Raw genomic sequence first — 57,671 nt, 5'->3', positions numbered from 1 at the left:
ACTGGTCCTTGCTCAACAAATCACTGACTTTAAGATACAACTGTTTCCCCAAAGAACCTCCAGGGTGATACTTGGCAAAATCATCCGAAGTAAAACCTCTTGCTTCAAGAAGGCAAACTGCCAAAGCATCTCCTATCGCCATATGCACTGTAGTGCTGGTTGTAGGAGCCAAATTATGAGGGCAAGCCTCTTCTCCTATTGTCGCATTGAGAACAAAATCCGCATGCTCCGCCAAATAACTTTGAGTATTGCTGACCAAAGCAACAAGGACGGATCCTGACTTTTTCAGCAAAGGAACCAAAACTTTAATCTCAGGCGTATTCCCACTTTTCGAAATACAAATCACAATGTCTTCATCCTGAATCATACCCAGGTCGCCATGAATGGCATCTGCTGCATGCATAAAAAGTGCTGGTGTCCCAGTGGAGTTTAATGTAGCCACTATTTTATTGGCAACAATGGCACTTTTACCCACACCTGTCACGACTACGCGCCCAGAGGAGTGAAGAATCCTATCCACACAAGACTCAAAATCGCCATCTATAAATTCTATTAAATTTAAAATAGCATTCGCCTCATTTTGCAATACTCTGGTGGCTGTATTTCTAATATTTTTAGCTAAATTCAATTTTACCTGCGTTTATCAGTAAATTCGTACAAAGGTATAAAAGTAATGAATCATTCCTGTTTACAGGCACGGTACACCCTATAAAGCACCTGTTTCAAGTGGAAGAAAAAGTAAAATCAGAACTCAAGAAAATCTTTGGATTTAGTCAGTTTCGAGGGAATCAAGAACCCATCGTAGACAACTTGCTTAGCCAAAAGAACACTTTCGTCATTATGCCGACGGGAGCAGGAAAATCGTTGTGTTATCAGTTACCCGCTGTAGTCTCTGACGGCACCGCGATAGTCATTTCACCATTGATCGCTTTGATGAAAAATCAAGTCGATCAGCTCAATGCAATTGGTGTAAATGCCCATTTCCTAAATTCAACACTAAACAAATCAGAAGCTACCAAAGTCAAAAGTGAGGTTCTCAGCAAGAAAACCAAACTACTTTATGTAGCACCTGAGTCTTTGACCAAAGAAGAAAACATTGCTTTCCTGAAATCGGCACACTTAAGTTTCGTGGCTATTGATGAAGCACATTGTATTTCCGAATGGGGTCATGACTTCAGACCTGAATATCGGAAGATCAAGTCTATCGTTGCGCAAATTGCGCCAAACTTGCCGATTATTGCATTGACTGCTACGGCTACACCCAAAGTGCAGCAGGATATCCAGCGAAATCTTCATATGGAAGAAGCAGACTTATTTAAGTCTTCATTCAACCGAACAAATTTATTTTATGAAGTAAGGCCGAAGGTTAAAAACGAGTCCAAAAAGCATCTGATTAAATTTATTAAGTCCCATAAAGGCAAATCCGGTATTATTTATTGTCTGAGCAGAAAGAAAGTGGAAGAAATAGCCCAACTGCTCCAAGTCAATCAAATAAATGCTGCTCCTTACCATGCCGGTTTGGATTCTGCTGTTAGGATAAAAAATCAAGATGATTTCCTAAATGAAGAACTTGATGTCATTGTAGCCACCATTGCATTTGGGATGGGCATTGATAAACCAGATGTCCGTTATGTGATCCATTATGATGTTCCAAAATCGCTAGAAGGTTACTATCAGGAAACCGGAAGAGCCGGTCGCGATGGACTGGAGGGACATTGTTTGATGTTTTACAGATATGAAGACATCGTCAAGCTGGATAAATTTAACAAAGACAAGCCGGTCACAGAGCGGGAAAACGCCAGAGTACTGCTTCAGGAAATGGCAGCATATGCAGAAACTGGAGTTTGTAGAAGGAAGTTTATCCTGAATTATTTTGGGGAGACTTTTGAGAAAGACTGTGGCTATTGTGATAACTGTAAGAGAGAGCGGGAGATTTTCGAAGGCATGTCCTATATCCAAACGGCATTAGAAGCGGCTATGGAGACAAATGAACGATTTGGAATCGAGCATTTAGTAAAAGTAATCATAGGCGAATCCAATGAATATGTCACCAGTTACAAGCATGATCAGCTTCCTGTGTTTGGTAAGGGTAAAGTGGTGCCCGAAAAATATTGGACCTCTATCATTCGCCAAGCAATGATTTTTGACTTTTTGGAGAAAGACATTGAGTCTTTCGGAGTTTTAAAACTCACTCCAAGAGGCAAAGCATTTATGGAAGCTCCTTATTCAGTAAATCTCTACAAGGATCATGAATACGAAGCAGAATCAGCTTCAGATACTCCTGACGTGGAGATCTCAGCAGGAATTGCATATGATGAGAAACTTTTCGAACTGCTAAAGGCAGAAAGAAAAAAGGTAGCAAAATCCAAAGGATTACCACCTTATGTGATCTTCCAGGACCCATCCTTGGAAGAGATGGCGACAGTATATCCAACCACCAGAGAAGAGCTCGCGCAAATCAACGGTGTTGGTATGGGAAAAGTCGCTAAATTTGGAGCTTCGTTCCTGAGAATCATTTCTACTTATGTGGAAGAAAATGAGATTGAGACCGCCTCGGAAGTGGTAGTGAAATCAGCAGGATCAAGATCAAAAATAAAAATTACGATCATTCAACAGATTGATCGTAAGATCGACTTGGATGAGATCGCCGAAAACCTGAATATCAGCATGTCTGAACTTCTTCAGGAAATCGAGCAGATCATCTATAGCGGCACAAAATTAAATATCGATTACTACATCGAAAATATCATGGATGAAGATCGGGAAGATCTACTCCATGATTATTTCATGAATGCAGAAACCGATCGTATTAAAGAGGCATTGGAGGAACTTGAAGATGAGGATTTTGCAGAGGATGAATTGCGGGTCTATCGGATTAAGTTTATCTCCGAGCATGCCAATTAACTAGAATTGAGTCAATGAATATACTCTTATTAGGAAGCGGGGGCAGAGAACATGCCTTTGCTTGGAAAATTGTACAAAGTCCAAAATGCTCGCAACTTTTCGTTGCACCGGGGAATGCAGGAACTGCTGCTATTGCCAAAAACATCAACCTTTCTATTACTGATTTCGAAGGAATAAAGAATTTCATTCTTGAAAATTCCATCGAATTGGTAGTCGTAGGACCAGAAGAACCTCTTGTAAAAGGAGTAGTAGATTATCTTCTCAATCAAAAAGAAACGACTGCAATCCCAGTGGTTGGTCCTTCTCAATTAGGAGCCACTTTGGAAGGTAGCAAGGATTTCTCCAAGAGATTTATGCAGCGAAACAATGTCCCAACTGCTGCTTATGAGACATTTACTGCAGATCAAATCGATGCAGGTCTTGCCTATTTGGACACACAAAAACTTCCTATAGTTCTGAAAGCCGATGGACTGGCTTCAGGAAAAGGCGTTTTAATTTGCCAGACTTTGGATGAGGCAAAAGCATCATTTAAGGAAATGCTGCTGGAGCAAAAATTCGGTGCGGCATCTGCAAAAGTTGTTGTTGAAGAATTCCTTTATGGAATTGAGCTTTCTGTTTTTGTGGCTACTGATGGAAAAAGCTACAAGATTTTGCCGGAGGCAAAAGATTATAAAAGAATCGGTGAAGGCGACACTGGATTAAATACTGGAGGAATGGGAGCTGTGAGTCCGGTGATTTTCGCGGATGAAGCTTACATGAAAAAGGTTGAAGAACTCGTAGTCAAACCTACGGTAGATGGCCTTGCAAAGGAAAACATTCCTTACAAAGGTTTCTTGTTTATCGGATTGATGAATTATGAAGGCCAACCTTACGTCATCGAATACAATGTAAGAATGGGTGATCCTGAGACCGAAGCTGTTCTGCCAAGAATAGAAAGTGATTTTGTGGATTTGCTGGTTGGAATCGGTACAGGAACATTAGAAAATTATAACCTCAAAATCTCCCCAGATTATGCCACAACTGTCGTGATGGTAAGTGGTGGATATCCTGAATCTTACGAAAAAGGATTTCCCATTTCCCTTCCCGAAAAAGCGGATCAAACGATCGTTTTTCATGCAGGAACTTCTACCAATGACAAAGGGGAATTAGTCAACCAAGGAGGCCGTGTCATGGCTATTACCGGGATGGGAAAATCTTTGGATGCAGCTTTAAAGAATGCTTTTTCCACAGTTGAAAATATTCATTGGGAAAAGGCGTATTACAGAAAAGATATCGGACAAGATATCTTGAAACTGATGAAATAAACCCAAGTTTACCCAGGATTACGATCCTGTAACTATATACTTATGAGTGGATGTACAACTTGCTCTACCTCTTCTGGAGGATCCGGCGGCTGCCAAAATAATGGGAGTTGCGGAACGAGCGATTGCAATAAAATGAATTCCTTCGACTGGCTAAGTCACATGGGAATTCCTGAGGTGGATACCTTTGATATCGTAGAAGTGAAATTCAAAGGAGGCAGAAAAGAGTACTATAGAAACGTAGACTATTTGCCTTTGACTACTGGAGATCCAGTCGTGGTGGATGTACCAAATGGTCATCACATCGGATATGTATCTCTCCAAGGTGAATTGGTACGCCTTCAGATGCAAAAGCGTAAAATCAAAAATGATGATGAGATTCTTAGAATCTATCGTATTGCCACTGAAAAAGACCTTGAAAAATGGCAAGAAGCCAAAAATAGAGAAATACCTACTCTTTATCGATGCAAGCAAATCGTCGATGAGCTTGGCCTAAAAATGAAAATGTCTGACATCGAATATCAGTCAGACAACTCAAAAGCTACATTTTATTACTCTGCTGATGATCGGGTTGATTTTAGAGAATTGATCAAAGTTCTTGCAGGAGAATTCAGAATTCGAGTAGAAATGCGCCAAATCAGTCTTCGACAAGAAGCCGGAAGAATTGGTGGATTAGGAGTTTGCGGTAGAGAATTATGCTGCTCCACTTGGCTAGTTGATTTCAAAAATGTAAGCACTTCAGCTGCACGTTATCAAAATCTTTCTCTTAATCCTGGCAAGCTAAGCGGACAATGTGGAAGATTGAAATGCTGTCTCAATTATGAATTGGACACCTACATGGATGCCATCAAGGATATTCCTCAAATTGAGCGTCCATTGATGACTGAGGCTGGGCCTGCGAAACTTCAGAAAACAGACATTTTCAGAAAAATGATGTGGTTTAGCTACAACAATGAAAATGACTGGCATAGCATCACCTGTGACAGAGTCAATGAAATTCTTGCTTTGAATTCAAAAGGCATCAAGGTATTTAACTTACAGGTAAATGAGGCTTCTGATATTGAGGACTTGGCAGCAAAATCCACAAGAGAATTAGAGCTTTTGGATAAGAAGTTTGCTTCCAGCAATGCCCCAAAGAAAAAACGTAAGCCAAGAAACAAAAACAGAAATAATCCGAAATCTTCAAATCCGCAAAAAGCGGAAGATTCAAATAATAGCCAACGTGTAAATCCTGCTCCAAAGCAAGAAAATGCACCTCAGCAGAATCAGAATCCAAGCGGCGAACCAAGAAGAAAGAAGAGAAATAACAGGAATAAGAACCGAAATCAGCAAAACCCTGCTGCTCCGGTACAAGGAACAAATCCTCCAAAAAGACAGGGAGGAAATAAACCTAATCCGAAGCCTCCAGTAGAAGGGAAAAAGCAAAAGCCAACTCCAGAAGCCAAAAAACCTCAGCAAACTCCAAAAGGAGAAAGTAAACCTGAAGGCAGGCCTGAAGGAAAACCAGCTGGAAAGAAAAAATTCCCACCTAGAAGAAACCAAGGTCCAAATCCTAATTCATCTGGAAATGAATAAAGCGTTTGTTTTCCTTTGCTTCATTACCTTATTGGGATCATTTGCGTGCTCTGAAGATCGGATTTTTGAGGAATTCCAGCCTTTGACCAATCAAAGTTGGGGAATCGAAGACAGCCTTACATTTGATCTGAGCAAGATTGAACCAATGGGCCATCCAAGCCTAATTGCCTTTCGATTCAATGAGGAATATACCTTTTCTAATTGCTATGTCAGGGTTTTGAGCAAGGATTCATTGGGAGTAATCATTGAAAATAAATTGATCAATGTCCCATTATTTGATTCAAAAACTGGAGAACCCCAAGGAGATGGTTTTGGAAGTACTTATACATTCTATGATACTTTGCCGTTTCAGTTTCAAGCAGGAACAAAATCAGTGACGCTGCTTCAATATATGAGGCAGAACCAGTTGCCTGGAATTGAATCAGTGGGATTAAAGATTCTGAAATAGAACTGACCCGCCAAACGGAGTTAAAATCTTAATAAAATAAAACAAAACCCCGGCTCTTTCATGAGTCGGGGTTTTGTTTTATTTCGGATAGAAGTCAGCCTATCTCATTTTCTTATAAGCATTGATCAGGCCGTTTGTAGAACCATCATGGGAGGTAACTTCTTCATCACCTTTGAGCTCTGGAAGAATTCCGTTTGCAAGAACTTTTCCTAATTCCACTCCCCACTGATCGAAGCTGAAAATATCCCAGATGACACCTTGCACAAAGATTTTGTGTTCGTACATCGCGATCAATTGCCCCAAGGTATACGGAGTGATTTTCTTCACCAAAATAGAATTGGTTGGTCGATTTCCTTCAAATACACGATGCGGGGCAATTTTCTCAATTTCCTCTTCAGATTTCCCTGATTTTGCCATTTCAGCTTTCACCTCTTCCAAAGACTTTCCTTTCATCAAAGCTTCTGTTTGCGCGAAGAAATTGGAAAGCAACTTTGGATGATGATCGCCAATCGGATTATGGGAAATTGCAGGAGCAATAAAATCACATGGGATCAAATGGGTACCCTGATGGATTAATTGGTAAAAAGCATGTTGGCCATTTGTCCCAGGTTCTCCCCAGATAATCGGTCCAGTGGTATAGTTAACTTTTTCTCCATTTCTGCTGACATATTTACCATTGCTTTCCATGTTTCCCTGCTGGAAATACGCTGCAAAACGATGCATATATTGATCATATGGAAGAATTGCTTCAGACGCAGCTCCTTGAAAATTGGTATTCCAAATTCCAATCAATGCCAAAATCACAGGGATATTTCTATTAAACATGGAATGTCGGAAATGCTCATCCATGGCATGAGCACCATGAAGCAATTGCTCGAAATTATCGAAGCCGATGGCACATGCAATTGGTAAACCTATAGCGGACCAAAGAGAATACCTTCCTCCTACCCAATCCCAAAATGCAAACATGTTTTGGGTATCAATTCCAAATGCCTCTACTGCTTTCGCATTGGTAGAAAGAGCAACAAAATGCTTTGCTACAGCCTTTTCATCCTTTGCATATCCCAAAAACCAATCCCTTGCAGAATGCGCATTGGTCATGGTTTCCTGAGTAGTAAATGTTTTGGAGGCAATAAAGAACAAGGTTGTTTCAGGATCAACTTTTTTCAAAGTTTCAGCCATATGCGTTCCATCCACATTGGAAACAAAAAATATTTCAAGGTCTGGGTTTTGGTATGGCTTCAGCGCCTCAGTCACCATCACTGGCCCTAAATCCGAACCTCCAATACCGATGTTGACTAAGGATTTGATTGGTTTCCCAGTGTATCCAAGCCATTGCTTGTTTTGGATTTTGTCTGCAAAACTTTTCATTTGGTCCAAGACTTTCTGAACCTCAGGCATTACATTTTCCCCATCTACATAAACCGCGTGATCCGATTTATTTCTCAAAGCTGTATGCAAAACAGCACGATTTTCAGTCTGATTGATGGCTTCCCCAGAAAACATATCTTCGATCGCTAGATGCAATTCGGTTTCTCTAGCCAAATCACAAAGTGCTTTCAAAATATCATCATTGACCTTATTCTTCGAAAAATCGACCAAGATGTCTTCTAACTGCAAGCTATATCGCTCAAATCGCTCGTGCTCTTCTAAAAGCGATAAGATTTTAAGGTCTTTATGTTCTTCCGCAAGTTGCAATAATCTGCCCCAAGCCGGAGTGGTAGTAGGGTTAATTGAATTCATGATAAGGTTAAAAGATAGGTATGGCCAGCAAAATTAAGACTTATCCTGAGGGATAAAAGGATTTTTGGAAATTGGGAAAGGTGGAATTATTGGCAAGCCAAAAAAAATAAAATGGAAGGATTAAGATTTTCCTAGAATCAATTTTTTAATGAATAGAGGAAATCCAGATCTGAAAAAGAAAAAAGCAGAGTTCTTGTGGCAAAAATTAATTTTGGATAGATTAAAATCGAATGAAAACCGCTTTGAAATATAATTGCCAGTTTATCCTACTTCATGTTTTTTGGTTGATTTTCATCCAACTATTTACTTCAAATGCCTATTCTCAGGGCTTTGATGTCACTCCTTTAAATAGGCATTTTTATCCTACCCTATCGATGAGAGATCCGAATACGGTTTATTCTCAAATGAAAAGTTACAATGAGGATGGTTCGACTTTCACTCAAATAACGGATCTACAAAACCGGGTAGTTAAAACCATTCAGGAAGGAAAAAATCCGCACAATGGATCTCTGGAAATAGTAGAAAGCCTTTTTGACACAGATGGCAATTTGATCATGAGAAGTGAAGAAAACTCAGATAGTTCGAGAAAATTCATTTTCTATTATGAAGATGGTGCCCAAGTGGCACATGTAGAAACCCTCGGTAGCAATGATTTTGAAATATGGAGAATGTCTTCTTCCAATCGGTATAAATCGACTAGAAATGACTTCGAACCTTCTTTATTTCCAAATGACAAAGACTGGAAAAAATTCGTTTTAAAGGAGAAAAAATTTCTACCCGAAGCCCAAAAACAAGGAATGGAAGGCACTGTGATCCTCGCTTTTTTAATTGACAAAAATGGGCAACGAATCAAAACCGAAGTAGCTAACTTCAATGAACTCCCCAACATTTTAACCTCCGAAGCTTTAAGGATCGGTGAGTTATTTGTAGGCAATTATAACCCGGCTATCAATCACAAAGGAGAAACGGTCGAAGCTTGGCTTTACCTTCCAGTGGGGTTTTATTTCTATCGTTAAAGAGGTTATTTAAACTTAAAAATATATTTTAGTTTCAATATTCATTCACGATTACAAAAGCATGTATTTAAAAAGGCAAATACCCTTTCTTCTACTTTTCATTTTAGGTTTATTCTCAAACAATCTTCTCGGGCAACAAATAGAAATAGTTTACCTGAATATGTACTTTTATCCAATAGAGGAATCTGATACGGCCTCTTACTTTTACAAATCCATCACCAGTGAAGATAAAAATGGCAATGCAATTGAGCGAGTTTTCACAAAATCAGATCAATTGGTAAGAATTACCCGATCCTCCTACAATGCAGAGGGGAGGTTTAACCAAGAGGAAACAGAAAACTACAATCTATCCGGAGAATTGATTTCCCAAAAAACCAAAAATACCGACAATGGTCTCTTCCTTGCCAAATACTATGACAAAGGAACATATATCGGAGAAGCTTTATTAACGGTAGACAGAACTTATGAAATCACCAAACCAGGATCCAGTGATGTTGTAACAACAGAATTTAATGAATTTGAACCAGCTCCTTTCACAGACAAGTTAATTTGGCAAAAACACCTGATGAAAAATCTGAGTTATCCTCAAGAAGCCAGATCAAAGCGGGCTGAGGGAACGGTTATAGTAGCTTTGCATATAACTGAACAAGGGAAACTTGAAAAAATAGAAATTGTAAATCCAGTAGGCTCGGAAAAATCTTTAATCGAAGAAGTGCTCCGAGTTACAAAATCCTACAAAGGACAATTCTTGCCTGCTCGGGATTTGGATGGAAATCCAATAAAAGGATGGCTTACCATACCAGTTAGATTTAAATTGAGTTAAACAAGACAAAACCCGCTATCGCTAGCGGGTTTTTATTCTTGTGAATTTTGATATAAAACGCTTGTCAGTCCGAGCGGAGTCGAGGACAATCATTTCACATATTGTAAAAGGGCTTGGACTTAGCTCAGTCTGACAAAGTCATCACTATTCTATAAACTTAAATTTTTCTTACTTTCAATGCCTTTCACCGCAGGTCGCTCCAAGCCTCGGTCATCGGGCATCAATCAAACTCAATCCTTCAAGAAATCTCTTAATACATAATTGAGAATTCCACCGTGTTTGTAATAGGCAATCTCCACTTCAGAGTCCAACCTTGATTTCACCTTGAAATCTATCTCTTTTCCATCTTTGGTCACTGCTTTTGCATCGAAAATCTGACCTGCCTTTAATCCATTTTCAATTCCTAGAATGCTAAACTCTTCAAATCCAGTCAAGCCGAGAATTTCAGCGCTTTCTCCTTTTTGGAATTGTAAAGGTAAAACACCCATTCCCACCAAATTACTTCTGTGGATTCGCTCGTAACTTTCGGCAACCACAGCTTTGATACCAAGCAGGTTTGTACCTTTTGCTGCCCAGTCCCTTGAAGAACCCGAACCGTATTCCTTACCTGCCAAAACGATCAACGGTGTTCCCGAAAGCTGATATTTCTGCGAAGCATCAAATACTGACATTTCCTCATCATCAGGAATGTATTTGGTAAAGCCTCCTTCTTGGGTTGACAGTTGGTTTTTAATTCGGACATTGGCAAAAGTCCCTCTTACCATTACCTCGTCATTCCCTCTTCTGGAACCATAGGAATTAAAATCCGGTCTCTCCACTCCTCGTCCAACAAGATATTTTCCAGCTGGAGTATCGGGTCTGAATGAACCCGCTGGAGAAATATGATCCGTCGTAATGGAATCACCGAGTTTCAAAAGAACTCTGGCATTTACAATGTCTTTTGCATCTGGTACATCCACGGAAATCCCTTTGAAAAAAGGAGCTTCTTTAATGTAAGTACTGCTTTCATCCCATGGATAAATTTCACCTTCACCAGATTGAAGTTCTCTCCAAATATCATTTCCTTCGAAAATTTCTCCGTAATTTTTCTGATAATCATCCGGTGTCAATACTTTTCTGGCTACTTCTGCAATTTCTTCATTAGTTGGCCAAATATCCTCCATATATACAGGTTCCAGATTAGGATCATAACCTAATGGTTCATTATATAAATCCACATCCACACGTCCCGCAATGGCATAAACAACCACTAGCATCGGTGACATTAAGTAATTCATTTTCACTTGAGGATGTACCCTGGCTTCGAAATTTCTGTTTCCGGAAAGTACAGATGCCACCACCAGATCATTATCCTCAACCGCTTGGGCAATATGACGTGGTAAGGGACCAGAATTCCCAATACAGGAAGTACAACCATAACCAACTGTGTGGAATTTTAAAGCTTCCAAATCTTCTAAAAGTTCAGATTTTTCCAAATAATCAGTTACTACTTTGGATCCTGGCGCCAAAGATGTTTTTACCCAAGGCTTCACATCCAAACCTAATTGTCGGGCTTTTCTAGCTACCAAACCTGCCCCGAGCATCACTGAGGGATTAGATGTATTGGTACAGGAAGTGATCGCTGCGATGACAATAGAGCCATCATACAATTCAAACTTTTCATTATGAAGTTTGACAGAAACTGACTTGAGTCCATTTTTTATCTTGGTTTTTATCTCTGTTTCTGCGGGAGCTTTTTCGTGGGACTGGTCTTCTGTTTGTCCCCCACCTTCTTCTACAAATCGGGCAACTTCCTCCCTTTTGTCGATTGGAATATATTCTCTCCCATGGACTGCTTGAAGCAACTCCTCAAACTTTGGCTTAAAGTTCCTTACCAAAATCTTATCCTGAGGCCTTTTTGGACCGGAAACAGTCGCTTCCACTGTACCAAGGTCTAATTCGACTACCGAACTATATTGAATCAGTTCCTCATCTTTTCGCCAGAGCATATTTGCTTTGCAATAATCCTCCACCAGCTTGATCTGATCTTTCGATCTGTTGGTTTTTCCCATATAATCCAGTGTACGATCATCTATTGGGAAATAAGTTACAGTACAACCAAATTCCGGAGACATATTAGAAATCGTAGCCCTATCCGGTACAGAAAGATTATCCAATCCAGGACCATATACTTCCACGAATTTTCCCACTACTCCGTGCTTTCTTAGAAGTTCAGTGATAGTCAATACCATATCTGTAGCTGTAGTTCCGGCTGGTAATTTTCCTGTCAGTTTCAACCCAACTACTTCGGGCATAATGAAAAATATAGGCTGTCCCAACAAAGCAGCTTCCGCTTCGATACCTCCGACTCCCCAACCTACTACTCCGATACCATTGACCATTGGAGTATGGGAATCTGTTCCGACCAATGTATCTGGAAACACCTTTCCATCTCTTAAAATCACGCCCTGAGCCAAGTATTCAAGGTTTACCTGATGGCAAATCCCCATTCCAGGAGGAACAACAGAAAAATTATCAAAGGATTTCTGAGCCCATTTTAGAAATTGATATCGCTCAGCATTTCGCTCATATTCCACTTCCACATTTCTTTGGTAGCTATAATTGGTTCCGAAATAATCTACCTGCACAGAGTGATCAATGACGAGATCCACCGGGATTAATGGGTTAATCATTCCAGGATCTTTCCCTTTTCTTTTGGCCTCAGATCTCAAGGATGCAATGTCTACAACTGCTGGAACCCCGGTAAAATCCTGCATCAAAACACGGGCAGGTTTGTATGGAATATCTTCATCGGAAGGTTCCGGTTTCCAGTTGAGAAGGGTATTTAAATGTTCTTTTGTAATTGAAAAATCATCAAAATTACGGAGGGCATTTTCTAAAAGAATTCGAATGGAGAAAGGAAGTTTTTTGATATTCTTTCCACTTTGCTGAAGTTTTTCCAGAGACCAATAATCGTAAGTTCCGGATTCGGTCTTCAAACTTGATTTGATTTTGAAAGGGTCTTGGTTCATGATAAAAGAGTCTAAGTAAAAAACAGGATACATACAATTAACCTGAAAAAGGCAAATGAAATTCCATTAAGTCAAATAGAAGCCCAAAATCTTGCCAATATTTAGCTTATTTGTAGATCTTTAAATTAACACTAGAATACACAAATTAAATGGGAGAGATACTCTTACGTATTTTTAGTACGTTTTTTATTTTCGCAACTTTTTTTCCATTGGTCAAATTAGATTATTGGTGGGTTCGGATATTCGACTATCCTAGACTTCAGAAGTTGGCAATCATTTTAGCCTTGGCTGTTCTATGGATTTGGAAATTAGATAATTCATTAGAAATTGAGCCATACCTTTGGATTGGCTCTTTGTCTTTTTGTACCATATACCTTACAAGTAAAGTCCTACCATTCACGCCATTGGGAAAAAAAATGATTGACACCGTTTCTTTTGAAGAAGCTAGGGGAGTTCATATTTTGGTGGGAAATGTCTACCAATACAATAAAAATTATCAACTGGCTGTAAATCTTGTAGAAAGATCAAAACCTGATATTATTTTCCTGGTTGAAACAGACGAAGCTTGGGAAAAAGGTATGTCCAAAATTGAAAATGACTATCCTTTCTGTATCAAAATTCCACTAGATAATACTTATGGATTACTTTTTTATTCCAAATTAGAAATCATCAAACAGGAAATTCATTATTTAATTGACGATGAAATACCTTCTCTTGAACTCGATATTAAACTCCGAAATGGGGAAAAAATTACCGTTTATGCGATTCATCCTACACCACCTGTACCAGGAGAAAACACAGAAAGCACTGAAAGAGATGCTGAAATATTGATTGTAGGTAAGAAATCAAAAGAAAATAAAAATCCATCATTGGTGATTGGAGATCTTAATGATGTCGCTTGGAGCTATACGACAGAACTTTTTCTTAAGATTTCGGAAATGGCAGATCCTAGAAGAGGACGAGGACTATTTAATACTTTTCATGCCAAAGTACCGCTATTCCGGTGGCCACTTGACCATATATTTTTAAGTAAGCATTTTGGACTTGCATCCATGAAAGTAGAAAAAGGGATTGGCTCTGACCACTTTCCAATTTCGATGAAAGCGGTTTTGACCATTCAAGAAAACACGGAGACGATGAAGGCAAATGGAGAAGACAAAAAAGAAGCAGAAGAAAAAATTCAAAATGGAAAGGATGAGAATCAATAAAAAAAGGTCCAAAATGGACCTTTTCTTTTAATTGTTTTTCGCTTCTTCTTCAGCTTTTGCTTTCCGCTTAAAGCCTTTTTTGAATGGCCAGGTATATTCCAAAGCTTCAAGACCACGATTCAGATTATATGTAGCTGAATCTGTATTGATCATGGTTTGTTTCAGATTTTTGGCAAACTCTTCGTCATTTAGCAAAACTCCAATCGAGTTGTCTTTTGAGTTGAATTTATCTGTGATAGCTTTTAGCTCTTCCGTCATCTCTTCTGAGTTGGCTGCAGTTGCTTTCAAGCTTCCCATTGTTTCTCTCAACTCAGTAGCCATTGTGGTATCAGTTACCAAGTCATTGAATAAGTTTCCTTCCTGATTCAATTTGGCAGTAAATGTATTGAGATCAGTCAACATCTTATTACTGTTTACAGAAGCTCTGTTTAGATTTCCGATGATGGATTTGAAGCTTTCAGCAAGAGTAGAATCTGTCAAAACCGCTCCAACTATACCTTCTCCAGCTGCTAATTTGCTGGTCAGTTTCTTTAGATCATTGGTGATCTCTACCAAGTTCTCATTATTCTCCTGAAGAGTTTCCATCATCTTATCGGTATCCAAAGGCATCACTGATTCCAATCGATCCCCATCTTCCACCGGTGGTGCCATGGTAGTTCCTCCATAGATGACAATGATTTTATTCCCGATCAAACCATCAGAGCTGATAGTAGCTTTTGAATCCTTACGGATAAACTCCACCACTTCTTCCTCGACATTCATTTCGATTTCCACCTGGGAATCTCCGTAGAAATTGATTTTACGGACTGTACCGATTTTCACACCCGAAAACCAAACATTATTTCCGGACTGTAATCCACCGATATCATCAAAAACGGCTTTCAAATGGATTGCTTTCACAAATTTCTTCTGCTGGCCGCCCAAGGTCAAAATACCGGCTACCAGGATGGCAATTCCTATGAATACAAATATGCCTACTAAAACGTTGCGTTTATTTTCACCTCTCATGAATCAATGAAATTATAATCGTAAAATGATTTGACTCGCCCATCTTTCGCATGAGCAAAAACATCGTCAAAGCTTCCAATTGCTTTGAATTGTCCATCCAATAGTACTGCCTGTCTATCTCCTGTGACTTTGGCACAAGTAAGATCGTGGGTAATGACAATGGATGAAGTGTTATACTGTTCTCTGACCTGGACAATCAGATTATTAATATCCATACAAGTAATCGGATCCAGACCTGCTGTCGGCTCGTCATAAAGCATGATTTCAGGATTTAGGATCAAAGTACGAGCCACACCGATTCTTTTCTTTTGACCACCAGACAATTCTGAGGGCATTTGATTAATCGATTGTGGTAAACCTACACTGTCCAACAGCTCCTCTATTTTTCTGGTAATTTCTCCTCTGGTCAAGTTTTTAACATTTCTAACCAAAGGAAACTCCATGTTTTCCCGCACAGTCATACTGTCGTAAAGAGCAGAGTTCTGGAAAGAGAATCCAATTTTCAACCTAAGCTCATTCAATGCTTTGGTACCTAAAGTGGAAACTTCCTGACCAAGCACTTTCATACTTCCTTCATCCTGTTTCAATAAACCTACCATGATTTTAATCAAAACAGATTTACCGGAACCTGACTTTCCTAGTACTACTAGATTTTCTCCTTTATATAAATCTAAATCTACTCCTTTGAGAACATCCAAATCCCCAAACGATTTCATTAAACCTTGTATTTCAACTACTTTTTCTTCCATGGCTTACATCATTCGGATTGCGTTCACAATTTGAAGAACCAAAAGCTCTTCAATAAATATCAAAAACATCGCCATTACTACAGCTGAGTTGGCAGCACGGCCCACCCCTTCTGTTCCTTTCGAAGAATTATATCCTTTATAACAACCCACTATTCCGATGGTAAAACCAAATAACAATGATTTCAAAACAGAAGAAATGATATCCAGAAAGCTGATCGATTCAAACACCTGAACAAAGAAAGTGGTCATACTCACCATTTCATTGGCATTAACACTTAGAAATGATCCCATCAAAGCGACAAAATCAGTGTACATCACCAAAACAGGAATCATAAAGGTGGTCGCCAAAACCCGGGTCACAACCAGAAATTTGAATGGATTGGTTGCTGAAACTTCCATTGCATCGATTTGCTCGGTTACTTTCATAGAACCGATTTCCGCACCGATACTAGATCCCATTTTACCAGCAGCGATCAATGCAGTCACCAATGGACCCATTGCACGTACAACAGCGATCGAAATCAAAGATGGCAACCAAGATGTCGCTCCAAATTCTGATAAGGAAGGTCTAGATTGATTAGTGAATACAATACCAACAATAAATCCAGTCAGTGAAATCAAAGGCAATGATTCGACACCGATTCTATAACATTGGTGCACCACTTCTTTCAGTTCATAGGGAGGCACAAATACTTCCCTGAAGAACCGTTTTACGAAGCTAAAGGCGCTTGCTAATCCTGTAAAAAATTTATCTATTTTTTTTGAAAGCACAGGCTTTCTATCTGCATCTCCAGCCATAGGTCAATTTAATCGCTTGAAATTAAGTAAAAATCTCGAAAGGCTTTTTCCTAATATTACCAAACGGAATATTAATACTTGTCAATGGTAAAATCTTTTCGATCATTTATTCGGCAAACCTAGTTTCATTTTTTAAATAGGTTAAAGAAAATCTAATGAGAATCGAAATAAAATGGTTCGAAAATCAAAAGGTTTTTCTGATCTAAAACTGATTTTCTTTTCTTAAGGAAGCCAAATTTCCTGCCAAAAAATCTAAGACAATTAATAGAGCTTATTCCACAAAATAAGTAAAAAAATCCTCGATAGTATTCACTTACTTTTTGCAGAATTCAACTCTTCAAAAATTCGAAAATCTCAGATAAATGATCATTGGAAATTGGCTTTTCCAAAAGACGAATTGCCTGAGGAAATTCAGAGATTTTTTCTTGTTCTTCCCGACTGATATTTCCTGTCAAGACTACTACAGGTGCATCGGTAATTTCCTTTAATTTTTGAAGTAAATCCCAACCGGAAATCCCGGGGAAATTGAGGTCTAAAAATATTAAATCTGTCTTGTTAGAACCCAGAAAATCCATAGCTGAAGTCGGCTCTTCAAAGGGAAAAACCTGGGCGGATGAGTCGATTAACAGAACTCTTTTTTTAAGTAAAATATGCTGAATCTTATCATCATCAATTGATACAATTCGAAATTCATTTGGGGCTGTCATCGGATTATTTTAAAAATAGTTGATGTGATACTACCGTTCAAATATCAACAAAACTTAGGTAATTCCAATTTTAACTTCTCTTTTCGGTCAAGCTTCTTCTAAAATCATAATTATCCATCTATTCAAAAATCAAATCGATGTTGAGAGGCTGAAAAAAATGAAATTTAAATTTTTAGCCTAGGCTAATTTATTTAGCCTTAACTTATTACGTTTTATCTAAAACAGTTTTAAAAAATTACAAATCAATTGATTAAGTATTTTCAAATAAAGTGAATTATAAGTATAAAAATTGCAGTAGCTGTAGAATAAGATAGCATTAATTGTTCCAAAAATTTCAGCCTCATAGAGGTTTCCTATAAAAGAATTAGACCGGCTTTGAAAAAAGTGAAGGCTTTATTTTCTTAATTTACTCCGAGAATAATTCCCTCCCATATGGAAGAAAGTAAAGTCCCTAAAAAGAATAAAAACAATTTTATTAGGTTCCTCCTCAACCTTATAAATCGATTCGATTTACAAGAAGGAAAGGAAGATGAATTAGAAACAATTGAGGACATCAAGAAGAATGTGGAGTTTAAAGGGGCTAATCTTTGGATCCTGATTTTCGCAATTTTTGTCGCCTCCATCGGACTCAATGTCAACTCTACTGCAGTGGTAATTGGAGCGATGTTAATCTCTCCTTTGATGGGTCCAATTATGGGTATTGGACTTGCTGCTGGCATCAATGATTTTGAGCTTTTGAAACGCTCTTTACGAAGTCTGGGAACAGCAGTTTTTATCGCGATTTTAACCTCAACAATTTACTTTTATTTCACTCCTTTGGACGATGCCCAATCAGAACTTTTGGCTCGAACCGAACCAACAATTTGGGATGTTTTGATCGCTCTATTTGGAGGACTCGCCGGTATCATTGCAGGTTCCCGAAAAGAGAAAAGTAATGCCATACCTGGGGTCGCAATTGCCACTGCTTTGATGCCTCCTCTCTGTACTGCTGGTTATGGTTTGGCCACCTTAAACCTTTACTATTTTATCGGTGCTTTTTACCTTTTTTGCATCAATTCAGTTTTCATCAGTTTGTCGACATATCTGATTGTTCGGTTTATGAAATTCCCGAAAAAGGAATTTATGGATCATAAAAAAGAAAAAAGAGTACAGACCTATATCACGATTTTCACCATCATCACGATCGTACCAAGTATCTATCTCGCTTATGGAATTGTCGTGAGATCAATCTGGGAAGAGCAGGCAAAAACTTTTTTAAGTCAGGAAATGGTCTTTCCAGCCACGCAGGTTTTAAGTAGCAACATCAACTATTCCACTACGGAAAAATCTATCATGGTGAACTTGATCGGTGAACCTATCAGCAAAGAGTCAATTGATATCATAAAAGAGAAAGCTATGAACTTTGGACTGACCGATACGGAAATTGTCATCAATCAAAATAACTCTGGCATCACCGATATCAATATCCTTCGATCTGATATTCTAAAAGATCTATACGAGCGGAATGAAAAGTTAATTCAGGATAAGGATGAAAAGATCGCATTTTTGGAAAATGAAGTGGCCGCCTATGGGACAGTTCGATTTTTAGGAAATGATATTGCCAAGGAGGCTAAAATCAACCATCCAAAAATTCGTAAATTCAGCTTAAACCGTTCGCTGATTACTAATCTTGAAAAAAACTCCATTGATACGCTCCTGATCGCCTATGCAGAATTTTCAGGGAAGCCTACGAATGAAGAAAAAGATAAATTGAACAATTGGCTAAAAATCAGAACAAAATCCGATACCATCGGATTTATTATTAACTAACCTCCCATCCGTAATGAAATGTATATTCCTCTTTGCCGCTCTTATGATATGTTCCATTGGATTATCTTATGGTCAATCCGAATATGATCAAAAACTTGCCGAGGAAGTCGGAGCCGATCAATACGGAATGAAAAAGTACGTAATTGCTTTCCTTTATCGCGGTGATAAAGTAAACGAATACTCAGAGGAGGAAAAAAGTAAACTCCAGGAAGGCCACATGGCCAATATCAACAAAATGGCTGAGGAAGGTAAATTGGTAATGGCTGGACCTTTTTTTGGAAATGAAGAGCTAAGAGGCCTTTATTTCTTTGCGGTAGAAAGTATAGAAGAAGCTCAGGCTTTAACAGAAACAGACCCTTCTATTAAAGCTGGGGTATTAAAAATGGATTTAAAAGAATGGTACGGTTCGGCAGCATTGATGATGATGAATGAACTTCATATGAAAGTGGCTAAAGAAGTGATTTAAATAAAAAGACAAGCTTATTACCGATTCCGATTCATTTAACAGGCACCTTATAAAATACTTTTCATTTGAGTTGTTGCGATTTTTTATTTTGAAACGTCACTAAACTATACTCTTTATTTTTACCAAAATCGTAGTATCATGAAATATTTCATTCTCCCAAAAAGCATTTTACTTTTGCTGACAGTCATGGTATTTTTCTCCTGCCAAGATGAATTAACCACTACCTATACGTATCGAACTATGCTTCCTGTTTATCTGGAAATGAGCGATATCCGGGCTAGAGTTATTTCTACAGAACCAGCAAAGCCATTGGACAATCCAGGTAAAATCTACATTTACAAGGATTATCTTTTTATCAATGAGCCTACGAAAGGAATACATATTCTGAACAATTCAAACCCATCCAATCCCACTAACCTAAGTTTTATTCCTATTGCTGGGAATATTGATATGGCGGTAAACGGTGACATCCTATATGCCGATAATTATGTGGATTTATTGGCATTTGACATCAGCAATATCAATGATATTAAATTGGTAAAAAGAGTGGAAGATGTCTTTACTCATATGTATCGACATGATACCGGAGAAGTCATCACGTTCAAGGATACTGTAATCACTTCTGACAACCCAATGTGGCACAGGGAAGGCACATGGTTTATGGATGCCAGCATGAGTTTTTCATCAAATTTCTCCGCTGCTTCCAAAAGCTATGGAGTTGGTGGATCTATGGCCAGATTCACACTTTCCAGTGGTCATTTATATGCTGTGGACGAAAGTACACTTCGGGTATTTAATGTAGAAAATGCAGATGATCCTAATTTTGTGAAACCTATTGATCTAGGATGGGGAATTGAAACCATCTTCCCTTTTGAGGACAAATTGTTTATAGGCTCAAATGTCGGAATGCATATTTATGATGCCAGCACTCCTAGTTCCCCTACTCGAATGTCGGTTTACGAACATGTTCAGGCTTGCGATCCAGTTGTGGTAAATTCCGAATATGCCTTTGTTACACTTAGAAATGGGAATGCATGCTGGAATGGAGTGAATGAACTTCAGGTTATTAACATTAAAGATCCTTATAGACCTTATATGATGGAACAGTATCCCATGCAGAATCCGCATGGTTTGGGATTGGCAGGGGACTTCTTATTTATTGCAGAAGGATCTTATGGTTTAAAAAGCTTTAATGTTTCAGATGTTTTGGCAATTGACCAAAACCAACTGGAATTTTTAACCGATCAAAAGTCAGTTGACCTGATTCCCGGACCAAAATCCCTAATCGTTATTGGGCCTGATGGCGTTTGCCAATTTGACTATTCAAAGCCATCACAACTCAAAAAACTTAGCTGTATCCAGGTTAGTAACCCTGTCAATGTCTATTGAAGCAGATGGCACAAAAAATCACTATTCTACTCTTTTTTAGCCTTTTCATTTGCTTTGCCAGTCTTGGGCAGAGTAAAGTCTATTTCAATCAGACAGAGCTAGGCTTTTTGTTAGGGAAAAGAGCGGAGCAAATGACTGGGCAAAAAGAAAATAGGATTGATATCAGTTTCATCACGTTCCATGGAGTCCGAATAAATCCAAATCATGTAATCGGTTTCTCAGTTGGACTAGATCAATACGAAGATATCTCCATTATCCCCATTGCATTGGGGTGGAGAGGCTTTTTAGGCCAAGAAGGAAAGTCCAGAATTTTTGCCGGATTGGACATTGGGGGTGGGTCGGCCCTTTTGGAGAAAAAAACAGAAACTGAATGGAATAAAAACTGGTACGAAGGAGGACACTTAATCAGTCCCTCCTTGGGAGCAAGTTTCCCTTCTAAAAAAGGAAAGTCAACCCTGACATTAAGTTTTGCCTATAAACACCAACAATTCTCCGAGCTAGCAGGGACTTTCGCCTCACCGGGTTCCACCCAAATTCAAAGTGATGACTTACCTCCAGGATTTAGTTCTTTCTTTGAAAACAATTACCTATTTCGAAGCTTTGTTTTCAGGGCAGGCCTCATGTTCTAATCAAAGATCATAGCAACATTACCTCCCACAAATCTCTTTATACGGACAATATTCGCATTTTTTTAGATCTTCTGTTTGATTGAATGGAGAGTCAGGATTGTAAATATCCTCTAACAGTGATTTCAATCCTGATTGATACTCCTCCTCATAGTCCCTATAATCTTTGACTTCAATTCCCGTTTTATAAGGCGCTTTTTGCTGCAAATAAGGATTAAAGTCATCTCCAAACATCTCCCTCAAATTGAAAATCGCAGGTTTCAAGGGCAATAAATTGGTAGGATTAGTCGCCTGATAAATCAACCCATAAAACATGGTTTGCATCGCAGCCTTGTTTCTAGATTTATTTTCTCGATCGAAAAGCGAATGGATATCAGGAAATGTTTTGTTATCCTGACCTGATTTATAATCGATTAACCTCACCGATCCCAGATGCTCATCTACCCTGTCAATTATTCCCTTTAAAGAAACAGTTTGCTTCCCTATTGAAGTCTCTATTTCAAGTCCTGCATGGTACTCTTTTTCTTTTTCCAAGGAAATCAATCGGAATGGTGCAGATTCCTGATCGATTTTTAAAATCTGCTGCAAATAGCGCTGCAATACATCTCTGGCGATAGCCATCTGGCCATTCAACTTAGTATCAGCTTGCTCTTCCAAATGGTAAAACTTGCGTATCGCTTTCTCAATAGCTACAAACACCCAGTTTTTGCCCAATTCCTCAAAATCATCCTTCTCCAGTACATTTCTTCCTTTCCGTATAGCAAAATCCTGATACAAAAACTCCATGCTCAAATGGGCAAGATTCCCAAAAACTGCAGCATCAATCTCTTCACTGACTTCCTCCTTTTCTTGGATATTAGCCAAATAGTGAAGGTAAAATTTCAACCTGCAATCCAGAAAGACATTTAAAGCAGATGGAGAAAATGAAGTTTTGGATTGCCCATTTTCTTGAATTAGATATTTGTCCAGCAAACCCAGAACTTCCTCATTTTTTTCAATGGAAATTGCTTCAGGTGACTTTTGGTCAATTGGAATATAAAGCACTTCCTCTCCTATTTCACGGCCCAACTCAACTCCCATTTGCTGGATATACCTACTTTTCTCTCCAGCTTTTCCCTGATCTGAAGCTGTTGTATAGATCATGTGTACTTCCTCAGCACTATGAAGCAATCGATAAAAAGTGTAGGCATAAATGGAGTCATTTTGCTCTTGAACAGGCAATCCAAAGGCTTTCCGGATATTAAAAGGGATCATCGAGTTCAGCCCTGCAGCCGGAGGAAAACTATCCTCATTCATATTGCAAATGATCACACGTTTAAAGTCCAAGTTCCTCGATTCCAAAACTCCCATGATTTGCAGCCCTTGCAAGGGTTCTCCCTCAAAAGGCAATTTCACCTCTCTGAAGATCTGCCGGAAAAGACGGATAAAGAACTCTCGATTGATACTGAGAATATCTTGACCCGCAAAAATCTCACGTAACCTGTTTAATTGCTTAAAACACTGATAGAGGTAAGATCGCTGAAGTGGTTCCTCTTCCAATCTTTCAGCTAATGCCTCCATCAAATTGGCCAAATAGGAAAATAGAGCATCATTATCGAGCTTTTGAAAAATCAATTGATAAAGCTCTCCTCCGGAATGTAGTTTTTCAGAAGAAATATAAATCTGATTTAAATGCTGCATTTCCTCCATCAACTTCTCAGTAAATCCTGGATTCTCACTCTTCAGATAAATGGAACTCAGCAGGTCTTTGACAGGAGTATGATAAAACAGAATCTTTCCATCCTCCACTTTGAAAAATCGCTGCAATTCGAGAACAGCTTCTAAGAAAGAATAGACAGGTGCATTTTTGACAGGATAACCCATAGTGACATTGACCTTGTCCACCTGATCAGGCAAGGTGTGTAACACCGGAAATAACATCTGCTCATCCGGCAAAATCACTACAGTCTCCTCCCATGCTTCTCCTTGAGGTATTTTTTCCAGAATTGATCCAACCAAATTGGCTTGATTAACTTTCAGAGGCGTGGCATAAGTTTTAATAGTTGCCTTTCTATCCTCAATCTGAGTGGGAATATGTTCTGGAAAAGTCGGGCCAAATACATTATCCTTTTGATATTCTCTAAAAAATAATCCTGCCTCCTGCACTTGATCATCCAAATAATAGGAATCCACATCCCAATAAATCTTAGCATCAAATTCCGTCAGATAGTGTTTGATTAGCGCTTCTTCTGTCCCAGTAAAGGCATTGAAGCCAATAAAATGATGAACCTTATCCGGTTTTGGAATTGCACTAAGAGACTCTGCAACTTGTCTGTAAAGCTTCCCAGAATAAGCCAATCCAGAAACAGCCAAAGATGCTTGAAAACTGGTATAAAGAGGGCTAAGCAATTGCCAGAACTTCAAAAACTTCTCTTGATGATCTCTATCCTGTCGCTCAAAAGAGGACCAAAATTGTCGGATTAACTCAACTTGACTTTCAGTCAAAAAACTCAAATCCGACTCTAATTCCTTGATTTCTGATAAATGATGGTACAATTTGCTGGAGTCAGCCATAAACTGATCCACATCATTGAAATCCTTCAAGATCATCTCTCCCCAGAAATAAAAGCGATCAAAAGTCTCTGCTTCAGGATTGAGATCTTGATACACTCGATACAGTTCAAAAATCAAAGTCAGGTCATCTGCAGGCCGATTTCCTGCCAGTTGAAAAAAGATATCCTCTATTGTTTTTACTTCCGGCATCCATGTCGGTTCTGTTATCAGACTTCCCAGATGTTGGGTAAAAAACAATCCCGCACGTCTGTTAGGTAAAACGATGGTTTGTTTCTGAAGATCAACCCCGCTTGCCAGAATCTCTTGAGCTGTATTTCTTAAAAAACTATGCATAAACCTCCTCGATTACTCCTGTTTCTAAATAGCACAAATAGCCTTTCGCAGGCTTTTTGGAAAGTTGTGAAACCAAATCCATATACTCTTTCACTTGATTGGCATAGCTTCTTTTAGCTTCTCCGGTTTTAAAATCAACTATGACGGCTTCTTCATCGGAAAGAATGATTCTATCGGGCCGTTTTTGCCTTCCACCTGGAAGGAGAATTCCTTGTTCGGAAAGTAGAATGCCTTTTGAACCGAACCATGAAGAGAAAAGAGAGTTGGTGAAAAGATGCTCCAACTGACTTTCAACCAGTTGTTTCTCTTCTTCATTCAATCTTCCATCAAAATAAAAAGTCTGCAAATTCTGTAAGGCAGATTCCTTATCTGATGATAATTCTAAAATCTCATGAACAATCAAACCAAACTTTTGCTTCTTCCGCTGCTCAATTCCCTCCACCGAAAAATCAACAGCATACTTCTTTAGAGTCAGCAACTCGGACCAATTTTTATAAGCCCAACGTAGCTTAGGTGATATTTTTTGAATTTGATTTTTGGATTGCTTTTCTGGCCAATCACCAAACTCAAAGATTTTTGACTCTAGGTCAAAACATGTTGAAAGGTTTAATCCCTCTTCTGAATTCAATTGATTTTCAATAAGTTGCTGGATTTGAACCTCAATGTAATTCTGAGAACCTATTTTTTCTTTATAGGGAACATAGCCTATAAACACATCTTCTGCCCTTGTGAGGGCCACATAAAGCATATTCAGACTATCTAGATAAGCCATAGTAGCTTCCTCTGCATAAGTTTCCCTAAAATCAGAATCCGCCAAACTGCTGGTAATGGTCAAAGGGATAATAGCTGAAAGTCCTTTTTCACGATCCTCGAATGGAGACCAAACCACATTTTCCTTCTTAGCATCAAAAATGTCCCATTTCAAAAATGGCATGACTACCACTTTAAACTGAAGCCCTTTGGATTTATGAATTGTTAAAATCCTCATTGCATTATGTCCTTCAGGAATCTTAACTGTTCGTTTGAATTGATTAACATCCCACCAATCCAAAAATCCACTTAGATCAGCTCGGTTAGTTGCCGTAAAATCATAAACAGCCTCTTTGAAGCCAGAAATATAGGCCAGCTCAAAGCCTAACTCCATTAAGCCAAGTACCTTGATTAATTCTTCCAAAGCCTCCATAAGAGGCAACTGGAGCATTAAATTTTCTTTTTCCTTAAACAGCCGTACTTGCTCTTCCAGCTCCCAAGGCATTTGATCCAAAGCGAATAATTCATGATCCACAGGCATATCTCTTAAGACCGCCAAATAATACCACATGGTCTTGTATTGTACTTTGTCAGCAGGCTGATGCAGGTATTTAAAACCTGAAATCAAAGCTTTGACAGATGCAGCTTTATTGAGAAACATGGATTCATCAGATAAAACGTCAAAGCGATAATCAGAATCAGGATTCTCAGCTGCATAGGCCATTAAATGATCTGCGATTGCCTCACCTTGATCCTTTTTTCTTACCAGAAATGCAATATCCTTCAGTTCATATCCATGATCTTGTAGTTCCATGACTAGGTCAGGAAGCTTTTTTAAAGCAAGTTCATCGAATTTCTCTTCCTCTCCATCTGCTTTTGCATCGATAAATTCCAATTTCACTTTTCCTTTAAAATCAGACTCTTCTTTTTTCGGAGAGATTTTTTGAAAAGAATCCAAATAAGCCTGAGAAAGAATTTGGGGATCTTCTACGCCATAGCTGGAACTTAAAACAGCTTCCATTGCCTCTGGCAAAGCTTTAAAAACAGCATTATTAAAATTGATGATGTTAGGAAGGCTTCGGAAATTGGTATCCAGGTTTTCTATTTGAATCCTTTTCTCTCCTATTTCCTCTTCTACCTGAGAAAGCAATAATTTCATTTCCCCACCTCGCCAGCGGTAAATGGATTGCTTGACATCTCCCACGAGTAAATTGGTCTGGCCATTTCCAAGCGAATTTTCTAAGAGAGGTTTAAAACTATCCCACTGAAATCCTGAGGTATCTTGAAATTCGTCTATCAGGAAGTTCTTGTATTGATTCCCAACTTTTTCATAGATAAATGGCGTGTCATTTCCTTTGGTAATCTCTTTCAAAAACTCATTGGCATCCGAAATCAAAAGTATGTTTTCCTCATCTTTGATCAGGGTCAATTCCTCCAAAAGATTCCTGAAAACCCCATAGACATAGGTGTTTTTTGCAATTGCCTGCAGCGTATTCCACTTTCCTGTCAAGAATAAAATCTGATGTAAAATCTGATTCAATCCCTGGTCGTAGGCAGATAAAATCGCATCAATTTTTTTACTTGACTTCGTATGCCAACTTTCCGGATTATCTATTTTGGCCTGGGTAGCAGGTGTCAATTCTGGTAAAGGATTGTTTCGATCTCCAAGTTTGTCAAGAACTTTTATAAAACCTCTATTAAAATCCGACCATTCCAATCCATTGGAAACCCGAATCAAATCCGCTTGTTTCCCCAGTTCTTTTGCAATACCGATGATTTCATTTTTTCGATCATTGACAAAGGATTGTAAGAGTTTGATGTTTTCTTTCTCCTTCAAAAACTCTTTGATTTCTGGAGCATATTTTTTGAAATCCTCCTGAAATATCTGTTTGCCTAGTCCTCTGATATTTTTTCTTATATCCCAGGATTTACTGTTTTGGATCTGTTCATAGGCATAATCAACCAACCATTTATGAAGGAATTCATCATCCATCACCTGCATCACCACTCGGTCTACCACTCGTTCCAACACAGCATCCTGATCCAATTCCACATCGAATTTGGCATTCAGGTCTATTTCGCGAGCAAATGCCCGAACTACTTTTTGAAAGAAACTATCAATGGTGCTAACCGAAAACCTGCCGTAATCGTGAAGTATTGCTGTTAAGGTTTGCTGCGCTAATACCTTCAAACCCGATTCATCCACCTTCAGATGGCTCATCAATTCTGAATCAAGCTTCTCATCAGGATTCACCTCATTTCGCAATCTTTTGAGAACCTCCACGATCCTCTCCTTCATCTCCTGTGTGGCTTTATTGGTAAAAGTCACAGCGAGGATTTGCTTGAAAGCATGGGGGCTCTGCAATGCAAGTTTGAGGTATTCCAGGGTCAACGTATAGGTCTTTCCTGAACCAGCAGAGGATTTGTAAATGATAAAGGGTCTTTGTTCCATGAGCAAAAAGTAAGGCAACTAAGATAAGGAAGGCTGCTAGTTTTAACTTCATCCAAACAACTAATTGACGAAAATTGTCAGGATTAAAAATCAGGAAAGTTCCATCAATACCCTTGATGTGTTATTGGATTTAGTTCTCTTTTTTCGATCTTTTCAGCACAAACCCATAACCTATGTACAGACCTATTTATTTTACACTCTTATTTTGCCTTTTTTTTTCTTTGAATTCATCTGCCAATGATGGCTATAAACTTTGGTTGGATTACCAGCCAATCCAAGAGCAAAGTCTGAAATCAGAAGTCAAATCCCTTTTGGAAGGAATTTACTTTTTTGGCGAAAATCCCACCTTTGATGCGATCAAAAATGAGCTAAATCTTGTCGCAAAAGGCATGTTGAATTCAGATCCTATTTACTCTAAAGATCGACTTCAAAATACCACGTTTTGGATTGGTACGAGAGAACAACTTTCGCAGGTTTTATCCTTGACCAAACAAGCCGAAATAAAAGCACTTGGAGCTGAAGGTTATTGGAGAGGAGAAATAGAATTTGAAGGAAAATCCTACTATGCCATCATTGGAAATCAACCTGTAGGCATTCTATATGGAGTCTACAATTGGATAAATTCAATCCAAAGTAATACTTTCAATAAGTCTATAGAATTTGCTGATGCTCCGAAAATTAAACTTCGGATGTTAAACCATTGGGATAACTTAGATAGAACAGTTGAAAGAGGCTATGCCGGATTTTCAATCTGGGATTGGCACCGTCTGCCAGGATACATTGATCCTCGATATATCGACTATGCCAGGGCAAATGCCTCGATCGGAATCAATGCTGTTTCACTGACCAATGTCAACGCAAATGCCTTGATATTAACGACCGATTTCATGAAGAAAGCAAAAGCATTGGCGGATGTTTTCAGACCTTATGGAATCAAGGTTTTCCTTACGGCTCGCTTCTCTGCTCCTATTCAAATCGGAGGATTGAAAACTGCCGACCCTTTGGATCCTGAAGTGATAGAATTTTGGAAAAAGAAGACTGATGAGATGTATTCTTTTATTCCGGATTTCGGCGGATTTCTTGTCAAAGCAAATTCAGAAGGTCAGCCAGGTCCCCATGAATATGGGAGAAACCATGCCGAGGGAGCAAACATGCTTGCGGACGCTTTGGCTCCACATGGAGGCATACTGATTTGGCGGGCATTTGTGTATTCACACGAAGACGAAGTGGATCGCCACATGCAGGCAAATAATGAGTTTGAACCACTGGATGGAAAGTTCAAAGACAATGTCATCATTCAAATAAAGAATGGCGCAATAGACTTTCAACCACGTGAACCTTTCCACCCTCTTTTTGGGGCAATCAACCAAACGAATGTGGGAATGGAGTTTCAGATTACTCAGGAATATTTGGGCCAAGCTACAAATCTCGTTTTCCTCACTCCCATGTGGGAAGAAGTGCTAAAGAGCAAAACCTATAGACCTACTCCTTCCTCCACGGTAGGTAGCGTTTTGGAAGGAAAAGAAACAAATCAGAAAATGACTTTGATGGCTGGAGTTTCCAATATCGGAACAGATCGCAATTGGACCGGTCATCTTTTTGCTCAGTCCAACTGGTTTGCTTTTGGGAAAATGGCTTGGAATCCAGAAATCACTTCAGAGGAAATCGCGAAAGAATGGACCGAGTTGACCTTTGGTCAAGATCAGGAGGTTGTCACGAAAATCGATGAAATACTTCTGGAATCCCATGAAACAGCTGTGGATTATATGACTCCTTTGGGATTGCACCATATCATGGGCAGAAGTCATCATTATGGTCCAGGACCATGGGTAATGGGTGGAAGAGCAGATTGGACAGCACCCTATTATCACCAAGCTGATAGTCTAGGTATTGGTTTTGACCGAACAAGTGATGGCAGTGGCGCTTTAGATCAATATGCTCCTGAGGTAGTTCAAAACTGGGGAGATCCACATCAGATTCCTGAAAAATACCTGCTTTGGTTCCATCATGTACCTTGGGATTTTAAATTGAAAAACGGAGATACACTGTGGGAAGGAATTGCACATCATTATGATCGAGGAGTGAAAAATGTGAGAAAAATGCAGGAAACTTGGGCTTCTCTGGAATCCAAAATAGACCCAGAAGAATTCGACCATGTAAGACAACTATTGGAAATTCAGGAAGAAGAAGCAGAATGGTGGAGAAATGCCTGTCTACTTTACTTTCAAACGTTCTCCAATCGACCTTTCCCAACGGATATAGAACAGCCAGAAGGAGATCTAGAATACTATAAAAGCTTAATGTTCCCCAATGCTCCAGGGATTTAAAATTTGATATTTCTTATTTGAGATTTGAAATTTCCCTGCTAGTTGGCACTAATCTGCAAACCGTTGGGTTAATTTCAAATCTCAAACTTCAAATTTATGAATGATTACACCATCCCCACAGCCACCCGAATCGGCCATATTCATCTCAAAGTTTCTGACCTCCAACGATCATTAGAGTTCTATAAAGATCTTTTAGGGTTTGAATTGGTCACTATGTACGGACAGGATGCAGCATTTATTTCTGCTGGCGGTTACCACCATCATATCGGATTAAACACCTGGCAGAGCAAAGGCGGAAAACCCGCACCCAAAAACACTGCTGGTCTGTTTCATACGGCTATTTTATTACCAACCAGACGCGATTTGGCGGTATTGCTCCAAAGATTGATCGATGCGAAATACCCACTTACCGGGGCTGCTGATCATGGAGTTTCGGAGGCCATATACCTGGATGATCCAGATGAAAATGGTGTGGAATTGTATTGGGACAGACCGAGGGAAGAGTGGCCATTAAATCCTGATGATAGTATTATGATGTATACAAGGCAATTGGATATCAATGGATTATTGGCTGAAATTTAATCTTATGAAGTATGTCTAAGCGAGCCGGATTTCGATCCAACTGACAATTAAATTCATTACCTCATCCCGATCTAAATCATTGATCAACTCATGATAACCGCCTGGAAAAATCTTAAGGGTTTTGTCTGCAGATTTAGCATTTTCAAAAAGTAATTCAGATCCTTTCGGGTTGGTCAACCCATCATCAGAACCATGAATCAACAATAGAGGCAAATTAAATTCTGAAGCATTTCCTTGTATATAATTCATGAGCTGCAACAATTCATATCCCGTTCGAGCAGGAATTGCTTCGGTGTAGACGAATGGATCTTGCAGGTATTTTTGAACTTCTTCAGGGATTCTAGAGACTTTATTCGCATCCAATTTCAAGGCTTTCAGCTTAGGGAAATACTTACTGATCATGCTAGATAAAGCAATCAGGATTTTAGAAGTTCCTTCCGCTTCTTTAATCGCCGGAGAGCTCAAAACCACACCGGCAGCTTCAGGCTTATATTTCAAAACATAAGCAGCCACCAATCCTCCACCCATGCTATGTCCATAAATAAAGGCAGGGAGCCCGGGCGAATAGGATTTGACTTTCCCAAAAAGTGCATCAATATCCTTCAGGTAATCATCAGCTGACTCAAAAAAGGCATCAGGTTTAACTTTTGCGGATTTTCCATGCCCACGTCCATCAAAGGTAAAAACAGAAACACCTGCCTCATTGAGCTTTTCAACCAAATGCAAATACCTCGAACTGTGCTCCCCTAGCCCATGAACGAGTAACATTGCGGCTTTAGGAACATCTGCCATCCAAGCTTGCAAATACAGTTCTTTTCCGTCATGCGTTTTGTAGGCTGTTTCGAGATGCTTCATATTCTACAAGTTTGGGTTTAGCCACTTAAGTTGCAATGAAAAAGTGTAGCAACAAAAGCTACTGCTTGTAAAAGTATTCCAGATCCATAATACGTTAGGAAAACTTAACTAACAGTTAATCTTATTGCTAGAGCTTTTTCTTAAATTGTGGTAATAGGTAATAGCAAGAAGGTAAGCCAACATGGAAGTAACTATTCGCCAAGAAAAACCCTCTGATTATAATGCGGTTTTTGAACTCATTGCTTCAGCTTTTGAGACAGAAAAATACAGCGATCATAAAGAACAATTTCTTGTTGATCGCTTGAGAAAATCAAATGCCTTTATTCCTGAGCTTTCCCTAGTCGCGGAATACGAAAATAAAATAGTAGGGCATGTCTTGCTCACCAAACTAAAAATCATCAACGCTCTAAATCAATTTGAGTCTTTGGCTCTCGCTCCCGTTTCGGTGCTTCCCGTTTTTCAACGAAATGGAATTGGAGGAAAACTAATTAAAGAAGCACACCGAAGAGCAAAAGAATTGGGATATCAATCCATTGTCTTACTTGGCCATGAAAACTACTATCCAAAATTTGGATATCAACGAGCCGACCTATTCGGAATCGAATTTCCATTCGATGTACCCAAGGAAAATTGCATGGCAATTGAACTGACATCTGGCACGTTGAAAGAAGTAAATGGAATGGTAGAATACCCAAAAGAATTTAATGAGTAAATCAGAATACTGAATACACAAAAAGTCAACAAATTTTTCAAAAATAAATCTAACATTATCATGAAAAAGATTTTATTTCTCACAGGAGATTTTGCAGAAGACTATGAAACAATGGTCCCTTTTCAAATGCTGGAAATGGTAGGATTTGAAGTTCATGCTGTTTGCCCAGGAAAGAAAAAAGGAGAAACGATCAAAACTGCGATCCATGATTTTGAAGGAGATCAAACTTATTCCGAAAAACCCGGGCATAATTTTATGTTGAACTATTCATTTGATCAGGTCAATGTGGATGATTATGCAGGTATCGCCATAGCCGGAGGTAGAGCACCAGAATATCTTCGTCTCAATGATAAGGTTTTGGAAATTGTAAGACACTTTTTCGAAACCAATAAACCAGTAGCAGCCGTTTGCCATGGAATTCAGATTTTGACGGCTGCTGGTGTAGTAAAAGGAAGGAAACTAACTGCATATCCAGCAGTTGGCCCTGAAGTCACCATTGCTGGGGGGGAGTTTCACGAAATCCCAGCTACAGATGCTTATGTTGATGGGAATTTGGTTACTTCACCAGCTTGGCCTGGCCACGCTGCCTGGATCCGTGAATTCCTAAAAGTATTGGGAGTTAAAATTGAAATTTAACCCAAGCTCCAAATTCTAATAAAGCCTTTTCTTCACGCTGGAAAAGGCTTTTGTTTTTTAAAGCCTTGAATTCGTTAAATTGAAAATTGAAGCACAAATATTTATTAACGCCCAAAACCACCATGTTCAAATCCAAATTAATAAAATTAGGAATCGCAGCTTTCTTTATTTCTACTTCTGCGTTTTCGCAGACAATCCATAGTCGTACTTCTGAAATATCAATTGAACGCTTAGAAAGATATGATCATTTTATTGAGCAAAGTATTCAAAAAGGAGCAATTCCAGGAGCTGTTGTCATGGTATTGAAAAACGGAGAGGTGGTACATCAGAAAGCATTTGGCAGCAGTGATATCGACAGTAAAAAACCAATGGTGGAAGATCAGATTTTTTTCATCCAGTCTATGACCAAACCTATTGTCACCACAGCATTTATGATGCTTTATGAAGAAGGGTATTTTCAATTAAACGATCCAGTAGAGAAATACCTCCCATGGTTTAAAGATTTAAAAATCGCAATAGATCCAAGTAAAGGAATAGCCGGAGGTACCAAACCTGCTCAAAACAAAGTTACCATCGCGAATCTATTGAGCCATACAGCTGGCTTTTCCCATGGAATTGCAGCAGGAAAACTGGAAGAAGAAATCAGAACAGCCATTTATGGTTCCCCTCAGGAAAATATTGAAAGCAGAGTTCGGACTTTAGTGAATCAGCCATTGATAGGGGAACCTGGAGAGCAATGGTATTATTCAGCTTCACCTGATGTTTTGTCTCTTTTGATTGAGAAATTTTCGGGAATGACCACGGCGGAATTTCTTCAAGAAAGAATTTTTGATCCCTTGGACATGAAAGACACAGGCTATAATCTAACAGATGATCAAAAGTCCAGAATGGTTCAAGTTCATACAAAAGATGAAAATGGAAAATTGATCAAAGTAGAAAGACAAACCCCAACAGAAGGAAATAAAGTGTTTGGAGGAACTCATGGGTTATTTTCTACTGCTGAAGATTACTCCAAGTTCACGACTATGCTTTTGAATGGAGGAGAAAGTCATGGAATTCAATTCCTCAGTCCTAAGACTATTGAAATCATGACCATCGACCAGGCAAATGGACTTTATAATTCTCCTGGACATGGATTTGGTTTTGGTTTTGCTGTTTTGGAGGATTTGGCGGATGCAAAAGCCTTAGGATCGGTTGGCCAGTATTTCTGGAGCGGTGCCTATTGTACATTTTTCTTTGTGGACCCAAAAGAAAATCTGATTTCCATCTTCATGACTCAGATGGCGAATTATGATAATTACTGGGGTGAAAAAATGAGGCAATTCGTCTATCAGGCGATCGAATAGAATTGACATAAAAAAGGTTCGAGTATTAGAACTCGAACCTTTTTTGTTTTCATATTTTAACTTTCTGACTTTTTAAGGAATCCATTTATTGGCTCCAAAGTCAGGCTTGCGCTTCTCTAAAAAGGCATTTCTACCTTCTTTGGCCTCCTCGGTTCCGTATGCCAATCGTGTTGCTTCTCCGGCAAATACCTGCTGGCCTACCATTCCATCATCGGTTAAGTTCATTGCAAATTTCAACATCTTGATAGAAGTTGGGGATTTCGCTAAAATCTCTTGCGCCCATTCGTAGGCAGTTGACTCTAGTTCATCATGAGGAATAACTGCATTGACCATTCCCATTTCATAAGCATTCTGAGCAGAATAGTTTCTTCCTAAAAAGAAAATTTCTCTGGCTTTTTTCTGCCCAACCATCTTAGCCAAATAAGCAGAGCCATATCCGCCATCAAAACTGGTCACATCAGCATCTGTTTGTTTGAAAATCGCATGTTCTTTACTAGCCAAGGTCAAATCACATACTACGTGCAAACTATGTCCACCTCCTACTGCCCAACCAGGAACAACCGCAATCACCACTTTTGGCATAAAACGGATCAGCCTCTGAACTTCCAAAATATTCAATCGATGATAGCCATCTTCTCCCACATAACCTTGCTCTCCTCTCGCCTTCTGATCACCTCCAGAACAAAAAGCCCAGCCACCATCTTTTTTCGATGGGCCTTCTCCACTTAAAAGAACCACTCCAATGGAGGTGTCTTCCTGCGCATCGTAAAACGCATCGTACAATTCTGAGGTAGTTTTAGGTCGGAAAGCATTTCGTACTTCTGGCCTGTTAAAAGCAATTCTAGCTACGCCATTACACTTTTTATAGGTGATATCTTCGTATTCTTTGACAGTAATCCACTCCATTATATATGAATTTAAAGGTCTATTTTTGATGCAAGATAACAGGCTTCACCGAAATTTGTTAGTAGTTTGGTACGCTACTTACTTCAATAACCGCTCTGGAATTCCATGTTTGAATTGATAATTGGGTCTAAAAGATTCTCTGAAATTTCTGATTTTGAGTCCTCCATGCCAGATCTACCTGAGTTTGCCCAGGATGCAATCTCTTTTTGCAAAGATTGGCTGGATGGTCAAAATTCTTTTGATATTCAAACTTCAGGTTCTACGGGAACACCCAAAATCATCACAATCCGCCGATCTCAAATGCTCGCAAGTGCATTGGCGACACAAAAATATTTTAACATCAAAGCTGGTACACCCATGCTTCTGTGCATGAACCCAAAGTTCATTGCAGGCAAAATGATGCTAGTAAGAGCGATGGTTTGGAGTTGTCCAATTGTAGCTGTTGAACCAAGTTCAAATCCTCTCGTCTCGATTCCAGAAGGGTTTCGTCCAAAATTCATTGCAATGGTTCCATTACAAGTCGAGACCAGCATAAAGGAGTCTTTGGAACAATTAAAGGAAGTAGAATACCTAATCATCGGAGGAGCACCTGTTTCTCATTCAGTAAAGAATGCTCTTGTTTCTAATCAAATAAGCGCATTTCAAACCTATGGAATGACTGAAACCGTTTCCCATATAGCTATCGCACCCTACCAAAACGAAGAATTGGTATATGAAGCTTTGCCGGACGTGAAGGTCGGAACTGATGAACGGGAAACGCTTTGGGTTCAATCCGAAATGAGTGGGAATGAAAAAATCCAAACAAATGATCTGGTAAAAATTATTGATCGTACTAAATTCAATTGGTTAGGCAGAGCTGATTTCGTGATTAATTCAGGAGGAATTAAGCTCCATCCTGAAGTTTTAGAATCAAAAATTGAAGCATCCGTAAAGTCTTATTTTCCTGATTCAAATTACTTTTTGAGCGGATTGCCAGATGAAAAACTCGGAAATCGCCTGGTTTTATTTATTGAATCTGAACTTGGCTACGAAGAAAAGGCAAAAGATTTGCATGATCAGCTCAAAGATCAATTAGGCAAATATGAATCGCCAAAAGAAATTATCTTTTTGCCTGAGTTTATACGAACAGATTCAGGAAAAGTAAACCGAATAAAAACGAGAGAGTTGAGTCAATGAGTTTTATTTTCACCTTCTTATTAAACCTTCTTCTAGTTACTGGTCAGGTTAATTCAGGAGAAATCCATCTCACCATCGAAGAAACTGAATGGAATGAAGGGAATCTCCAGATCCTCTTATTTGACCAAAAAGATGGTTTTCCTGAAGATCCTGAAAAAGCCTTAAAACAATTTATCATTCCCGTCAAGAATAAAAGAGGTTACATCATCATCAAGGATTTAAAACCTGGAAATTATGCGATCACAGTTTTCCATGACGAGGATTTGGATGGAAAAATCAAGAAAAACGGCATTGGCTATCCTTTGGACAAATTTGGATTTTCAAACAACCCCTCACTCCTTTTTGGTGCTCCGAGTTTTGAAAAATCATCATTCAAAGTAGGAGAAAAACCTGCCAAAGTCTTGATTAAGCTCCGTTAATCAATATCTCTCAACCAGCCAGTGATGCTGATTCTTTCTTTTTTGGTTGGCATCACTTCATGAGGAATTTCTCCACTGAGGAAAACCACAAGTCTTCCTCCCTTTGGTTGGATATCCAAAATCTCTTCAGAACCATCTTCTTGAGGCAAATACATTCTCAGCATCCCTTCATCTTCCTGGCTCCAAGAATCATTGAGATAAATGATCACAGTTATTTTTCTGTATAAAACCTGCTGAAACTGATCCAAGTGTCGTACATAAAAGGATCCGATGGGATATCGGGCAAAATGCGCTTCAAAAGACTTTAGTCCTAAATAACATCGTTGATTGATGGCTTGTCTGACCTCATCTACTTTGGACCAGTATTGCTTTTCGTATTTATTCAAATGTTCAGCATCAATCCAGAGGACCTGATCATTTCGGATCTCAGTTCTCACCTGTTTCTTCTCCCCTTTACCCACTGCAGCCATTCTGAATTTTCCGGCTTCTAATAACTCTGATTGCTCTTTCAGCAAAGAAACTCTTAATTCTTCACTGATAAAATCATCAACAATCGCATAAGATTTTTCATAAACCTCTGAGGCGATCCTCTCTGAAATTGATTCCATACGTAGCGTTTAACCTTGCAAATAACTTCTATTTCAACGAAAAAAATTACTTTTGCCGAAAGCAAATTTTACCATGCCGCAAAAAGAAGAGTTTACAGGAATAGAATTGGAATTTCATTCAGGAATTATTCCTCCACCTTACAGCCATATGTACCGGATTTCTTTGGACTGGAGTAAAGGTGATTTAACGGCAAAACTTGACCTTCATTACACCGAAAGAGAGGATTTGACAGAAGAAGAGATCTTAGATGAGGGATTTACTTTAAATGATGATTTTGCTTACGAGGGACCTCTAAGTATAGTCTGGATCAAAGCTATTTCAGATAAAGTAAATGACACCAAGTGGACTGGAAAATCTGTTGATGATGCTGGAATCATCCTGAAATTGATGGATTCCGGTAAACCAGGAAAGGTAAAAGTACCTGCAAATCAGGAAGACTGGCAGGTATTTGGTCAGGATTTGATTCAGGCGATTTATGAGACCACTAAGAAGGAAGCTCCTCTGACGGTACATTACCGGGAAGTAAGCTCTGAAAAGGTGAGCGATTGTGCCATTACGATCCGTTTTTCAGATCGAGAGGTTATTTTTTCGCAAGAAAACGAGACCAGAAATATCAATTGGGAGTATACTGTTCAGTTGATGAAACTCATATTTACTCCGGATTATAATTACGAAATCGCAAAAGAAGAGCCTGGAAATAAAAGGGGACATTATATTGAATGCGGAGATGGTTTATGGCATGAGCTTGGCAAAGGAGTAGTAAATATTGATCCCTCTAATGATGTGGTTAGCAAAATCAAAGAAATATTTAAGGATTTGATGGAGGAATAACAATTCAAGCTAAATCTTCTTAAATCGGTTTTTTTGTTAAATTAGTCCCTGACATTCAGGGATTTTTTTTATGGCTGACAATAAAATTTTCGTAAGCTACCGCAGACAAGATGCCTCTGGCGAGGCTGGAAGACTTGTCGACCATCTCCAGGAAATTTATGGAGATGATAGTGTTTTTCTAGATGTAGAGACTATCGAAGCTGGCTTAGATTTCGTTCAGGCAATTGACAAAGCTTTGAATTCATGCAAAATTCTAATTGCTTTAATTGGACCGCATTGGGCCAACATCAAAGATTCTGAGGGAAATCCAAGGCTATTTCATGAAGGTGATTTTATAAGAATTGAAATCTCTGCTGCCTTAAAAAGGGATATTCGTGTGATTCCTGTTTTAGTCAACGGTGCAGTGATGCCAAGTCCTGATCAATTACCTGAGGACCTACAAGCCTTAACACGTCGACATGCACATGAATTGAGCAGTTCGAGGTGGAAATACGATTGTGATCAGTTGGTAGCGGTTTTAAATAAGATTGTTGAGCCTAAGCCAATCAAAAAACAAGAAAAGCTAAAGCCAATACTACCTAAAAAGAGCTGGCTTGCCCAAAATTACTTATGGATATTAGGAGGCTTTGTAGGCTTGATCATTGTTATTTTGATGCTCGAAACTCCCGAAGACACGTACCAAGATCCTTATCAAGATCCGATCGGGTTGACCGAAGAATCTGAGGAAGAGCTCCAAAGCCCAGCGGTCAGTACTGAGGATTTGCAAGAAATAAGAGACAATAATCCTGAGGGGACGGAAATTTATGACAAACTAAGCAGTCTTGGAGATTCCGAATCTGCATTGGAGGACATCAGCGGATATTGGCTATTATCCGATCCGGATGGAAATACCAGTACGCTGGTCTTTAACCAAAACCAAAACACGTTTGAGTTTATTGAATACAATATTTTTAATGTAGAAGTCGGAGAAGGAACAGGTAGTATTTCTGGAAGTCAATTGACTTCTGATTATTACAATTCGATGGTTCAGATCAATGGAAAACTAAGACTTTCCAGCCCAGATAATGGAGCAAGCTGGAGCGGAACAATTTCATTCCCAACTTTAGGAACTAGCACTGCGATTTCACTCCAAAGGATTACCCCTTGATTTTTCTTAAATCTGCCTGAATATCCTGAATCATTTTTCCCAAATCCTCTAAGGTGATTGGTTTCTTTTTATCTCCAGGATTTGGAAAATCAGTGCTGATAAACGCTTTTGATTCCCAAACTTCCAAGACATCCTCTCCTCTTACTTCAAATGGCTTGTAGTGGTCATTGTCTGAAACCAAAAAAAGTTTGCCATTTTCATTGAGGTAATTAAAAACACGTTTGTAGACTACCCCTTCGGTCTGAGTTACCAATACATAGGTTTTTCCACTTTTAATATCTTTTGGTTGGTCTACGTAAGAACCAATAACAATTGTACCAGGAATCAATGGCAACATGCTATCACCTGCAAGTTCGAATGCTCTGTAGGTTGCATTTCTGGATAAATTAGGCAAATGAAACTGAGGCAAACTTTCCATATACTCTGGATCAGAAAATCCATTTAAATAGCCAGCTGATGCCTTTTGAGGAACCATGGTGATATTTTCTTTATCCTCCTCATTCGTGGCAATCGTCAGAATATTAATTCCTCTTTTTTGGACGGCCTTTCTCCCTTTTGTTTCAATATCATGCTCTAATAATTCCTCCAAACCCACTTCAAGAATATCACATAGCTTTTGCAAAGTCTGGAGTTTTGGCTCAGACCGACCATCTTCATAGGCAGATATCATCGTCCTCTGAACAGCCAATTGCTCAGCTAATTCATTTTGAGTGATTTCTTTTTGCTTTCGCAAAAATTTAAGGTTTGAGGCTAGATAATTCATGCTGAAAACAAATAAAAGTTATGATCATCTGGCACAGGTTGCACTGGAAAAAAGGGATTTAAATTCAAAGCAGCTGACTTTCTCATTTCCATACGAAGTTTGATTTCTTCAATGATTTCCCCAACTGGTTTTGGCTCTGTCACCAATAAATATCCGTACTGAGGTTTAGCTTCATCTTCAATAAAAAACTTCACCTGTCTGTTTCCTGATGCCAGAGTTTTTGTAGTGATGCTGATGTTGTCTTGCTTTTCCATATCTGATTGATTTAACGACAGCTAATTTACAAATGTTACTTTTATAAACATTCATATGAATGAAAAATAAACATTTTTTATTGACAAATATTGTCAGTCAATTTAAACCATGATTCAATTGTTTCATTATCAGACAATAACAATCGCCAAATTATTCTGAAATCAATAAATATTCTTTTAGTGAAATGTACTGCTCAATACTTCATTTGACCGCTTAGACAATATTTCCTGTCAATCCCGACTCTCAGTCGCTTACTTTGTTTCTTATAATAACCTATTGTCTTATTTCTTGTTCTATTCTTAAGAAGTAAGGAAACTCTAAACCAAACATGAAATATTATTTAACTCTACTCTTTTTACTAGGAGTAACTATTGGCTCTTTTTCTCAATCCTATTCAATTCGGGGTAAAGTCATTGAGTCTGGCTCAGATCAAAGTATTCCAAATGCCACTGTTTTGTTGTTGACTATCACTGATTCGACTCAAGTGGATGGGATGATTTCAGATCTTGATGGAAACTTTGAATTGCATGAAATTAGAGAGGGTGAATTTATATTTAAAGTCCAGTATTTAGGATATAAAGACTTGTTCAAGAATATTCAGGTAAGCAAAGATCTTGAACTTGGCAATTTGGTACTCCAAGAAACAGCAACTGAATTAAATGAGGTAACCATAAGCGCTAGAAGGTCAACCGGAATCCAAAAAAGTGATACCACGCTTTTCAATGCAGATGCTTATAAAACCATGAAAGATGCAAGTGCACAGACACTTGTAGAAAAGCTTCCAGGTGTCACCATGATGGATGGAGCCTTACAGGCACAAGGAGAAAACATTGCACAAATATTAGTAGATGGGAAACCGTTTTTCGGAGGGGATGTACAAACAGCTTTGCAAAACTTACCAGCGGAAGTAATTCAGGGAATTGAGATTTTTGATCAGAAAAGTGAAAAAGCCCAGTTAAGTGGATTTGATGATGGGGAAAGGTTGAAAACCATCAACATCATCACTAAACCAAATAGAAGAAAAGGTCAATTTGGTAAAATGTCTGCAGGGTATGGTACCGATGACCGATATTTATTGGGAGCCAGTATAAACGCATTTAATGAAGACCAAAGAATCACATTTACTGGTCTTAGTAATAATATCAACGTGCAGGATTTCTCTTCTGATCCAAATGCCCAGGGAAATAACAGACCTCAAAATGGGATTATCAAAACCAATATTCTCGGATTAAACTACTCCGATCTTTGGGGAGAAAAAATCAAAGTCAGTGGAAGTTATTTATTCAGAACAAGAGAGAATAATGGAGTTTCGTCTCTATTCAGAGAATATGTCACGGATTCTAATGACGATCAAACCTATACAGAAGACAGTAGAAATACCCGGACAAATCAAGATCATAGATTTGACATGAGGTTGGAATACAACCCAAATGAGAATAATAGAATTGTCTATAGACCGAGATTCTCAATGTCAAATGACAAAGAAAACTCTAGCTTTTTGGGTGAATCCATGAATAATTTGGGACCGCTGAACCAAACAGAAAATATCCGGACCGCAGATAATGACGATTTCGATATTGACAACCGACTTTACTATGGTCATAAGTTTAGTAAACCAGGAAGATCATTGACTATGCGGATGAACTTCGGGTATCATTGGAACAAAGACTTAGCTTTCCGAAGAGCGGAAAACACCTTTTTCCAACCCGATCAGAGAACTGAGATCATCAATCAGAAAATCTCTAGAGATCGAACTGGCACCAACTGGCAGACCAGTGCTTCCTATACCGAACCGATCGGAAAAAATGGTCAAATGGAGTTGGAGTATGAAATCGGAAATCGTGCAGATGATTCTGATCAGTTGACATTTGATATTCTGAATGAAGATCCTTTAGGATTGGATTTATCCTTAGATACAGCTTTGAGTAATACTTTTGAGAGCAAATATTTGACTCAGGAATTGGAACTTGGTTATCAATACCAATTGAAAAAAATGCAATTTCAGATCGAAGGTCAATATCAAAATGCAAAACTTCAGAATGATCAATTCTTCCCTGCCCCTTTCGATCTTCAAAGAACCTTTGAAAGCTTCCTTCCTACAGTACGTTTTGATTACAAGTTTTCTGATAACACCAACATGGAGTTGGATTACGACACTAATACGGACGCCCCATCTGTACAGCAACTTCAAGGAGTTATTGATAATTCTAATCCTTTACAGTTGAGAACAGGGAATCCAGATTTGGATCAATCGTATTCTAATAGAATCCGATTGAGATTCAGAAGTAGAAATCCAGACACCGATAGATCTTGGTTTATTTTTGCTCAATCACGATTGGTAGCCAACTCGATCGCTAACAGTTCTTTCATAGCTGAAGAAACTACAGAGCTTCCAGGAGGGGTTATTTTGGAAAAAGGTTCTCAGCTTTTCCGACCTGTCAATTTGGATGGATACCAAGACTTCAGATCTTGGGTGAGTTATGGAATGCCAGTGGATTTCATCAAATCCAATTTAAATATCAACGGAGGTTTCAGTTACGACAAAAGACCAGGTCAGGTAAATGGTGAATTGAGTTTTAACAATTCCAAAAGATATAGCACTGGGATATCCCTAAGCAGTAATATCAGTGATCAAGTGGATTTCAACATTTCAACTCGAATGTCTTTCAATGATGTAGAGAATACCTTAAATCCGAACCTGAATAATAAATTTTATAATCAGCGTACAAGGTTAAATTTCAGCTGGATCATTTGGGAAGGTTTTGTTTATCGTCTGGATCTTAATCACCAGATCAATTCAGGACTTTCAGAAGGCTTTGATAACAACTTCCTGTTAATGAACATGAGTCTAGGGAAGAAAGTCTTCAATAACCAAAGAGGCGAGATTTCATTGAATGTTTATGACCTTTTGGGACAGAATACCAGTGTCAGAAGAAATGTGACAGATGTTTACATTGAAGACGTTCAGAACAATGTACTACAGAGATACTTCATGTTGACGTTTTCCTTCAATCTCAGAAGATTTAGTAAAGGAATGGACATGAATGACTACAACGATATGATGAATTCCGGAGGCGGAGACGGCCGAAGAGGCGGTCCTGATTCTATATAAATCAAAAAAATCCCCCAACTAGAAATTACCTGTTGGGGGATTTTTTTATAACATCATATTCTCACATTCTTCCAGGCAGATTCTACACGATTCTGCACATTTTTGACAGTGATCATGTTGTTGGCTTCCGCAAACTTCAACACATGCTTCACAGGCTTCTTTGCACCTCACCAACAACTCTCCTCTATTTTCTGCGCCAGTTTCAAAGGCATAGATACAGTCTTTGCAAGCATCAATACATCTGCCACATACTTTGACACAGGACTCCATTCCTAATATTTTCTGGCAGCTTTCTGCACATTTCATACAGTCTTCCATTGCCTTTGCGCAGGAATCGATCAGATTGCTTTTTAGCTGAATTATATCGTTCATAATACTTGGGTTTAATGATAACAAAACTCTAAAATCAAGTTTTATAATCTCAAAAAATCAAAAACGGAGCCAACACCCAAGCGAATCCAAAAACACCTTAAAAACTATCTATCAGGTAGTTAAATCTAATTTTATCCAAATCAGCATTGATTTTCCCCATAATTTTTTGGGGTTATATATGCACGGTTTGTTGAAAAGAAGGTCAAACAAAAAAGGAGAAAAAGAAACTTTTCAAAGCTTAAAAGAATTAGGAAATATGCCCGAAGATTTCAGGCATTATTCTATTTGAAAAAGAATCCAACTATGTCAGTACCCTATTCTCTTCTCGACCTTTCGATAATTAGAGAAGATTTTGATGCCAAAGATGCTTATGAAAGAAGTCTGCAAATTGCACGTCATGCAGAACAACTTGGCTATACTAGAATGTGGCTAGCTGAGCACCATAACATGGCCAATGTCGGCAGTTCAGCCCCTCAAATATTAATTGGTTATTTGGCCAATGGCACATCGAAAATCCGTTTAGGTTCAGGCGGAATTATGCTCCCAAATCACAGCCCTTTGATTATTGCAGAGCAATTTGGGACACTTGCCACTTTGTATCCCAACCGGATTGATTTGGGATTGGGTCGTGCTCCTGGGACTGACCAGACTACAGCTAATGCCTTGAGAAGAGGCAGAATGGAATCTGTGCAGGATTTCCCAAATGATCTGGATGATTTGCAGCGATATTTTTCCGAAGAAAATGCAGATGAAAAAGTTCGTGCATTTCCTGCCGAAGGACTGGATGTTCCAATTTATCTGCTTGGTTCAAGTATGAGCAGCGCCGTTTTAGCTTCTCAAAAAGGGCTTCCCTATGCCTTTGCGAGCCACTTTGCTCCGGGATATTTGATCAATGCCTCCAGATACTACCGGGAAAACTTCCAAGCTTCAAAAGAGTTAGAAAAGCCGTATTTTATTTCCTGCGTCAATGTCATAGCTGCAGATACAGATGAGGAGGCTCATTATTTGGCTACTTCATTTTACCAGACAGCTTTAGGCATCATTCGTGGAAAATCCTATCCGATGAAAAAACCGGTCAGCAGCATGGAAGGAATCTGGACGGAGCATGAAGCTGCCGCAATCCAAAACATGATGGCTTGTACATTTATTGGAAGTAAAGAGACTCTAAAACCTCAATTTGAAAGTTTCTTCCAGCAAGTGGAAGTAGATGAATTGATGGTGTCTACTAATATTTATGAGCCTGAAAAGCGATTGAGATCGCTAGAGATAACAGCGGAGGTGTTAGGAGAAAACTAAAAATTGAAATAAAGATTCAAATTGTGTCGAATAGAAAAGACATTAAATAATATATTTGTAGTTTTAATTCGACAATTATTTTTTAATTTTGTAGAATAGATTCGACAAATCATGGATATCCTATTCTCAAATTCCCAAAATCTACTTACTCAAGTTGGAGATGAGTTTTTTAGATACCTCTTCGACAAAATAGATTGGAATCTACGAATGATTGCCATAAAAGGACCTAGAGGTTCTGGAAAGACAACTTTGATGTTGCAGCAAATCAAGTATGGAATCAAACCAAAGGCTCAAGAAGCTCTTTATTTTTCAGCTGATCATTACTGGTTTTACACCCATAATCTTGTAGAGACAGCTCATACATTCTATCAAAACGGCGGGAGGTACTTGTTTATAGATGAAGTTCACAAATACCCAAATTGGTCACGGGAGATTAAAAATATATATGATTCTTTTCCTGATTTGAAAGTTGTATTCTCATCCTCTTCTGCTCTGGACATTTATAAAGGAGAATCCGATTTGAGCCGTCGAGTGTTTACCTATGAATTACCAGGAATGTCCTTTCGGGAATACTTAAACTTGACTCAAGGCCAAAATTTTCAACCTGTTTCACTTGCTGAAGTACAAAATACACAGGCAGACATTACAAAGGAGATTAACTCAAAACTTCATCCACTTCCCATCTTTAGAGAATATTTAAAGAGAGGTTATCTCCCAATTATCACGGAGTCGAACCCTGAAATCATCCCTATTTTCCTCCAACAGATCATTAACACAGTAGTAGAATCAGATTTAGCCTTTATTGCCGATTACAATGCGGGAACAGCATACAAGGTAAAGAAGCTTCTAGGCGTGTTAGCTGAGTCAGCCCCATTCAAGCCAAATGTATCTTCAATTGCACGAAAAATTGAAACCAGCAGAGACTCAGTTTATGAATGGCTCACCCAATTGGAAAAAGCTAGATTGCTCAATTTCTTGGTAGCAGATGGAAAAGGTGTTTCTCTTTTGCAAAAACCGGATAAAGTGTATCTAGAAAACACTAACCTCTCCTATGCATTAAAAGCAAACCCTGAAATAGGTTCGGTTCGTGAAACTTTCTTACTAAACCAACTTAAAAACATCAATAAAGAAGTTCGTCTACCGAAGTCGGGAGATTTCCTGATTGAGGACCTTGTAATTGAAGTTGGAGGAAAAAATAAGGATGCTAACCAAGTTAGACACTTAAAAAACCACATGATTGTAGCAGATGAGATAGAGTATGGTTTTGGAAATAAAATTCCATTGTGGGTTTTTGGGATGATGTATTGAAAAAACCCCGAGATCCACATTTCGGGGCTTTCTATAACTCTTTAGTTTTGATTTATTGACTCAGAGTAGAAAATATTCCCTGCGCTTCTTTGTGCAACCTTTGCTCAATTTGCGGTTAAAGAAAAAATCACCTTCCAAATTGCTTTTTCAAAGCCGCTAATTTATCTGCCATTGTACCTTCAGGCTCTTGTCGCTGAGGTTTTGAAGCTGGCTTTTTCTCCATCTTCTTTCCTCGCTCAGCAAAAGGGTCTGACTTCATGCTAAGCCCGATTCTCTTTCGAGGAATATCTACCTCCATGACAGTTACCTGTACTTTTTGATTTACCGAAACGATCTCATTAGGATCTTTCACAAAGCGATCTGCCAAATGACTCAAATGAACTAAGCCATCTTGGTGAACTCCCACATCCACAAATGCCCCAAAGGCTGTAATATTGGTCACGACTCCTGGGAGTTTCATCCCTGTTTTTAGATCGCCAATACTATTTACTGATTCTTCGAAAGCAAAAACCTCAAAACTCTCACGCGGATCACGTCCCGGCTTTGCCAGTTCTTCCAAAATATCCTGTAGCGTAGGAATTCCTACCGATTCAGAAACATAATTTTTCAAAATAATCCTCTTTCTAAGCTCTTCTGAGCTCATCAAATCAGATACTGAGGCATTTAAGTCTTTTGCCATTTGCTCCACCAAAGCATATCGCTCAGGGTGTACTGCGGAAGAATCCAAAGGATGCTTTGCCTGGCTGATTCTCAAGAATCCAGCAGCTTGCTCAAAAGCTTTATCACCTAACCTTGGTACTTTCTTTAGCTGAGCTCTGCTATTGAATGGACCATTTTCATTTCTGAAATCCACAATATTCTGTGCCAAAGTTGGACCGAGTCCTGAAACATAAGTCAGTAACTGTTTTGAGGCGGTATTTACCTCAACTCCTACACCATTTACTGCAGACATCACGGTATCATCCAACGCATTTTTCAAGGCGTTTTGATCCACATCATGCTGGTACTGACCCACACCAATTGATTTAGGATCAATTTTTACCAGTTCAGCCAGCGGATCCATCAATCGACGTCCGATAGAAACTGCACCCCGCACTGTCAAATCCAGATCCGGAAATTCCTCTCTGGCGACATCAGATGCAGAATAAATTGATGCTCCCGATTCATTCACCATTGTCACGATCACCGATTTTGGCAACCCTAGACTTTTTACGAATGTTTCTGTTTCACGCCCTGCAGTTCCATTTCCTATGGCAATTGCCTGAATCTCAAATTTCTCCACCAAGCCTTTTACAGTCATACCTGCCTCAGTAGCCCTTCTTTGAGGTTCATGAGGATAGATAGCTTCGTAATGTAAAAACTGACCTTGTGGCCCTAAGCATACCAACTTACAACCCGTCCTGAAACCAGGATCGATTGCCATTACTGACTTTTGCCCTAAAGGCGCTCCAAGAAGCAACTGTTTCAGATTCTCTGTAAAAACCTTGATTGCTTCTTCATCGGCTTTACGTTTGGTCAGCAATCGAACTTCCGTTTCCATGCTTGGCTTTAGTAATCTTCTATAACAATCCTTGATTGCCAATTTCACTTGTTCCACAGAAGAATTGGCCGCATCAGAAAGAATCATTTTCTCCATCAGAAAAATAGCTGAAGCTTCTTCAGGCACAGAATCAAGCATTAAAAACAACTCTTTCTCTCCTCTTCTCATCGCCAAAACCCGATGGGAAGGTGCTGTTTTTATAGGCTCAGACCAATCAAAATAGTCTTTGTATTTAATGGCTTCCTGCTCTTTACCCGGAAGGACTTTTGAAGAAAAAATCCCTTCTTCCAAAAAGAGCTTTCTCATTTTTTCCCTCAACTCAGCATTTTCATTGATCCACTCAGCCATAATATCCCGGGCACCTTGCAAGGCATCTTCGATGGAATTCACTTCTTTTTCAGAATCAATAAACTTTTCAGCTTCTGTATCTAAATTGATAGAATTCTGCCCGAAAATCATCTCTGCTAATGGTTCGAGACCTTTTTCTCTCGCTATAGTCGCTTTTGTTCTACGCTTTGGTTTATACGGCAAATAGATATCCTCCAATTTGGACATAGTCTCCGCTCCTTCTACTTTTTCTTTCAATTCAGTTGTCAATTTCCCTTGCTCCTCGATGGACTTCAGCACAGCCTCTTTTCTCTTAGCTAGCTCTCGAAGTTGCAGTACCCGATCCCGAATTGCAGCGACCTGTACCTCATCTAATTCTCCCGTTGCCTCTTTTCTGTATCGGGAAATAAAAGGAACTGTCCCGCCTTCATCCAATAATTGGATGGTGGCATTTACCTGTGATGGTTTGACATTAAGTTCTGCTGCAATTTGTACTTCGTAATTCATAAGAAATGGAAATTCTATTCTTGATTTGAGACGCAAGTTAAGCCTCCTTTTTGAGACAAAAAGAAAGAAATGTGTGTCAAGTCACTAAGGGACTGATTTTAAGATTGTAAAATTGGGACATTAAACATTGTCAGTTCGAGCGGAGTCGAGAACTGACGTAAATAGACATTAATATTTGTTAGTCGAGTTTGAAGTTCCACAAACTTCGTAAATCAAAACTCGTACTTCGTACTTAACTATGGACTGGAAAAAAGAAATAAAAAGCTGGGGCATAATGCTCAGCGTAGTTGCATTTTTATACTTCACAGGCTTGCTTCCCGTGGTTATTGGTGGTTTACAATCAGTCTTACTATCAACAGGTCTAATCAAACCTTCTATCGAAAGACCGGATTTAACCGAAAACCAATTCGATTACAGAGGTAAATTTCTCACATTTGACGGCAAGCAAATCAATCTGGAGAGTTATAGAGGAAAAACGCTTTTTATCAATTTATGGGCTTCCTGGTGTGGACCTTGTCGAGCAGAAATGCCACATATTTCGGAACTTTATAAGGATGTAAAAGATGAACCTAATCTTGAATTCCTTTTAATAGGAATTGATAATGACATCGAAAAAAGCAGGAAATTCATCAATGGCAAAAGCTGGACCTTCCCGACTGCACACGCAAGTTTTGGCCTGAATAATAGTTTGCAAAGCGAGGCAATTCCAACCACACTTGTCGTAAGTCCAGAAGGTAAAATAGTTTTTTACCAGCAAGGCATGAGCAATTTCAATACAAAAGAATTCAAGGATTTTCTTCGCTCAATGTAAGGATTAAACACAGAGTGCGGTTTTTTAAGTAATTTCTATTGGCGAAGGATTGTCTTTTTTGTAATCTTAAACCCAAACCCAAAATGCATGAAATCCCTGATAACCGCTATAGTTCTATTTTTTTGCTTTTCCCTCCACACATTTGCTCAAAAATCAATTCTCTGGTACACCAATCCTGCTGAAGAATGGGAGGAAGCTTTGCCGGTAGGCAATGGAAGATTGGGAGCCATGGTTTTTGGTAAAACCAGCATGGAGCGGATCCAATTAAATGAGGATTCGATGTGGCCAGGCTCTGTAGATGATTGGGGAATCGCGGAAGGTCGAAGAAAAGATCTGGAACAGGTGCGTAACTACCTTTTAGCAGGAGATAATAGCAAAGCAGACTCACTTTGGGTGGCAGCTTTCTCCAGAAAAGCGATCACGAGATCCCATCAGACTTTGGGAGATTTATGGTTGGATTTCGAATTCGATGAAATCACCGACTACAAGCGTTCATTAAACCTTCACGAAGCTTTGGCAACTTCCTCATTCCTGAGTGAAGGGCATTTGGTTAGCCAAGAAGTGATAGCAAGTCATCCTGATGATGCAATAATAATCCGATTATATACGGATCACCCAAAAGGTTTTGTGGGTAAAATCCGGTTAAGTAGGCCTGAAGATGAAGGTTTTGCAACAGCAGAATCCAAATCTATTGATTCTCAGACTTTGGAAATGGCAGGAATGGTTACTCAAAGAAAAGGGCAGATCGATTCCAAACCCTTTCCTATTTTAAACGGAGTGAAATTCAGAACTATTTTAATTGCAGAATCACCGGATAATGAAATAGGTACTGGGTTCGATTTTCTGGAGCTGAATGGAGCAAAAGAGATTTTGCTAAAATTGGTAACTTCTACCAGTTATTATAACAAGAATTTTGAGTCTGGTGCAGAAAGATCCATCGAGCTAATCAAAGGTAAATCCTGGAATGACTTAGTAAAAAGCCATGTGGAAGACTATCAGTCTTATTTTGACAGAATGCATCTGAGTCTGGGAAATCCTTCCATCAATGAAATCCCAACCGATGTTCGAATTAAAAATGTACAATCAGGCCAATCAGACCTGTATTTAGAAAAACTCCTTTTTGATTATGGCAGGTATTTATTGATTTCTTCCAGCAGACCTGGTTCCAATCCTGCCAACCTGCAAGGAATATGGAACAAAGACATCAATGCTCCATGGAATGCCGACTATCATTTAAACATCAATTTGCAGATGAATTACTGGCCGGCTGATGTCACAAATCTTGGCAAGCTGAACCAGCCTCTTTTTGATTTTCTGGATGGGGTTATTTATAGAGGGCAGGAAGTTGCCCAGAAAAATTTTGATATGCGAGGTTCATTTCTTCCCCATGCGACAGATCTTTGGCAAGTGCCATTTATGCGTGCGGCCACTGCTTATTGGGGTGGTTGGATTGGCGCCGGTGGCTGGATGGCAAGACATTATTGGGATCATTATTTATTCACCAATGATTCAAGATTCTTAGCGGATAGGGCCTTTCCAGCAATTGCAGAAGTTGCAGCCTTTTATTCAGATTGGTTGGTGGAATATCCAGGTGAAAACACCTTGGTATCTGCACCTTCTACTTCCCCCGAAAACCAATTTTTTAATGAGAAAGGCGAATCCGTAGCTACTACCATGGGAGCTGCGATGGACCAACAGATTATTGCCGATGTATTTACTTCATTTCTTGAAGCAGCAAAAATTCTGGGTTCCGAATCTAGGTTAAGAGACAAAATCGAAGATCAATTAGAGAAGTTAAGACCAGGAGTACAGATTGCCGAAGATGGAAGAATCTTGGAGTGGGACAAACCTTATGAGGAAACCGAAAAGGGCCATAGACACATGTCTCATCTTTATGCGTTTCACCCTGGAAATGCAATCACTACCAGTGAAACGCCAGAAGCTTTTGCGGCTGTTAGAAAAACACTTGAGTTTCGCCTAGCCAATGGTGGTGCGGGTACAGGATGGTCTAGAGCATGGTTAATCAACTTTTCCGCTAGGCTATTAGATGGTGAAATGGCACATGAGCACATCCAAAAATTGATCACCAATTCACTCTATCCAAATTTGTTTGATGGACATCCACCATTTCAAATTGACGGAAATTTCGGATATACAGCCGGAGTGGCAGAAATGCTAATTCAATCCCACGAACCAGGAATTCTCCGGCTACTTCCTGCTTTGCCGAAAGCTTGGAAAAATGGGGAAGTCAAAGGAATTAAAGCCAGAGGAAATCACGAGATCGATATGAAATGGGAAAATGGGCAATTGAGTTTCCTTTCCATTCTACCCGGAGAATCTCAAACCTTGACCATATTTTACAATGATTCTGAGACCACAATTATGCTAAAAAAAGGAGAGAGATTTGGTTTTGAATTCGATAATTGAAGCTTTTAATTAATTTGGCGTTTGGTTTGGCGTTTTTCATTTATTCGAAGTAGAAAAGCTGTTTTTTCACTTCGATTTAGATCGATCTGAATGTTAAAAAGATTTATAAGTTTCCTCATTTTCACTGTTTTCGTTTGGTTAATTTGGTCATACTCTGGCAGAAACACTCCATTACCAGAGACTCAGACCTTTCTTTCGGTTACAGAGGAAGTAAACTCTCCAGATTCCCTTGATCGCAATGTAATTGGTATACAGCCTTACATGCTGGTTTCAGATTACTTTGACCCGGCTCTTTATCAAGAAAAATTACGCCTATACCTCGCCGAGGCAAATTCCCAAGGATTTATTAGAAAAAACACCCTAGTAGTATTTCCTCAGTATATCGGGACATGGCTAGTGGTGGTTGGAGAAAAACATGTGATCGCTGATGAAAAAACCATAAACAACGCATTTAAAACACTGATTTTCAGCAATATTTTCGATTATTTTTTAGGCTATATCAAAACCGGAAATGAAGAAAACATAGCTGCATCGGCCATTCTACGAATGAAAGCTAAACAAATGGCTTCGGTTTATTTCAGCACTTTCAGTGAACTCGCAAAAGAATTCCAAACATACATCGTCGCAGGATCTATTGTACTTCCAGGGCCCTACGTATCGGAAGGGGAATTATTCATAGAGTCAAGAAAAGACCTATATAACGCTTCCTACATTTTTGGTCCAGATGGAAAAATAATCGGAAACTCAATTTTGGAGATCTACCCCAATTCCGATGATTTGACATTTTTGAAAGAGCCAGAAAACAAAAACATCACGGGTTTCCAGTTACCATTTGCCAGCAGTTCTATCCTATTGGGTGAGGACAGCTGGTATGCTGAACTCTATACTCAAAAGGTCCCTAGTACTTCTGAATTACTTTTGGTGCCTTCATTTCAGCTTGGAAACAACAGCATGGATTCCAGTTGGGTGAGCAGTAGCAGAAAACCATTTGTAGCTCCTGAAAAAGAGCAGGAATTGAAAGACCTGACTTTAAAAGAAGTTTGGAAAAACTATTTTCTCTCTGAGCTTGATTCAGGCGTTACGCTTCAATTCAATGTATTCCTGAAAGGAAAATTTTGGGAATATGAGGGAGAAGGTCAACCAATGATTGTTTACAAAGACTCGGTGCTTTCACCTACCACTGCGGAAAAGGCAGGGATTTGGTCTGTAAATTACTAATCCTAAAACATCACAATCAGATGGAAAATGTGGAAGAAATCAGACAGTTTTTAATTGATTCACTAAGATCACATGTTCCCCCATTAGTTGTAAAGAAAGATAATCCACAGGTTTTTGAAGTGGCTGGTGGTATTCCAGCCATGCAAGGGAAGCAAAAAGTTGATGGTTTCTATTTTGGGTCTGTGGTTCCCAAACCAAAAGATTCCAGATTATATTTTTTCCCGATTTACACCCATCCTGAAGAATTTGAATTCATTTCACCTGAATTAAGAAAATGTCTCAAAGGCAAAAGCTGCTTTCATTTCAAAAAACTAAATGAAGCCATGTCAACCGAGATCAAGCAAATGATAGCAAGGGGGATTGATGTATACCAAAAAAACGAGCTGATTTAAGCATTGTCTGGAAGCCAAATTCAAAATCAGAAGATTCTGGGAAATTTATGGTAAATTGAATCAACCCAATTAACTGATTTATGAAAAATACGATTTTGACTTTTAGTATGCTCCTGTTTTCAGGAATTGCATTTTCTCAAACTGTCGCATCCAAAGATATCCAGATAAAAACCGCTGTCATGGCAGCACCTGAGGAAAAAAGAGCGGATGCAATGGTGTATGGCTATGGAGAAAACGGAGAATTCATGGTTCTCAGACAAGGAAAAAACGAAATGGTCTGTATTGCAGATGATCCAAATTCGCCTGGATTTAGTGTCGCTGCCTACCAAAATGACCTGGAACCCTTTATGATAAGAGGAAGGGAATTAAAGAAAGAAGGAAAATCATTTCAGGAAATTTTTGACACCAGAGAAGCAGAAGCAAAAAGCGGAAAGCTTAAAATGCCAAAAGAAGGTGCTACACTGTTTGTTTTGACAGCTGAGCAGGAGAATTACAATCCCTCAACAGGGGAAGTAACAGATCCTTATTTGAGATATGTGGTTTATCTACCTTGGGCAACTTCAGAATCAACTGGATTACCATTAAAGCCTAGCGCTCCAGGAATGCCTTGGATTATGGATCCAGGTACGCATCGGGCACACATCATGATCACTCCTCCGAGAGACTGATAATCATAGTCTTCCAGCCAGCTCCATCACCTGCTTCTCATTCAATAAGACTTCTCTCAGCTGATCATAATTTACATCCTGAACAGCTTGATTTCCGTCGATTGCAAGAGATGCAGCTGCAGCTGCAGATTGACCTAAAATCATGAAAACCGGTTCCATCCTGATTGAACCAAAGGCAGTGTGGGAACTGGAGACACAAACCGGAACCAGCAAATTGCTACATTCTGATTTTTTAGGAAGAATTGTTCCTAAGGAAATGCTATAAGGTTGTTTAGGATGTACGCCTATATCTCCTTCATTTTGAACATTCCCTCCCGGCGTGATGAAACGCTGCACATTGTGTGAATCTAAAGAATAGGAACCCATTCCAATAGGCTGAGGCACTTCCCTATCTCCTAAAACTTCGTGCTCAGTCATTACATAATCACCGATCATTCTTCGCGCTTCTCTCACATAAATCTGATGTGGCCAATTTCCAGTATCCTGAAATTCATCCTTTGCCAATCCCCATTGAGCCATTTCATCTCTGACTTTTTGAGGAACCCGAGGATCATTTGCCATAAAGTATAATAATCCCTGCTGATAATTTTTATGCTCCTCGAGCATCGCGTTTCTCTCCTCATAGCTGGCTTCTGGATAATTATAATTCTTACCAATGTAATCAGTACTAAAAGGGCCATGATTATTGGTATCTGTTTTCAAATTTGGAATCGGATCAAACTTATCGAAAGTCTCATCCCAACCTGCTTCATATACCCTCGCCAAAAGTTCATATCGATGAGGATCATATCCTTCAGGTTTCGCAAAAGGAACCCGATTATCAGGATGTCTACTCATGCATAATCTGTAATTGTAAGCTTGAAGTCTGGAATCTCCCTCGCCATTGATTCCGGGAGGCTGATCTGAAATTTCTGGTAAAAGACCGCTTGATGGATCATTTGGGATTTCATAAGCACTAATAGAGTCCTGAAAGTAATGTCTATGTTGGTAAACACCCACTTGGACTCCATTCCATTTTTCGCCGTAAGTTTCGTTTGATTCTCTTCCAATATGGTAAGAAACTCCGGCTGCAGCCATTAAGTCTCCTTCGTAAGTAGCATCGATAAACACTTTTCCTTCGAAGGTTTTTCCAGAAAGAGTTGAAATCTTAGTGATTTTTCCTTCGGACAAAGTGACTCCTTTTGATCTATCCAGCCATTCATCTCTCCAGATTTCCAGCTTATTTTCTGAAACAAAATCTTCAAAAACCTGCTCCGCCACATGCGGTTCAAAAATCCACATCGTTCTAGCATTTCCGTCTATCGCTGGAGTACCTTGCCCTTTGTTGCCATACTCTTCGCGCTTTTGCCACTTCCAAGCCGAATCTTGTTGATAATGCGCATAAACTCTTCCATAAAACTCTCTTGCAAGACCTCCAATCACGGATTTATCTCCAGTATCAGTATACCCCAAACCGCCAGAGGAAAGCCCTCCCAAATGCTGATCAGGAGAAACAATGATGATAGATTTCCCCATTTTTTTCACCTGAACAGCGGCTGTTATTGCAGCTGAAGTTCCTCCATAAATAATCACATCTGCACTAAAAACATTCGATTCAATGTTTTCTTCAGGTTTTGGTGAGCAGTAAAAAAGTAGGAATGCGAGAAGAAATAGTAAACGGGTAGGCATATGGGTTTTGATTAAAAATGAATGAAAGAATATAAACTTTAGGTTTACCAAGATATTTAAAAGGCATTAGTCCTGAAAGCCTTAGCATTTGAAATTGGAAAACTCAGAATGGAAAAACAACAAGTGTTTCTCCTCAAAAATTGATACAAATAAAAAACCGAAGCCTGAAAGGCTCCGGTTTTTTGAATTAAAACTCATTTATATCTGTCATTTATTATTTCAGGGAATTAATCCATCGTGCAATTTTCAATGCGTCCTCTCTTTTAACCTGAGGCATTGGAGCCATTGGAGTGGCATATCCAGGCCAGTTTTCAGGTTTTGGATTATAGATTAAATCCACAATTTTTTCTGGAGAATAACCACGCTTAGCCACCTCATTGAATCCAGGACCTACTACTTTTTTGTTTGGCGCATGACAAGCTGTACAAGTGTTTTTTGCCAATAAGGTTTTGATCTCCGCTTCAGAAGGGATTCCAGTAGATGGAGTGGATGAAGCCGCTACTTTTTTAGGTTCTTCCTTTACCTCTACCACAGGAACTGGCTTAGGTTTGATCAACATTTTGGTGCCTGTTGGGATATTATTCAATGTATAATAAGCATCTGGGTGGATCAACTCATGAGATTGGTTAGCCTCTCTAACACCAGGAAGGCTGATTTTATGCACATGATACTGCTTCAAATCCTTCACAGCAATTCTCACTTTCATGCCATCTTCAGAAACCTCAACTCCCAAAATCTCATGGTCCATGTTTCTTACTGGAGGACTTCCATAAACTGGGTGGTATTTATAAGTGTAGCTACTTACCGCATAAGAACTCAAATCTTCCGCTGACTCTTTATCGATTGGCTTCGTAAATTCGATTTCAAAACCATCTACTTTGGCTTTCACGGTTCTCATTTCGAAAGGCAATTCGCGGTTCCAAACCAATCTCTGTAAGCCTTCATTTGCATCACCTGCAGAACCCCAACCTCTATTGGTTTCACCTACGAAAAGAGACTGATCATCTGCAAACACTATTCTAAGAACTCCAGATTGGAAACCATTTCTGAAATCAATGGAGGCGCCTTGGTATTCACCGTTCACTTTCTCAAGAACCACACGCATGATCTTACTTTGACCTTGGTCACCTACTAAAAGCTGGCCTTCGAAAGGACCAAAAACACCATCAGGGATCACGATAGGCTCAGAAGTAGAAATTCCATGAACACCATATGGGAACCAAACTGCAGGAAGTTTAATAGCAGGAAGAGATTTTTTAGCCTCATAAAGTGTGACAAAATTATCATCTACCACATTTTCTGGCTTGATATATCTTCCGTTTGCATCTTTCACTCTTTGAGGATCGACAACTTTGTCAAATTCCTCAGTAGTAATTTTGATTGGAGAATTAGGTAAACCTGACCATCTCAGACCAGCTGGATGTCCAGAGAAATCACCTTTTTCCAAGTGCCATAATCCACCAGAACCTTGGTAATCACCTTGGTTTTCTGTGTAGAAAACTTCGCCATTCAAAACACCAACACCTGCTGGAGATCTCATCCCTGTTGCATAGGGTTCGATTTCTCCATCACGATGGATTTTTAAGGTCCAACCTCTGAAAGGCACTCTACTTTCACCTCTCCACCATTCTTGATCTCCAAATGCGACATTGGTAGTGACAATAAAATCACCATCAGGAGTTACTTTTGGACCGAAGCTATATTCATGGTAATGTGAAGAAAGTGGCCAAGCCGCTACTGTTTCGTATAAATCTGCCTTATCATCACCGTTGGTATCTACCATTTTGGTAAG

The 57,671-nt window shown here is 39.1% G+C and carries 46 protein-coding genes (2 of these 46 running past the window's edge); 28 read left to right on the top strand and 18 right to left on the bottom strand.

The window, feature by feature from the left end:
* Positions 1 to 628: the 5' portion of a KpsF/GutQ family sugar-phosphate isomerase gene (locus tag FHS59_RS15255; RefSeq protein WP_184496286.1), read on the bottom strand. Its footprint begins 341 nt before the window's first position; 628 of the gene's 969 nt are visible here — the first part of the coding sequence; the start codon lies at positions 626 to 628; the stop codon falls past the left edge of the window.
* 98 nt (positions 629 to 726) lie between these two features.
* Here FHS59_RS15255 and recQ point away from each other — a divergent pair, with 98 nt between their 5' ends.
* Genes recQ through FHS59_RS15235 form a run of 4 tightly spaced genes read left to right on the top strand, consistent with a single transcriptional unit; the run spans position 727 to position 6,228 of the window.
* Positions 727 to 2,904 carry a DNA helicase RecQ gene (gene recQ / locus FHS59_RS15250; protein ID WP_184496285.1) on the top strand — a complete coding sequence of 726 codons (2,178 nt, stop codon included), beginning with the start codon at positions 727 to 729 and terminating at the stop codon, positions 2,902 to 2,904.
* A gap of 14 nt (positions 2,905 to 2,918) precedes the next feature.
* A complete protein-coding gene (gene purD, locus FHS59_RS15245; protein ID WP_184496284.1) occupies positions 2,919 to 4,208 on the top strand; it encodes a phosphoribosylamine--glycine ligase in 1,290 nt (429 codons plus the stop codon).
* 42 nt (positions 4,209 to 4,250) lie between these two features.
* Positions 4,251 to 5,780, top strand: coding sequence for a regulatory iron-sulfur-containing complex subunit RicT (ricT, locus tag FHS59_RS15240; protein WP_184496283.1), 1,530 nt, complete (start codon positions 4,251 to 4,253; stop codon positions 5,778 to 5,780).
* A complete protein-coding gene (locus tag FHS59_RS15235; RefSeq protein WP_184496282.1) occupies positions 5,773 to 6,228 on the top strand; it encodes a gliding motility lipoprotein GldH in 456 nt (151 codons plus the stop codon). Before ricT ends, FHS59_RS15235 begins: the two co-directional genes overlap by 8 nt.
* Positions 6,229 to 6,327: 99 nt before the next feature.
* Here FHS59_RS15235 and pgi read toward each other — a convergent pair whose 3' ends face one another.
* Positions 6,328 to 7,971: a glucose-6-phosphate isomerase gene (gene pgi, locus FHS59_RS15230; RefSeq protein ID WP_184496281.1), complete on the bottom strand. Its 1,644-nt coding sequence runs from the start codon at positions 7,969 to 7,971 to the stop codon at positions 6,328 to 6,330.
* Positions 7,972 to 8,201: 230 nt separating this feature from the next.
* Here pgi and FHS59_RS15225 point away from each other — a divergent pair, with 230 nt between their 5' ends.
* A complete protein-coding gene (locus FHS59_RS15225; protein WP_184496280.1) occupies positions 8,202 to 8,987 on the top strand; it encodes an energy transducer TonB in 786 nt (261 codons plus the stop codon).
* 160 nt (positions 8,988 to 9,147) lie between these two features.
* On the top strand, positions 9,148 to 9,810 hold the full coding sequence (locus tag FHS59_RS15220; RefSeq protein ID WP_184496279.1) for an energy transducer TonB: 663 nt from the start codon (positions 9,148 to 9,150) through the stop codon (positions 9,808 to 9,810).
* Positions 9,811 to 10,040: 230 nt separating this feature from the next.
* Here FHS59_RS15220 and acnA read toward each other — a convergent pair whose 3' ends face one another.
* Positions 10,041 to 12,821 carry an aconitate hydratase AcnA gene (gene acnA, locus FHS59_RS15215; protein WP_184496278.1) on the bottom strand — a complete coding sequence of 927 codons (2,781 nt, stop codon included), beginning with the start codon at positions 12,819 to 12,821 and terminating at the stop codon, positions 10,041 to 10,043.
* Between the two features lie 149 nt (positions 12,822 to 12,970).
* Here acnA and FHS59_RS15210 point away from each other — a divergent pair, with 149 nt between their 5' ends.
* Complete coding sequence (locus FHS59_RS15210) at positions 12,971 to 14,029, top strand: endonuclease/exonuclease/phosphatase family protein (RefSeq protein WP_184496277.1); 1,059 nt, start codon at positions 12,971 to 12,973, stop codon at positions 14,027 to 14,029.
* A 27-nt stretch (positions 14,030 to 14,056) separates the two neighbouring features.
* Here the strand turns inward: FHS59_RS15210 and FHS59_RS15205 are convergent, their stop codons facing one another.
* From FHS59_RS15205 to FHS59_RS15190, 4 genes are all read right to left on the bottom strand, one after another.
* Positions 14,057 to 15,037 carry an MlaD family protein gene (locus tag FHS59_RS15205; RefSeq protein WP_184496276.1) on the bottom strand — a complete coding sequence of 327 codons (981 nt, stop codon included), beginning with the start codon at positions 15,035 to 15,037 and terminating at the stop codon, positions 14,057 to 14,059.
* Positions 15,034 to 15,786, bottom strand: a complete 753-nt coding sequence (locus FHS59_RS15200; protein ID WP_184496275.1) for an ABC transporter ATP-binding protein — start codon at positions 15,784 to 15,786, stop codon at positions 15,034 to 15,036. The genes FHS59_RS15205 and FHS59_RS15200 overlap by 4 nt, the downstream gene beginning before the upstream one ends.
* A 3-nt stretch (positions 15,787 to 15,789) precedes the next feature.
* Positions 15,790 to 16,584 (bottom strand): MlaE family ABC transporter permease, encoded by a 795-nt coding sequence (locus FHS59_RS15195; RefSeq protein ID WP_184496274.1) that lies wholly within the window; start codon positions 16,582 to 16,584, stop codon positions 15,790 to 15,792.
* A 329-nt stretch (positions 16,585 to 16,913) separates the two neighbouring features.
* Positions 16,914 to 17,291, bottom strand: a complete 378-nt coding sequence (locus FHS59_RS15190) for a response regulator (RefSeq protein ID WP_184496273.1) — start codon at positions 17,289 to 17,291, stop codon at positions 16,914 to 16,916.
* A gap of 432 nt (positions 17,292 to 17,723) precedes the next feature.
* Between FHS59_RS15190 and FHS59_RS15185 the strand changes: the two genes are divergently transcribed.
* The 4 genes from FHS59_RS15185 to FHS59_RS15170 all read left to right on the top strand — a co-directional run bounded on the left by FHS59_RS15185 (position 17,724) and on the right by FHS59_RS15170 (position 21,584).
* A complete protein-coding gene (locus FHS59_RS15185; RefSeq protein ID WP_184496272.1) occupies positions 17,724 to 19,100 on the top strand; it encodes a TIGR00341 family protein in 1,377 nt (458 codons plus the stop codon).
* Between the two features lie 13 nt (positions 19,101 to 19,113).
* On the top strand, positions 19,114 to 19,566 hold the full coding sequence (locus tag FHS59_RS15180) for a YciI family protein (protein ID WP_184496271.1): 453 nt from the start codon (positions 19,114 to 19,116) through the stop codon (positions 19,564 to 19,566).
* A 138-nt stretch (positions 19,567 to 19,704) separates the two neighbouring features.
* Entirely contained in the window at positions 19,705 to 20,955 is a 1,251-nt protein-coding gene (locus tag FHS59_RS15175; protein WP_184496270.1) for an LVIVD repeat-containing protein, read from the top strand.
* 5 nt (positions 20,956 to 20,960) lie between these two features.
* The gene (locus FHS59_RS15170) at positions 20,961 to 21,584 is read left to right on the top strand and encodes a hypothetical protein (protein WP_184496269.1); all 624 of its coding nucleotides are present in this window, start codon (positions 20,961 to 20,963) and stop codon (positions 21,582 to 21,584) included.
* A gap of 18 nt (positions 21,585 to 21,602) precedes the next feature.
* Here the strand turns inward: FHS59_RS15170 and FHS59_RS15165 are convergent, their stop codons facing one another.
* Both FHS59_RS15165 and FHS59_RS15160 read right to left on the bottom strand, forming a co-directional pair.
* Positions 21,603 to 24,467: a PD-(D/E)XK nuclease family protein gene (locus FHS59_RS15165; RefSeq protein ID WP_184496268.1), complete on the bottom strand. Its 2,865-nt coding sequence runs from the start codon at positions 24,465 to 24,467 to the stop codon at positions 21,603 to 21,605.
* The gene (locus FHS59_RS15160) at positions 24,460 to 27,669 is read right to left on the bottom strand and encodes a UvrD-helicase domain-containing protein (RefSeq protein WP_184496267.1); all 3,210 of its coding nucleotides are present in this window, start codon (positions 27,667 to 27,669) and stop codon (positions 24,460 to 24,462) included. The genes FHS59_RS15165 and FHS59_RS15160 overlap by 8 nt, the downstream gene beginning before the upstream one ends.
* 173 nt (positions 27,670 to 27,842) lie before the next feature.
* Between FHS59_RS15160 and FHS59_RS15155 the strand changes: the two genes are divergently transcribed.
* Together FHS59_RS15155 and FHS59_RS15150 are read left to right on the top strand one after the other, a co-directional pair.
* Complete coding sequence (locus FHS59_RS15155; RefSeq protein ID WP_184496266.1) at positions 27,843 to 29,996, top strand: alpha-glucuronidase family glycosyl hydrolase; 2,154 nt, start codon at positions 27,843 to 27,845, stop codon at positions 29,994 to 29,996.
* A gap of 96 nt (positions 29,997 to 30,092) precedes the next feature.
* Positions 30,093 to 30,578 carry a VOC family protein gene (locus FHS59_RS15150; RefSeq protein ID WP_184496265.1) on the top strand — a complete coding sequence of 162 codons (486 nt, stop codon included), beginning with the start codon at positions 30,093 to 30,095 and terminating at the stop codon, positions 30,576 to 30,578.
* 15 nt (positions 30,579 to 30,593) lie between these two features.
* Here FHS59_RS15150 and FHS59_RS15145 read toward each other — a convergent pair whose 3' ends face one another.
* On the bottom strand, positions 30,594 to 31,433 hold the full coding sequence (locus FHS59_RS15145) for an alpha/beta hydrolase (protein ID WP_184496264.1): 840 nt from the start codon (positions 31,431 to 31,433) through the stop codon (positions 30,594 to 30,596).
* A 181-nt stretch (positions 31,434 to 31,614) separates the two neighbouring features.
* Here FHS59_RS15145 and FHS59_RS15140 point away from each other — a divergent pair, with 181 nt between their 5' ends.
* The 3 genes from FHS59_RS15140 to FHS59_RS15130 all read left to right on the top strand — a co-directional run bounded on the left by FHS59_RS15140 (position 31,615) and on the right by FHS59_RS15130 (position 34,127).
* Positions 31,615 to 32,145, top strand: a complete 531-nt coding sequence (locus tag FHS59_RS15140) for a GNAT family N-acetyltransferase (protein ID WP_184496263.1) — start codon at positions 31,615 to 31,617, stop codon at positions 32,143 to 32,145.
* 60 nt (positions 32,146 to 32,205) lie between these two features.
* On the top strand, positions 32,206 to 32,781 hold the full coding sequence (locus tag FHS59_RS15135) for a DJ-1/PfpI family protein (RefSeq protein ID WP_184496262.1): 576 nt from the start codon (positions 32,206 to 32,208) through the stop codon (positions 32,779 to 32,781).
* A gap of 122 nt (positions 32,782 to 32,903) precedes the next feature.
* On the top strand, positions 32,904 to 34,127 hold the full coding sequence (locus FHS59_RS15130) for a serine hydrolase domain-containing protein (RefSeq protein WP_184496261.1): 1,224 nt from the start codon (positions 32,904 to 32,906) through the stop codon (positions 34,125 to 34,127).
* Between the two features lie 72 nt (positions 34,128 to 34,199).
* On the opposite strand, the gene FHS59_RS15125 is transcribed toward FHS59_RS15130, so the two are convergent.
* Entirely contained in the window at positions 34,200 to 35,033 is an 834-nt protein-coding gene (locus FHS59_RS15125) for a 1,4-dihydroxy-2-naphthoyl-CoA synthase (protein ID WP_221444520.1), read from the bottom strand.
* A gap of 105 nt (positions 35,034 to 35,138) precedes the next feature.
* Between FHS59_RS15125 and FHS59_RS15120 the strand changes: the two genes are divergently transcribed.
* Together FHS59_RS15120 and FHS59_RS15115 are read left to right on the top strand one after the other, a co-directional pair.
* Positions 35,139 to 36,209: an AMP-binding protein gene (locus tag FHS59_RS15120; RefSeq protein ID WP_184496260.1), complete on the top strand. Its 1,071-nt coding sequence runs from the start codon at positions 35,139 to 35,141 to the stop codon at positions 36,207 to 36,209.
* Positions 36,206 to 36,628 (top strand): DUF2141 domain-containing protein, encoded by a 423-nt coding sequence (locus tag FHS59_RS15115; protein WP_184496259.1) that lies wholly within the window; start codon positions 36,206 to 36,208, stop codon positions 36,626 to 36,628. The genes FHS59_RS15120 and FHS59_RS15115 overlap by 4 nt, the downstream gene beginning before the upstream one ends.
* Here the strand turns inward: FHS59_RS15115 and FHS59_RS15110 are convergent.
* Complete coding sequence (locus FHS59_RS15110) at positions 36,625 to 37,236, bottom strand: 2OG-Fe(II) oxygenase (RefSeq protein WP_184496258.1); 612 nt, start codon at positions 37,234 to 37,236, stop codon at positions 36,625 to 36,627. The genes FHS59_RS15115 and FHS59_RS15110 overlap by 4 nt on opposite strands.
* Positions 37,237 to 37,309: 73 nt before the next feature.
* On the opposite strand from FHS59_RS15110, the gene FHS59_RS15105 reads away from it, so the two are divergent.
* The gene (locus FHS59_RS15105; RefSeq protein WP_184496257.1) at positions 37,310 to 38,068 is read left to right on the top strand and encodes a hypothetical protein; all 759 of its coding nucleotides are present in this window, start codon (positions 37,310 to 37,312) and stop codon (positions 38,066 to 38,068) included.
* A gap of 70 nt (positions 38,069 to 38,138) precedes the next feature.
* Positions 38,139 to 39,215: a toll/interleukin-1 receptor domain-containing protein gene (locus FHS59_RS15100; protein WP_184496256.1), complete on the top strand. Its 1,077-nt coding sequence runs from the start codon at positions 38,139 to 38,141 to the stop codon at positions 39,213 to 39,215.
* Here FHS59_RS15100 and FHS59_RS15095 read toward each other — a convergent pair.
* On the bottom strand, positions 39,205 to 39,978 hold the full coding sequence (locus tag FHS59_RS15095; RefSeq protein WP_184496255.1) for an XRE family transcriptional regulator: 774 nt from the start codon (positions 39,976 to 39,978) through the stop codon (positions 39,205 to 39,207). The genes FHS59_RS15100 and FHS59_RS15095 overlap by 11 nt on opposite strands.
* The gene (locus FHS59_RS15090; protein WP_184496254.1) at positions 39,975 to 40,232 is read right to left on the bottom strand and encodes a hypothetical protein; all 258 of its coding nucleotides are present in this window, start codon (positions 40,230 to 40,232) and stop codon (positions 39,975 to 39,977) included. The genes FHS59_RS15095 and FHS59_RS15090 overlap by 4 nt, the downstream gene beginning before the upstream one ends.
* Before the next feature lie 329 nt (positions 40,233 to 40,561).
* On the opposite strand from FHS59_RS15090, the gene FHS59_RS15085 reads away from it, so the two are divergent.
* Positions 40,562 to 43,345: an outer membrane beta-barrel protein gene (locus tag FHS59_RS15085; protein ID WP_184496253.1), complete on the top strand. Its 2,784-nt coding sequence runs from the start codon at positions 40,562 to 40,564 to the stop codon at positions 43,343 to 43,345.
* 45 nt (positions 43,346 to 43,390) lie between these two features.
* On the opposite strand, the gene FHS59_RS15080 is transcribed toward FHS59_RS15085, so the two are convergent.
* Positions 43,391 to 43,717: a hypothetical protein gene (locus FHS59_RS15080; RefSeq protein ID WP_184496252.1), complete on the bottom strand. Its 327-nt coding sequence runs from the start codon at positions 43,715 to 43,717 to the stop codon at positions 43,391 to 43,393.
* Positions 43,718 to 44,020: 303 nt separating this feature from the next.
* Here FHS59_RS15080 and FHS59_RS15075 point away from each other — a divergent pair, with 303 nt between their 5' ends.
* Positions 44,021 to 45,013, top strand: a complete 993-nt coding sequence (locus FHS59_RS15075; RefSeq protein WP_184496251.1) for an LLM class flavin-dependent oxidoreductase — start codon at positions 44,021 to 44,023, stop codon at positions 45,011 to 45,013.
* A gap of 111 nt (positions 45,014 to 45,124) precedes the next feature.
* Complete coding sequence (locus FHS59_RS15070) at positions 45,125 to 46,321, top strand: ATP-binding protein (RefSeq protein ID WP_184496250.1); 1,197 nt, start codon at positions 45,125 to 45,127, stop codon at positions 46,319 to 46,321.
* 127 nt (positions 46,322 to 46,448) lie between these two features.
* Here FHS59_RS15070 and FHS59_RS15065 read toward each other — a convergent pair whose 3' ends face one another.
* Complete coding sequence (locus tag FHS59_RS15065; RefSeq protein ID WP_184496249.1) at positions 46,449 to 48,695, bottom strand: Tex family protein; 2,247 nt, start codon at positions 48,693 to 48,695, stop codon at positions 46,449 to 46,451.
* Between the two features lie 238 nt (positions 48,696 to 48,933).
* Here FHS59_RS15065 and FHS59_RS15060 point away from each other — a divergent pair, with 238 nt between their 5' ends.
* From FHS59_RS15060 to FHS59_RS15040, 5 genes are all read left to right on the top strand, one after another.
* Complete coding sequence (locus tag FHS59_RS15060) at positions 48,934 to 49,506, top strand: TlpA family protein disulfide reductase (protein ID WP_184496248.1); 573 nt, start codon at positions 48,934 to 48,936, stop codon at positions 49,504 to 49,506.
* Positions 49,507 to 49,593: 87 nt separating this feature from the next.
* Positions 49,594 to 51,933 (top strand): glycoside hydrolase family 95 protein, encoded by a 2,340-nt coding sequence (locus tag FHS59_RS15055; RefSeq protein ID WP_184496247.1) that lies wholly within the window; start codon positions 49,594 to 49,596, stop codon positions 51,931 to 51,933.
* Between the two features lie 90 nt (positions 51,934 to 52,023).
* On the top strand, positions 52,024 to 53,151 hold the full coding sequence (locus FHS59_RS15050; RefSeq protein ID WP_184496246.1) for a carbon-nitrogen hydrolase family protein: 1,128 nt from the start codon (positions 52,024 to 52,026) through the stop codon (positions 53,149 to 53,151).
* 20 nt (positions 53,152 to 53,171) lie between these two features.
* Positions 53,172 to 53,543, top strand: a complete 372-nt coding sequence (locus tag FHS59_RS15045; protein ID WP_184496245.1) for a hypothetical protein — start codon at positions 53,172 to 53,174, stop codon at positions 53,541 to 53,543.
* Between the two features lie 80 nt (positions 53,544 to 53,623).
* The gene (locus FHS59_RS15040) at positions 53,624 to 54,211 is read left to right on the top strand and encodes a hypothetical protein (protein WP_184496244.1); all 588 of its coding nucleotides are present in this window, start codon (positions 53,624 to 53,626) and stop codon (positions 54,209 to 54,211) included.
* A 3-nt stretch (positions 54,212 to 54,214) separates the two neighbouring features.
* Here the strand turns inward: FHS59_RS15040 and FHS59_RS15035 are convergent, their stop codons facing one another.
* Positions 54,215 to 55,879, bottom strand: coding sequence for an FAD-dependent oxidoreductase (locus FHS59_RS15035; protein WP_184496243.1), 1,665 nt, complete (start codon positions 55,877 to 55,879; stop codon positions 54,215 to 54,217).
* Positions 55,880 to 56,093: 214 nt separating this feature from the next.
* Positions 56,094 to 57,671 carry the 3' portion of a c-type cytochrome gene (locus tag FHS59_RS15030; RefSeq protein WP_184497506.1) on the bottom strand. 318 nt of this gene lie beyond the right edge of the window, so 1,578 of the gene's 1,896 nt are visible here — the last part of the coding sequence; its start codon lies off the right edge, out of view; the stop codon is at positions 56,094 to 56,096.

The sequence above is a fragment of the Algoriphagus iocasae genome, assembly GCF_014206875.1.
GTDB classification, from domain to species: Bacteria; Bacteroidota; Bacteroidia; order Cytophagales; family Cyclobacteriaceae; genus Algoriphagus; species Algoriphagus iocasae.
The sequence above is the reverse complement of the archived record's forward strand: the minus strand, read 5'-3'. Positions and strand labels throughout refer to the sequence as shown.

What these genes read in the sequence shown, in the direction of transcription:
- purD (WP_184496284.1), top strand. Translation starts at nt 2,919, where the DNA reads ATGAATATACTCTTATTAGGAAGCGGGGGCAGAGAACATGCCTTTGCT.
- ricT (WP_184496283.1), top strand. Translation starts at nt 4,251, where the DNA reads ATGAGTGGATGTACAACTTGCTCTACCTCTTCTGGAGGATCCGGCGGC.
- FHS59_RS15235 (WP_184496282.1), top strand. Translation starts at nt 5,773, where the DNA reads ATGAATAAAGCGTTTGTTTTCCTTTGCTTCATTACCTTATTGGGATCA.
- pgi (WP_184496281.1), bottom strand. Translation starts at nt 7,971, where the DNA reads ATGAATTCAATTAACCCTACTACCACTCCGGCTTGGGGCAGATTATTG.
- FHS59_RS15225 (WP_184496280.1), top strand. Translation starts at nt 8,202, where the DNA reads ATGAAAACCGCTTTGAAATATAATTGCCAGTTTATCCTACTTCATGTT.
- FHS59_RS15220 (WP_184496279.1), top strand. Translation starts at nt 9,148, where the DNA reads ATGTACTTTTATCCAATAGAGGAATCTGATACGGCCTCTTACTTTTAC.
- acnA (WP_184496278.1), bottom strand. Translation starts at nt 12,821, where the DNA reads ATGAACCAAGACCCTTTCAAAATCAAATCAAGTTTGAAGACCGAATCC.
- FHS59_RS15210 (WP_184496277.1), top strand. Translation starts at nt 12,971, where the DNA reads ATGGGAGAGATACTCTTACGTATTTTTAGTACGTTTTTTATTTTCGCA.
- FHS59_RS15205 (WP_184496276.1), bottom strand. Translation starts at nt 15,037, where the DNA reads ATGAGAGGTGAAAATAAACGCAACGTTTTAGTAGGCATATTTGTATTC.
- FHS59_RS15200 (WP_184496275.1), bottom strand. Translation starts at nt 15,786, where the DNA reads ATGGAAGAAAAAGTAGTTGAAATACAAGGTTTAATGAAATCGTTTGGG.
- FHS59_RS15195 (WP_184496274.1), bottom strand. Translation starts at nt 16,584, where the DNA reads ATGGCTGGAGATGCAGATAGAAAGCCTGTGCTTTCAAAAAAAATAGAT.
- FHS59_RS15190 (WP_184496273.1), bottom strand. Translation starts at nt 17,291, where the DNA reads ATGACAGCCCCAAATGAATTTCGAATTGTATCAATTGATGATGATAAG.
- FHS59_RS15185 (WP_184496272.1), top strand. Translation starts at nt 17,724, where the DNA reads ATGGAAGAAAGTAAAGTCCCTAAAAAGAATAAAAACAATTTTATTAGG.
- FHS59_RS15180 (WP_184496271.1), top strand. Translation starts at nt 19,114, where the DNA reads ATGAAATGTATATTCCTCTTTGCCGCTCTTATGATATGTTCCATTGGA.
- FHS59_RS15175 (WP_184496270.1), top strand. Translation starts at nt 19,705, where the DNA reads ATGAAATATTTCATTCTCCCAAAAAGCATTTTACTTTTGCTGACAGTC.
- FHS59_RS15170 (WP_184496269.1), top strand. Translation starts at nt 20,961, where the DNA reads ATGGCACAAAAAATCACTATTCTACTCTTTTTTAGCCTTTTCATTTGC.
- FHS59_RS15165 (WP_184496268.1), bottom strand. Translation starts at nt 24,467, where the DNA reads ATGCATAGTTTTTTAAGAAATACAGCTCAAGAGATTCTGGCAAGCGGG.
- FHS59_RS15160 (WP_184496267.1), bottom strand. Translation starts at nt 27,669, where the DNA reads ATGGAACAAAGACCCTTTATCATTTACAAATCCTCTGCTGGTTCAGGA.
- FHS59_RS15155 (WP_184496266.1), top strand. Translation starts at nt 27,843, where the DNA reads ATGTACAGACCTATTTATTTTACACTCTTATTTTGCCTTTTTTTTTCT.
- FHS59_RS15150 (WP_184496265.1), top strand. Translation starts at nt 30,093, where the DNA reads ATGAATGATTACACCATCCCCACAGCCACCCGAATCGGCCATATTCAT.
- FHS59_RS15145 (WP_184496264.1), bottom strand. Translation starts at nt 31,433, where the DNA reads ATGAAGCATCTCGAAACAGCCTACAAAACGCATGACGGAAAAGAACTG.
- FHS59_RS15140 (WP_184496263.1), top strand. Translation starts at nt 31,615, where the DNA reads ATGGAAGTAACTATTCGCCAAGAAAAACCCTCTGATTATAATGCGGTT.
- FHS59_RS15135 (WP_184496262.1), top strand. Translation starts at nt 32,206, where the DNA reads ATGAAAAAGATTTTATTTCTCACAGGAGATTTTGCAGAAGACTATGAA.
- FHS59_RS15130 (WP_184496261.1), top strand. Translation starts at nt 32,904, where the DNA reads ATGTTCAAATCCAAATTAATAAAATTAGGAATCGCAGCTTTCTTTATT.
- FHS59_RS15125 (WP_221444520.1), bottom strand. Translation starts at nt 35,033, where the DNA reads ATGGAGTGGATTACTGTCAAAGAATACGAAGATATCACCTATAAAAAG.
- FHS59_RS15120 (WP_184496260.1), top strand. Translation starts at nt 35,139, where the DNA reads ATGTTTGAATTGATAATTGGGTCTAAAAGATTCTCTGAAATTTCTGAT.
- FHS59_RS15115 (WP_184496259.1), top strand. Translation starts at nt 36,206, where the DNA reads ATGAGTTTTATTTTCACCTTCTTATTAAACCTTCTTCTAGTTACTGGT.
- FHS59_RS15110 (WP_184496258.1), bottom strand. Translation starts at nt 37,236, where the DNA reads ATGGAATCAATTTCAGAGAGGATCGCCTCAGAGGTTTATGAAAAATCT.
- FHS59_RS15105 (WP_184496257.1), top strand. Translation starts at nt 37,310, where the DNA reads ATGCCGCAAAAAGAAGAGTTTACAGGAATAGAATTGGAATTTCATTCA.
- FHS59_RS15100 (WP_184496256.1), top strand. Translation starts at nt 38,139, where the DNA reads ATGGCTGACAATAAAATTTTCGTAAGCTACCGCAGACAAGATGCCTCT.
- FHS59_RS15095 (WP_184496255.1), bottom strand. Translation starts at nt 39,978, where the DNA reads ATGAATTATCTAGCCTCAAACCTTAAATTTTTGCGAAAGCAAAAAGAA.
- FHS59_RS15090 (WP_184496254.1), bottom strand. Translation starts at nt 40,232, where the DNA reads ATGGAAAAGCAAGACAACATCAGCATCACTACAAAAACTCTGGCATCA.
- FHS59_RS15085 (WP_184496253.1), top strand. Translation starts at nt 40,562, where the DNA reads ATGAAATATTATTTAACTCTACTCTTTTTACTAGGAGTAACTATTGGC.
- FHS59_RS15080 (WP_184496252.1), bottom strand. Translation starts at nt 43,717, where the DNA reads ATGAACGATATAATTCAGCTAAAAAGCAATCTGATCGATTCCTGCGCA.
- FHS59_RS15075 (WP_184496251.1), top strand. Translation starts at nt 44,021, where the DNA reads ATGTCAGTACCCTATTCTCTTCTCGACCTTTCGATAATTAGAGAAGAT.
- FHS59_RS15070 (WP_184496250.1), top strand. Translation starts at nt 45,125, where the DNA reads ATGGATATCCTATTCTCAAATTCCCAAAATCTACTTACTCAAGTTGGA.
- FHS59_RS15065 (WP_184496249.1), bottom strand. Translation starts at nt 48,695, where the DNA reads ATGAATTACGAAGTACAAATTGCAGCAGAACTTAATGTCAAACCATCA.
- FHS59_RS15060 (WP_184496248.1), top strand. Translation starts at nt 48,934, where the DNA reads ATGGACTGGAAAAAAGAAATAAAAAGCTGGGGCATAATGCTCAGCGTA.
- FHS59_RS15055 (WP_184496247.1), top strand. Translation starts at nt 49,594, where the DNA reads ATGAAATCCCTGATAACCGCTATAGTTCTATTTTTTTGCTTTTCCCTC.
- FHS59_RS15050 (WP_184496246.1), top strand. Translation starts at nt 52,024, where the DNA reads ATGTTAAAAAGATTTATAAGTTTCCTCATTTTCACTGTTTTCGTTTGG.
- FHS59_RS15045 (WP_184496245.1), top strand. Translation starts at nt 53,172, where the DNA reads ATGGAAAATGTGGAAGAAATCAGACAGTTTTTAATTGATTCACTAAGA.
- FHS59_RS15040 (WP_184496244.1), top strand. Translation starts at nt 53,624, where the DNA reads ATGAAAAATACGATTTTGACTTTTAGTATGCTCCTGTTTTCAGGAATT.
- FHS59_RS15035 (WP_184496243.1), bottom strand. Translation starts at nt 55,879, where the DNA reads ATGCCTACCCGTTTACTATTTCTTCTCGCATTCCTACTTTTTTACTGC.